Origin of the sequence: Nocardia sp. NPDC004604 (assembly GCF_040609795.1) — a bacterium.
GTDB lineage: Bacteria > Actinomycetota > Actinomycetes > Mycobacteriales > Mycobacteriaceae > Nocardia.
In genome coordinates this window covers 1-55869 of the sequence record NZ_JBEXLC010000027.1, presented here as the reverse complement: position 1 = coordinate 55869, position 55869 = coordinate 1, and the positions used below count along the sequence as shown (strand labels likewise).

The following is a 55869-nucleotide window of genomic DNA, read 5'->3' as shown; positions in this document are numbered from 1 at the left end:
CGAGTTGCAGGAACAGATGTGTGGTGATTTCCAGCAGCGATGGCATCGCAGCTCCCTACGTCAACGTGACCGGAATGGATGAAACGGCTTGCGGCCCACGACAAGTGTGGTGAACCGCGGAATCGTTGATCTGCCGCCCACCCGGCCCAGCCCGGCGCGGTCGGAGATCATTGGCCGGATAGCGGGCTGCGGTCTGGTGGGATGACATCGGGGTTGAAGGCCTCGCGGACATAGCAGACCGGCCGGTCTTCGAGCCACATGACGTAGGCCCGCATCGCGCACGGTCGACCATCCGGCCAACTCATGAGTCCTGCCCGCAGCATACGGCGCCGCTGGGATACACCACGAGAGATCAGCCCCGATCCGATCGGAACGTGCAGATCGTCGATTCCGGACGCGGCCGCGAGTTCCCGCACGGCGACGACGTCGTTGACCGATGCGGTCACCATGTCAGCAGTGATCAAACAGGACCGGCGCACGAGAACACGATCGATGCCGGACACCTCCAATGGCACGGTGACCGTGGCCGGTATCTGGCTGGCCTCGACATCGCCTTGGCGCAACACCTGGACGTTGAGCTGCGCGCCGACGATCGCCTCGAGAGCCGGCATGGTGAAACCTGTACTGCCCAGCAGCATTCGGGTGACCGGGTGACCGAATCGCCCGATCGCGTCTGAGACCATCCGGACATCCGAGCTACCGGGCGCGGAATCGCCCGGTAGCTCGGGGCCGGAGTGCATGACCGTCACAGCCAGCTCCGCACAACAGTTCTCACGAGAATCTGTAAGGCCGCTGCCTAATGCACCGGCTCGCTGGCAGGCTTCGGCGGACGAACCGGCCGCGTCCACCGCTGGACTTCTTCAGCGGTGACCGGCTGTTTGGTCAGTCCCAGAGGCGCGTCAGTGACGCGCAATTCACCGTCGGCCATTCCGGAGAACGGGCGACGCCAGACATCCCAGACAGGCGACATATCCAGACCGGTGCTGTGCTTGCTGTCGCCGCCCATGTAGTTGAGGTTCGCTGATTCGTCGTACAGATTGCCGACCTCGGACATGATGGTGTCGGATCCGGTGAGCTGCTGTTCGCCCGATGATTCGCGCATGTCGGTCAGCCCGGACATGATCTTGGTGAACGACGTCTCCGGAGTGTCGCCTGCTTGCGCCTCGGTGAGTTTGCTGGCGTGTCCGAAGTACTCGTCGGCACCGATGTATTGCTCATACATTCGCGAGACCAACACGAAGAATCGCGTGTACGCCCGTCGGAGGGTGTGCTGGTAGAAGCCGAGGGCTTCGGCCTCCTCCAGATCGCCTCGCAGAATGCTCGCGATCGACGCCGCAGCGATCAGCCCGCCGTAGGTACCTAGGTGTACACCGGTGGATAGCAGCGGATCCAGGAATGCCGCCGCGTCACCGACGACCGCCCACCCCGGGCCGCAGAACCTGTCCGAAGTGTAGGAGTAGTCGGTCTCGGCCTTTACCTCTGCGACCCGGGTTGCACCGGCGAGCATTTCACCCATGGGTGCGCTGTCGCCGATGGTGTCGAGGTAGTACTGCTCGAGTCCGCGCTCCCGAATCTTGTCCATGGCCTTTCGGGTGGCGACGACATAGCCGACGCTGTTGCGGCCGCCTGCCAGCGGAATGTGCCAGAACCAACCGCCTTCGGGGGTGGAGACCACATTGATCGCGCCCTCTGGACTATCCGGATGAAGGGTTGAACCCTCCCAGTACGACCAGACGGCGACATTGCGGAACCCCGGAAGTTGTTCGCGCTGAAGCAGTCCCTTCTTGGCCAGCACACCGGCTCGGCCCGACGCGTCGACAAGGAAGTCGAACTCGGTTGTGTGAATCGTGTCGTCACCGTGGACGGTCCACTCGACGGCCGTCGGACGGTCACCGTCCATGATCACATTCGTGACGGTGGCTCGCTCGATCACCTCCGCGCCCTGTTCGCGGGCGTTTTTCAACAGGATGTGGTCGAAGTCGGCGCGATCGACCTGCCACGACCACGCGTCCTCGTCGACCAACCGGGACCAGTCCAGCAGCCAGTGGTCGCTCTGCCACTGGAAGTAGCCGCCCCGCTTCACCTGGAAGCCGTGTTCGGCAACCGCGTCGTAGGCGCCGGACACGCGCAACGTCGACAAACACGACGCCAGCAGTGACTCCCCGATGTGATAGCGCGGATGCTCGTCGTGTTCCAGGACTGTTACTCGGAAACCTCCTGCCCGAGCCAGCGTGGCTGCGGTGGTGGAACCGGCTGGGCCGCCACCGATGACCAGAACGTGCGGAATGTTCATGCGAACTCCCTGGATCTGCCGACAAGGATCGTGCGTCGACACCTGCGACCGAACCAACTCCCGGTTGTCCACGGCCGCAGACACGCCCGAGCTAAGCATTGCTATTGGTTAGCCACAGTAACGACGCACGTCACTGATTGTAGCAAGCAATGGCGAGTTCTCAACTAGGAGAACGCAATTCGGCACACAGCTGATGGCGAATTCGCGGTGACTGAGGAGTCGCTGAAATCCCCGAACGAGACTTTCACGCTGAACCGTTGTCACTCGACGTGACGGGCGACGCGCCGAACAAAACGGCGAGGTCGGCGCAGAAACCGATGCGGGGGAAGGGTATTTAGCCAGCTAGGCGGTGTTGGAGCTGGGAATGGAATGGCTCGGCCAGGTGGTGATCATCGATGTCGTAGGTCATCACCTCACTCTCCCTACGGTATTCAGACTACGGCCGACCCGCGCGGCACACGGCTCGTTCCATCCAGAATCGTTCGGGTGGTGAACTTCATCTCAGAATTCGGCAGCTCTGGGTGACGGCCCTTCGCGCGCGGATAGCCATGCGGCAGAGCCCATTACCGGGCGGTTGTCCAGCTACGCGAGGGTCACCGCTTGCGCCTGCCTCGGATCATCCAGCGCGACAGCTGGATCGACCGGCTGCACCCGTGGCTCGAACCGAGCGGATGCCAATCCTGTTGTCCGACAGCGCAGCAGAGGATGTGCGCGATCGCGCCGCCCGGGTCCACTGGCGTACACCGCCAGCGCCCGGACCGCGCGATCCGTGCTCAGCCGAAGTCCTAGCCGTGCGTTTCGTCGGTGACCGCTACGGCGACCATGTTCGCGGCCGCCAGTGCCGCTTCCTCGGCACTGCATCGGCCGAGCCCGCACGCGGTGCCGACTCCGTAGGCGGTTCGGCCGGAGGCCTGTTCGAAATGCGTCAGCGCGCGGGCGCTGTCCTCGGCGGAGTCCGGAGAAACGACACCGGCGATCAGCCGCCAGCCCGGATCGAGCCTGCGCAACGGCGCATAGAATTCGGGATCCTGCGGTGCCGGCTCGGCACCGTAGGCACATGGAATATGCACTGGAGGCAGCGGAACGTCGCGCCTGTTCAGCTGTCGCGCAGTCTTATTGAGCAGGTTCACCGCTGGGGCCAGATCGCGCGGTGACAGCAAGCTTTTGTGCTTGTAGTCGCCGTAGCACAGGTGCACCACAATGTCGGCGGCGATCTCATGCATCTGCCCGATCACGCCCGCGAGCTGTCGCGCGACCAGCGGGGCGATCGCCCACTGCGAGTGCAACTGCTGGGCTTTCACCATGCTCAGCAGCGCGAGAGGGGATTCGAGTTGGAACACGACACGGTCGCCGTGCTGCGCGATGACCGTGCTCATCTCCTCGAGCACCGCGTCAGCGAACACGGGTAGATGTCGAAGCGCCGCGACGAACAGACTCGAGCGGCGCAGTGCTCTCCCGACGGGAAAGCCGTTCGAAACCGCCGCACCTGCGAAAACGAACATGGCCAGATCCAGCGGATTGGGTTGGCTGATCTGTACTTTCGTGGCGCCGAGCTCCCCGCGGTCGCCCTGCATCGCGTTGAATGCGTCGACGACCTCACCGATCCGGTCGATCCGATCCATGCTGACGTGCTGGCGCTGCAGCGTATGTCCCGAGCGCAGACCATAGGACGGGAAGTCGCTGTAGTCGGCGTACTCCCCCTCCCGCCTGACCTCGAACACATCCTGGTCCTTGCGTGTCCGCAGGTAGTCCATGATCCAGTCCGGATCCAGATCTCGGGGGACCGCAGTCACCGAGTGCCCCTTGCTGTGGTCGACGACCCACTCCATGACAACGCGATCACTCGTCACCAACTCCGCGGGCAGCGTTCCGACGTAGTGCAATTTTCTAGCCATACCGAGCTCCCCTACATCCCACACATGTACAAAGGTTGATCGATCCCATTGTGTCCCACTGGTATCGACCCATGTCCGCATGAGGGATTACCTCAGCAGCGCATCCAGCAAACGTCAGCCGCCGCTGCCACGGATCCCGCGGCCATCGCAGGCCGATCCGGGTGGCGAGAGCGGCTGGGGCGTTACGTTCTCGCTGTCGGCGGCATCGAACCCCGCAAGGGCAGCCTCGACCTCCTGGAGGCGTTCACGCTACTGGCTCGCGATCATCCCGAGCTGCGGCTCGTCATCGCTGGCGGTGAAACACTGTTCGACTACCGCGACTATCGGGTCCGGTTCGATACCCGCGCAACGGAACTCGACGTCGATGTCACCGTCCTCGGGACCGTCCTGCATACCGAACTGCCCTCGCTCATGGCGAGCGCGACGGTGCTGCCGTTCGTCTCTACGAAGGGAGGATTCGGGCTCGCGGCGGCGGCGTCAGGTGATGTCGTTCTGTACCCGAAACGGCGGGCTACGGCGATTGGACGGTGATGCGGTAGCCGAGGCGGACCTGGCGGGCGGGGTGGGCGGCGGCGGTCAGATGCAGCCAGCGGTGCAAGGCGTGGCGGGGATCGGGGACGTAGGCCGCGTGTGCGTGGGCGACGCCGAAGGGGAAGTCTCCGGACACGGAGGCAGCGGTCGCGGTCATCAGATACATCTCCGCCCAGAGGTGGGGTTCGGGCGCGTCCTCGGGCAGAGGGTGGGTGTTCGGAAGGAAGAAGCCGAACCGCTCGGCGGGTGCGCCGGAGGTGTGGATGAGCGTCCCGGTCTCGAATAATCGCACGGTTCCGATGTGCACCACGCATTGCGGCGTCAGGTGCAGGGGTGGGGCAGGCTGCAGCTCGAGCTGAAAAACCATGCGCCGACTCTACGGTGTCGCCATATGCGCGAAAGCACTGGAGCACAGCAAGGGACTGCGCAGTGCGGACAGACGGCCTCGGCTCCCGATCAAGCCATCTCCTCGTCTGCGAACACCCGCGTCGCCACGAACCCGACCACCAGCCGCGCCGACCGACATCATCGGCAGGTAGGCCGAACACTGAACCACCGGTGCCCGCGGACTGGCGGCTATGCGTCTTGCAGCGGTTCGATGCGCGCCGGAACGTGCTTATGCCACGGCGTTCCGGCAATCGCATCGCGCCAGGCGGCATCGGTGAGTTCGTTGGCGGCCACTCCGGTGCGGGTGCCGTCGGGCAGGTCGAGGCCGAGGCCGTTGGGCAGTGACGCGTGACCGGGTTGCATGCGGTCGTTGATTTCGACGGCGGCGACGGCGCTGCCGCGGCGGGTGGTAATGCGGGCGTGGTCGCCGGTGGTGAGGCCGAGGGCGTCGGCGTCGGTGGGGTTGAGGCGCAGAGCGCCTTCGGGATCGCGGCGGCGCCAGGTGTTGTCGCGGAAGATGGTGTTGGCGGTGAAGGAACGACGTTCACCGGCGGCCAGGACGAACGGGAATTCCGCGGTGGTGTGTGTGGCCGGGGTGCTGGGAAGTTCGCGCAGGGCGTGCAGTAATTCCGGGATTGCCAAGGAGATTCGCGGCTGCGGCAGGTAGTCCCAGGCGTCCGGATAATCGTCGACGGTGAAGGTGACCCCGGAGCGGCCCGCGAGGATGGCATCGAAGAGGGCGTCGGCGTCGGCGTGGCCTGCGCGGCGCATGGCGGCCGGATGCACCTTGGCGACCCGCTGCGCGAGCGCCCACAGCACCGCGGCGGAGCGCGCCCCGTCGGGCAGGGTGGGACCGAGCGTTTCATAGAGCAGGTAGGGGGCGACTCCGCCGATCTTCTTGTCCAGGGCGAGTAATGCGGCAAAGGCCAGGGCGTAGGGGCGGCGGCCGAGTTCGGCGGCGGTGCGCAGCACGGCCAGCCGGGTGCGGCCGACGGTGCCCAGTTCCCGGATCAGGCGGGCATAGATCTCGGGTTCGGGCAGCGTGCCCGGCAGCGGGTCGAGCACCGGCGCGCGCAGATGAAAGGTGTTGTGCGGGAACTCCAGATTGAAGAAGGTGGCCTCCCACTTCTCGAACTGGCTGGCCGCGGGCAGCACATAATCGGCGTGACGTGCGGTTTCGGTGAGCGCGACATCGATGACCACGACCAGATCCAGTGCGTCGAGTGCGGCGCGGAAGCTGGTCGAATCGGCCAGCGAATGTGCGGGATTGGCGGATTCGATGATCATTGCCCGGAACCGGTCGGGGTGGTCGGTGAGGATCTCCTCGGCGATCGAGTTGCACGGGACCATGCCCCCGAGGATGGGTGCGGCGGTGACCGGGCTGCGTTTGATGTCGCGGCTATAGCCCGCCAGCGGGACAATCCACGAATGTGGTTGCATGGCACCGGGTTTGGCGAAATTTCCGGTCAGCAGCCAGAGCAGCTTGTTCAGATAGGAGATCAGCGTGCTGTTGGGGCTCTGCTGGACGCCCAGATCCTCGTAGGTGGCGACACTGCCCGCGGTACCGATCCGGTGCGCAGCGGTGCGCAGCAGTTCGACCGGGACACCGCAGGTTTCGGCATAGGCCGCGACGTCGATATCGCGGAGTGCAGCGGTGACGGTGTCGACCTGGTCGAGGTGTTCGGCGATGAAGGTGTGGTCGAGCAGATCGTCCTGGACCAGGATCGCCAGCAGCGCGGCTAGGCACCACGCGTCGGTACCGGGACGGACCTGCAGGTGGATATCGGCCAGATCTGCGGTTTCGGTGCGCACCGGATCGAGCACGATCATGGTGCGGGCCGGATCCTTGGCGATCTGCTGCAGTACCGTGCGCGCGCGTGGCACACCGTGCGACTGCCAGGGGTTCTTGCCCAGGAATACCGACACCTCGGCATGTTCGAAGTCGCCGGTGGTGTGGCCGCCGGTCAGATGCGCGTCGACCCAGCCCTCGCCGGTCTTCTCCTGCGCGAGCGCGGTGGAGCGGTAGCGGCTGCCCAGTGCGCGCCGCAGGGCGCCGCTGTACGCGCCGCCGAGGTGGTTACCCTGTCCCCCGCCGCCGTAGAAGAAGATCTTCTCGCCACCGTGCGTTTCCTTGACCTCCGACAGACGTGCGGCGACCTCGGAAATCGCAGTATCCCAATCGATTTCGGTGAAACTGCCGTCCGCCTCGCGGCGCAGCGGAGCGGTCAGGCGGGTGCCGCCGTTCTGATAGTGGTCCAGGCGCAGCGCCTTGTTGCAGGTGTATCCAGCGGAGGCGACGTGGTCCTTATCGCCACGGATCTTGGCGAAGCTGCGACCGTCGAGTTGGATCAGCAGCCCACAGTTGTTCTCGCACAGGATGCAGGCGGTCTTGTGCCATTCTCCTTGTGCGGCAGCAGCATTGGCGTGCTCGCGGTTCGACCGCTCGACATTGCCGACCGGATCGGCTGGTTGGACTCGGCTGCCGTGCGGCGCGGCGGTGCTCATACTGCTCCTGTAGATCGATGTGGGTCGGCGCCGTAGCGCACGTCAACTGGTCTGGTCGACGCGTGTGCCGTCGATCCACGCCTCGGGGTCGGCGAGGAACGGGGTATCGCCGAGCCGGGCGAGATCGTCGAAGAAGGCGTCCTGGGTGCGGGTGGCGGCCTTACTGCTGCCGGTGGACAGGAATGCGGCCAGTTCGTGGTTCAGACCGCGCGACAGCGACTTTTCGGTGCCGAAGTAGATTGCGCGTTTGAGTTCCTTGATGACGACCGGATTGCGCGCGGCCAGCCGGGCGGCGGTGGCCCTGGTTTCGGCGAGCAGATCGTCTTCGGCAATCAGCCGGTGCACCAAACCCAGACGCAGACCCTCCTGCGCGCTGAGCGGTGTGCCTTCCAGGGTGAGCTCGATCGCTTTGGCCGCACCGATCCGCCGCGGCAGGCGCTGGGTGCCACCGCCGCCGGGAATCAGATCGGCGATGGACTCGATCTGGCCGAGTTTGACGTGGTCGGCGTCGGCGGCATAGCGGATATCGCAGGCCAGCGCGATCTCATGGCCGCCGCCGAGGGCGGGACCGTTGATGGCGGCGAGGTAGACCACGCGTGATCGGTTCATCCGCATGGTCGTTCGCTTCCAGCGATAGCCCCACACCATGCCGGTGCCGAGGCCGCCGCCGAACCGCTCGAGCACCCGCGCCGCGCCCGGCACCCGCAGACCGGTATTGAGCACCGGAATCAGCGGTGCGACCGCGCGGGCCGGGAGGAATGGATGCGGCATCGCGAGCATGCCGGTCAGCGCGTTCGGATCCGCATGGGTGAGGAAGCGCCCCGGCAGCCCGCCGGTCAGCACGATCGCACCCACCGTGTCATCGGTATCGGCGGCCGCGGTGAGCAGATCCAGATCGCGCACGACGGCAGGGGTGACGAAGTTCAGCGGTGGCGCGACAACGGTCGCGGTGAGCACTCTCCCGTTGCGGGCCAGGTCGATCGTCTCCAGGTCGAGCTCGGTTGCTCGCGACATCGGCGTCTCCTCGGGTCGGCGCATCGGCGACGGGCGCGGTGGAACCTTCTCGTTCGTACCCGGTACTGATTATGGTCTCCACCATAATCCGGATGTCAAGATGCACTGCCGACCGATCGGTCGTGTTCGGGGATAGATGGTGAGGTTCAGGGCTAGGTGGCGGGCAGTGGTGTGCTGCCGGGCTCGATGCTGGGTTCTGTTCACCACCTACCTGATGGCCGCGGCGGGTGCCGTGGCTGGGGCGTGGTGTGACTCGTGGGTCGGTGCAGCTCGTGCGGTGGTTGGTTCAGTGCCAGATGGCTTGGGTAAGTGCGGTGCTGGTGTAGAAGGCGCCGATCCCCGCGATGATGGTGGCGGCGAGGTTGGCGATCGCGTGGAAGCGTGCGCCGGTTTGGGTCAGTCGCAGGGTTTCGTAGGACAGGGTCGAGTAGGTGGTCAGGGCACCGCAGAAGCCGGTGCCTATCAGCAATTGCACGTTGGGGCCGACGGCCGCCGCGGTGACCGCGCCGGTGAGAAACCCGAGAGTGAAGCTGCCCACGACGTTGACGGTGAAGGTGCCCCACGGGAAGACGGTGTCGTGGCGGGCCTGGACGAGTCGGTCGGTGAGGTAGCGCGCGGGAGCGCCGATCGCGGCCCCGGCAATGACGAGCAGCCAGGTCATGATTGTTCGGTGCGGCCGACGTAGCGGATGACTTCGACGGGGTCGAGGATGACCAGCCCTTCGGTGACGAGTTCATCGAGCTGGGGCAGGAATGCGCGGACGCGGTCGGCGGAATCGATGATGACGATGGCGACCGGCAGATCCTCGCTCAGCGACAGCAGCCGAGTGGTGTGGACGCGAGAGGATGCGCCGAAGCCCTCCACGCCGCGGAACACGCTGGCCCCGGCCAGTCCGGCGTGGTGGGCGCGGTGGACGATCTCGCTGAACAACGGTTTGTGGTGCCAGGTGTCGCTTTCGCCGATGAACACCGTCAGGCGTAGCGCATCTCCGGTGAGGCGGGTCATCGTGTCCTCCGGTCGATGAAGGTGTGGGTGAGGGTGGCGGCGATCCAGGTAGCAGTCAGCGCGAGGATCGGTGTGGCGGCCAGGTAGATCAGCCCGGCGGCGGCGTGACGAGTGTCGACGAGGCGGTGGAAGTCGGCGGCGTAGGTGGAGAAGGTGGTGTAGCCGCCGAGGACACCGGTACCCAGGAACGGGCGCAGCAACCGTTGCCCGGTCCAGACTTCGGCGATCAGGACCATGAGAGCGCCCATCACGGCGCAGCCGGTGACGTTGACCAGCAGCACGGTCCAGGGAAACGCGCCGGGCGCGGTTGGCCACCGCAGTGCAGCGGCGTAGCGGGCGGTGGCGCCGATCGCGCCGCCCAGGGCGATCACAGCGAGGATGGGAGCGTGCTCGCGCAGCCGTGCACGACGCCGTCGGGCAGCGAACGGATCTGATCCGGCTGTGGTGGCGGGTGGTGGTGTGGGCACGTTTCTCCTACTCGTGGCGCGCCCAGTGGGCGCTGGTCGTCACAAGTAGGGACCGTTGGCGGTGCGTGACCGCGGTTCGGGTCCGGCGAGCCCCACCGCCGCGCGGTTCCGATCAGGCGATGGGTTCCGCAGACTGCTGAGCCTAGCCCATGCCGCTGCTGCGCAAGTCGCTACGGCAGCTGAACAACATTGCGCAGAAAAGTCCACCACTGCTGGCGAACCCCAGCACGACGAGCCCTCCAATCGCCAACGCGAGCCGCAGGTCGCGGCGGGTCGCCGCGACCTGCGGCTATTCGCCGGGAGTGCTGATGGTGGCGGCGAGGTGCGACTGGAGTTCGCCGACGGTGTCCTCGAGCGGGGCCGTATCGCGTTCGACTCGACACAGCGCGATCGCGCCCTCGACGGCGGCGACCGTCAGGGTGGCCATGCGGCGCGAGCGCGCCGGGTTCAAACCGTGGCGGATCAGCAGGTCGGTCAGGGCGGTATTCCAGCGGGCGAAGATCGCGGCGGCAGTCATGGCGAATTCCGGTGCGTCGTCATTGGTTTCGACGGCGACGGCGAAGATCGGGCAGCCCGCTCGGTAATTACTGTCGATAAGGGTCCGCCGCCACAGCGCCACGAACATGTCCAGGGCGACCATCGGGTCGTTATCGCGGGTGATCGTGTCGATGAATTCCGACATCGAGCCACCGGCCGCGGCCAGGGCATCGGAGATCAGCTGGGTGCGACCGCCCGGAAAGTGGTGATAGACCGAACCGCGCGGCGCGCCGGTACTGGCCAGCACCCGGTCCACACTGGTAGCGCTCGCGCCATGGATACGCAGGGATTCGATCGTGCCCTCGATCATCCGCCGTCGCGCGTCCCGCACCCGTGGGCGCGCCGGAGCATCCTTATTCGATCGGCGTGTCGCTGCCATGTAGCCATGGTATGGGACTCCCCATAATCGCGAGATGGTCGAGCCTGGTCGAGCCCGCCGACGCCGTAGACGACGCACCAGCGCACGCCGACAATGGCGCGCAGCTGGATGCGATCGGCCCACGGACAAACCGGAACGACCCCGGGCCATCCTTCGGTGTGCAGGCGGGCGGGAGCCACGATGCCCTAGGTCACCTGGCCGGGTGCTGTCCCTCGTCACCTGGCTGGAGCTGTCCGTTGACGTCCTACGTCACGCGGCTCGCATGGAACTCCAGCACTGCCGCCAGGGTCTCGTCGGGGGCTTCGAGCTGCGGATAGTGACCGATCTTCGGTAGCTCCACCACATCCGGATTCGGAATCAGCTCGCGGTAGCGACGGACCATATGTGCGCCGGAGACCGGGTCGAGCAGCCCGTCGATCAGCCGGACCGGAACCGGCGTATCGCGCAGCGCGCCCACCCACCGTTCGCGGTTCGTCTTGCGCTCGCCCATATACCGAATGAGCTTGTGCCCATTGCTCTTCCCATGCTTGCTGCACCACAGGATCCAGAATTGGTCCAGTTCTTCGGTGCTCGGGCGGGTGTCGGGTCCGAAGACTGCGGTGAGGTTGCTGCGGAAGACCCGTTCGGTGCCGAATACCCCGACCAGTGGTCCGAGCGGACTGGCCAGCAGCTTCTGCACCACCCGCGCCCGGTGGGTCTCGGGGAACAGCCCGCCGTTGAGCAGGCATAGCGATTCGATCACCAGTGAGTCGTCGCCGTCGGCGCGGCGTTGCGCATCGCGGGCCAGCAACTCCTGGGCGACGGTATCGCCATAGTCGTGGGCCAGGATGTGCACGCGTGAGATCCGCTGCTCGCGCAGCAGGTTCTCGTGGATATCGGCCTGATCGGCGATCCGGTACTCGTAGTTGCGGGGTTTGGCCGACCAGCCGAAGCCGATCATATCCGGCGCGATCACCCGGGCGAAGCGCTCGCGCAGACCCGGCCAGACCGCATGCCAATCCCAGGACGCGGTGGGAAATCCGTGGATGCAGAGCAGATTTCCGTCGCCCCTACCGCTGCTGTCCTGCCAGAAGATCTGGTGGCCGCGGTGGGTGTGGCGTCGCCCGCTCGCCCGCCAGGACGCAAACTCTTCCATGTCTACCTCCTTCGTGCCGACAACTATTGCGCGCGAACGCTACCGCCACAGCCATTCCGCGGAACCGACCTGACTGTCCGTGTCACGTACCGTGCAGTCTTTTTGAGCCGGGTATGTGCTCTGCGAGAATGCCAACGTGCATGTCGCGATCGGCCTGGTTGTTCTAGTCGCCTCGGCGGCGTCGCTTGCGGCGCTCGCGCGACGGTTCGGCATATCCGAACCGCTGGTATTGACGCTGGCCGGGGTGGTCGGGTCGTATCTGCCGCACGTGCCCGAGGTGCATCCGGATCCGGAGATAATTCTGCTCGGATTCCTGCCGCCGCTGCTCTACACCTCCGCGATCCGCACCTCGCTGGTCGATTTCCGGGCCAATGCGCGCACGATCGCGCTGCTGTCGGTGGGACTGGTGCTGTTCAGCACGTTCGCGGTCGCGGGGGTGGTGTGGTGGCTGCTGCCGGTGCCGTTCGCGGTGGCGGTCGCCTTGGGCGCGGTGGTTGCGCCGACGGACGCGGTGGCCGCGACCGGGATCGCGCGGCGCATCGGCATGCCGCGCCGGATCGTCACCATCCTCGAGGACGAGTCGATGTTCAACGACGCGACCGCGCTGGTGACGGTGCGCACCGCGATCGCGGCGGCCGCCGGAACGGTGTCGGTGTGGAAGGCCGGTGGTGACTTCCTGCTCGCGGCGGGCGGCGGTGCCGCGGTCGGCATCGCGGTCGCCTATCTGCTGTCGATGCTGCGGCGACGGATCAACGATCCGGTGCTGGACACCACGCTGTCGTTTCTGGCGCCCTTCGTCGCCTACCTGCCCGCCGAAGGCATCAAGGCCTCCGGTGTGATCGCGGTGGTGACCTGCGGCATGGTCCTCGGCCACGGTGCGCCGGTATGGCAGAGCGCCGCCTCCCGGATCGCCGAGCGCACCAATTGGCGCACCATCCAGTTCATTCTGGAGAGCGTCGTCTTTCTGATCATCGGATTGCAGATGCGTGCGATCATCGAGGGCGCGTGGGGCAGCGGACTCGATCACCGCACCCTGATCGTGGCGGCGGTGGCGGTCATGCTGACGGCGATGCTGTCGCGGCCGCTGTGGGTGTTCCCGGTAACGGTGCTCTCGCGCAAACTCGGCCTGTCGAATGCCGATGTGCCGCTGACCCATCCGCTGGTGGTGTCATGGGCGGGGATGCGCGGGGTGGTCACCCTGGCCGCGGTGCTGCTGCTGCCGGCCGATACCCCGCAGCTTGCGGTACTCAAGCTGCTCGCGCTCGTCGTCGTCGCGGGAACGCTACTGCTGCAAGGGACTTCGCTGTCGTGGGTGGTGCGACGGCTGCATGTGCGCGGGCCCAGTCGCGCGGAAAACGCGCTGCAGAAGGCGAATCTGTTGCAACAGGCCACCGCGGCCGGACTCGCCGAACTGGAAAAACACATCACCCCGGATACGCCGCCGGGGGTTGTCGAGAGCCTGCGTGATCGGGTCACGGGCAGGACCAACGCGGCCTGGGAGCGGCTCGGCCGCTCGGAAGCGGAATTGGCGACACCGACCGCGGAATATCGGCGGCTGCGACTCGAGATGCTGCGCGCGGAACGGGAAACGGTACTGCGCGTGCGGGATTCCGGCGGTGCGGACTACGAGATCCTGCAGTACGTGCTGTCCCGGCTCGACCTCGAGGAATCGATGATCGACCGCTTCGACGAAACCGAGGAGGAGCGCGTCGAACCGCTGGCCGCGCCCGTGGCCGCCGACTCGTGCGAACATCTGCTGGCCGCGCCGCTGCTGCTCGAGCCGAACGAACCCGATGAATGCAAGGAATGCCTGGCCGAGGGACTGACCTGGGTGCATCTGCGAATGTGCCTGTCCTGCGGGCACATTGCCTGCTGCGACTCCTCGGTGGGCAATCACGCGACCAAGCACTACGGCAGCACCGGGCATCCGGTGATGCGCAGCGTCGAGCCGGGTGAGGCGTGGCGGTGGTGCTATGTGGACGAACTGCTCGGCTAGCGTCGCAGCGCTAGCTCACCGGCGGGCGTGCGAATAGATCAACCGCGCGTACTCGGCCAGCAGCTGGTCCAGCGAAATGTCCTCACCGCCCGCGGCGATCTGCTGGTAGCCGATCAGCATCGACATACCGAGCGCGGTGACCACCGCGGTGGTCTCATCATCGCCCACAACGCCTTTGATCGCCTTGTGCACGGTGCGGCGGCGCGATTCGTCGACCCGCTTGAGCGCGAGATTCACCGATTCGTCATTGGCGGCCCAGGCGCGGATCGCGGCCTCGGCGGCGTGGTGCAGACCCGAGGCGAGGTCGGACATGGCGCGGATATCGTCATCGGGGTTGCCCTGGTTGAAGTTCAGCGTGCGCAGGATGACGACCTGGCGGTTCTCCCAGTGCTCGAGCAGTGCGTCCACGAAGCCCTGCCAGCTGCCGAAGTGATGGTAGAACGAGCCGCTGGTGACCCCGAGACGGCGGCACAGCACGCCGATATTGAGGCCTTTGAAGCCGAGTTCGGAGAGGACCTCCAGAGCGGTGTCGAAATACTGCTCCTTGGTGACCACTCGTGACATTCGCAGGCGCCGTTTCTGTTCGTGCGGGCAGGGGTGGGAGGACCAGACAGTACCTCATCGTATTGCCGTCGCGTTGGAACGTAGCGAAGTCTACGAAATAACATCGCCACGCCGTAAAGGTACCCGTGACCGGTCGAAACATGCAGTGGCGTAGTCGAACAGAGTTTGCCGGCGCGATGCGCAACCCTGCGATTCGATTACAGAGCAAACGCTCTGTTATAGTCGTGGCATGCCTCGCCCCCGGACCCACGATCCCGACGTCGTGCTCGATGCCGCGGAGTCGCTGGCCGTGCGCTCGGGTCCGGCGGCGGTCACCATCCGTGCCGTCGCCGCCGCGACCGGAGTCTCCAACGGCGCGATCTATCACACCTTCGGTTCGCGCGCGGAACTGTTGGGCCGCAGCTGGTTACGGGCCGCACGGCGATATCTGACCATGCAGATGGACCTGGTCGAGGCGCACCTCGGGGCCTCCGTGGTGGTTGCCCCGAGTTCATCGAACGGCCGGGGTTCCGCGCATTCGCCGGAGGTCGTCGCGGCGGTACTCGCCGCGGCCGAGACACCGGTCGAATTCGCGCGACAGTTCCCGGATTCGTCGAAATTACTGCTGACCGTCTCGCGCGACGAACTGCTCGGCGACGAACTGCCCGACCAGGTCGCGGCCGAACTCGCCGGAACCGATGACGCGCTGGTGGCGCTGATCATCCGCCTGTCCCGCGCGCTGTGGGGCCGGGGCGACGGCGCCGCGGTCGATGTGATCACCACCTGCGTCGTCGATCTGCCGACCGCCATCCTGCTGCGCCGGGACCGGATCACCGAACCCATTGCCCGCGAACACCTGCGAGCCGCCGTGCGCGCGGTGCTCGACGTGGGCCCACCCGACCGAACCTCGAAAACCAACCCCGACAAAGGAACATCATGAGCACACTGAGCTACCACGAGAAGATTGCCGTCCTGGACCTGGGTACCGACGAAAATCGTTTCACCCCAGCCTTTCTCGAGACCGTCAACGCCCAACTCGACGCCGTGCTCGCCGAGGGCGCCGATGCGCTGGTGACCACCGCGAGCGGCAAGTTCTACTCCAACGGCCTCGACCTGGACTGGCTGGTCGCCAATGGCGAGCGCACCCAGTGGTACATCGGCCAGGTGCAGGCGCTGTTCGCTCGGGTGCTGACCCTGCCCATCCCGACCGCCGCCGCACTGCCCGGCCACGCCTTCGGTGCGGGCGCCATGCTCGCCCTGGCCCATGACTACCGCGTAATGCGCGGCGACCGGGGCTACTTCTGCCTGCCCGAGGTCGATATCCGCATTCCGTTCACCCCGGGCATGGCCGCGCTGATCCAGTCCAAGCTGACGCCCAAGGCCGCAGTCGCCTCGATGACCACCGGCCGCCGCTTCAGCGGCGTCGACGCCAGGGCACTCGATATCGTCGATGCGACCGCGGGCGAAGGTACGGTCACCACCGAGGCCCTCGCGCTGCTCGCCCCGCTCGGTGCCAAGGACCCCGGGACGCTCGGCGCGATCAAGAACACCATGTTCGGCCCGGTCGTCACCAAGCTGACCGAGACCGCCTCGTAAACCGCTGCGCCCCGGTAGGTTTGCCGAGCAGTCGACCCAGGAGCCCGCTATGACCGACGCCGCCACCCTGCACCGCGAGGGCCACATCGCGATCATCACCCTGAACCGGCCCGAGGCGATGAACGCAGTGAACGCCGCGCTCTCGACTGCCGTCGGCGCGGCCCTCGAAGAGTTGGCGGCCGATCGGGAACTGCGGGTCGGGGTGATCACCGGGGCCGGTCGCGCGTTCTGCGCGGGCGCTGACCTCAAGGAATTGGCGCGCGGCACCGGCATTCACGATCCGCAGCACCCGGAATACGGATTCGCCGGTCTGGTCCAGCATTTCGTCGATAAACCGCTCATCGCCGCCGTCAACGGATTCGCCCTCGGCGGCGGCACCGAGATCGTACTGGCCTGCGATCTCGCGGTGATGAGCGCCGACGCCCACCTCGGACTGCCCGAGGTCACCCGCGGCCTGTTCGCCGCCGCGGGCGGGGTGCTACGGCTGCCACGCCAGATCCCGCCCAAGATCGCCCACGAGATGGTGCTCACCGGAACCCCGATCGATGCCGCGGCGGCCGCGCACTGGGGACTGGTCAACCGGGTCGTCCCGGCCGAGCAGGTACTGCCCGCCGCAATGGAACTCGCCGAGACGATCGCCGCCAACGCACCGCTGTCGGTGCGCGCCTCCAAGCGAATCATGCACCGCGTCAACGAGTTCGGCTCCGAATGGGACAACCCGATCTGGGAGATGAGCTTCCACGAGGCGGCCCCGATCTTCACCAGCAGGGACGCGCTCGAAGGTCCGCGCGCCTTCGCCGAGAAGCGTGCGCCGCAATGGCGCGGTGAATGATGGGATTGCCCGCCTACTCGGAGCCGTCCGCAGCGCCGTCGGTGAGGTGCCTGTCGAAGAAGGCGAAGATGCGACGCCAGGCATCGCGGGTGGCGTCGGCGTCGTAGCCGAGGCCGGTGACCCGCAGCACCGGGTCGATGGCGAAGATATTCGCGAAACCGTGCATGGTGCCCGGATAGGTCTTGATGTCGTGTTCGACACCGAGTTCGGTGAGCGCACGGTCGAGTTTGCGGCCCGCGCCGATGAGCGAGGGATCGAGCTGGGCATAGCTGGCCACCACCGGACACGCGCCCTCGAGCTGGGCGCGGTAGTCGCCGTAGAGACCCGGATAGAACGGCGCGGCCGCGTCGAAACCCATAGGCGCGGTGAGCAATGCGAAACCGCCACCCATGCAGAAACCGATGACCGCGGTCTTACCGGTGCAGTCGGGCTCGGCGACGAGCCGGTCCCGGGCGGCCAGGATCTCCCGGATCGCCGGGCTCGCACCGGTCAGGATCAGCGAGCGCATTACCGCGCGGATGCAGCGCACCCGGCCGTTGGCGAACAGATTCGGGGCGATGGTGAGATAGCCGTAGTCGGCAAGCATTTCGACATTGGCGCGGAGATCGGGGCCGAAGCCGACGCCGTCGTGGACCACCACGACACCGGGCCACGGCCCGTTCCCGGTCGGGCGGGCCAGGATCGCCTCGAGGGTGCCGTCCGGCGCGTCCAGCTCGATGGTGTTCATGACCAGAATGTATGTCACTGTCTCAGACGTGTACAGCCAAGCGGTGGCTATCGCGTGGCGCGCTCGAACGCGCGGCGTGAGTCTCCGGGCGTTGGTCAGTAGGACACGCGCACCCGGACGCAGCACGGACGCTTGGAGTAAGCCGTTGCCCAGCCACGCCCACACCGGCCACACCGACGGCACGATCCGCGCCGCAACCGCGTGCTGTCACCGGATCGTCTGATCGCTGCCGCGCATGCGGCGCAACGCTTTCGACGAGACATCGCGGTTGTGCAGTCCCCATTTCGGCTGTTGTGCGCGTACCGCCCTTTCACGGGCGGTGGCGATCACCCAGGACGCGTCGGTGGCATCGAATACCTCGGGGGGAGGGCCGTGCCCGCCCACGGTGCGAACAGGTGAGCTGCCTTGCCCGCCTGCGGGATCCGCGCCCCATCCAGCCGCTCGATATGACCCCTGGGTGACACCGGCCGCGCCCAGTGTGCGAGGCTTGAACGGACATTCGGGTGAAAGGGCTGCTCATGACGCTAGGCATGGTCCTCGGCGACGGCTTCGCTCGCGCTTCGACGCGGGACCGCTAGCCCGTCCTCTTCCGGCCCACCGGCCCTCAGGTCGACCTCCCGCTCCTCGTCGAAGTGTTCTCCGTGCCAACGCACGTCCCATCACGAGGAGCACTCCTTTGTCGACCATTCATTGGACCGAAGCAGATACCGACCACAGCGCCCAGTGGCATTCCGAGAGTGCCGCGCCGATGCCCACCCGGGTCGCGGTTATCGATGACCGCGTGCGCGCCGATATCGCCTACCGCCTGGCCTGCGAAGGGACAGCGCTGCTGTGGCGTGGCGACTTCCACAACGCGCGCCACTTGCTGCAGGTATTGCGCCGCCGCATCGATCGCAAACCCGTACCCACAGGCGCGGATCCGGCCGAATCCTTTCACCTGTACCGCCGCGCCCGCGGCCATCGGGCCCGGGTGTTGGGCAAGCTGCTCGTGCAACTGGAGCGGGATCATTCGCTGGCATTGCGGCGGGCACCCGACGTGCGGTGGGCGTGCACCGAGGCATATGGGTCTTCGCGAGAGCCGATGGTGGTCGCGCTCACCGAACTGCTCGGCGCGATCGGAGCACGCCAATGGCGCGAAAACGGTGTCCTGATACCGGCTCTCGGCGCGCGGATCCACCCGCACTACGGGGTGTTCTCCCCCGTGCGCGGTGAATACGTCGATCTGGTCGCCTGCGCGTCGCTGCCGGTCGAGCACTTCACCGCCTTCGATCTCGGCACCGGAACCGGCGTGCTCGCGGCCGTTTTGGCGCGCCGCGGCGTCGAGCACATCGTCGCCACGGATATCAATCCGCGCGCGCTCGACTGCGCCCGCGACAATATCGACCGGCTCGCGCTCACCGGTCGCGTCGATGTGCAAGGCCCCGGCCTATTTCCCGATGGCCGTGCGCATCTGGTCGTCTGCAATCCGCCGTGGCTTCCGGCCCGTCCGACCTCGGCCGTGGAGCAGGGCGTCTACGACCCGGACAGCACCATGCTGCACGCCTTCCTGACCGGTCTCCCCGACCACCTCGAACCGGGCGGCGAGGGTTGGCTGATCCTGTCGGATCTCGCTGAACGCCTGCAACTGCGCACCCGTGCGGAGCTGCAGGCCGCCATCGAGTCGGCGGGTCTGCGGGTGGTGGATCGGATCGACACCAGGCCGCGGCACGCCCGCCCGAAGGACATCAGCGATCCGCTCCACACCGCCCGCGCCGCGGAAGTCACCTCGCTGTGGCGGCTGGTCCCCCGATGTGGTCGATGATGCGGCGCCGCAGCGGAATCGAGCGAAAACGGCACGCGCGCACCATGTCGCGACCTACGGTCGGGAGAAATTCCGCCGAAGTGATTGTGATGGGTGTGATGACCGAACCGAATACCTCCTGTGCCGCGTTCCAGCGCGTTGCCGCAATCGAACCCGATGCGATCGCGGTGCGCTCCATCGGTGGCGGGCAAGCACTGACCTGGCGCGAGTACGCCGAACAGGTCTGGGCTATTGCGGCGGGACTGCACGGGCTGGGGATCGGGCGCGGCGACACGGTCGCGCTGATGATGGCCAATCGGGTCGAGTTCTATCCGATCGAGGTGGGCGCGCAGCACACCGGCGCGACCTCGTTCTCGGTGTACAACACCCTCGCACCCGAGCAGTTGAACCATGTCTTCGGCAATGCGGGCAACCGGGTGGTGATCTGCGAGGAGCAGTACGTCGAGCGGGTCCGCACATGCGGTGCGCAGATCGAAACCATCGTCTGCATGGATGCCGAGCAGGCCGGAACGATCAACCTCGCCGAACTGAAGGCCAAGGGCCGCAATGATTTCGACTTCGAGGCGACCTGGCGGGCGGTGCGCCCCGACGATATCGCGACGCTGGTCTACACCTCGGGTACCACCGGGAATCCGAAGGGCGTCGAGATCACCCACGCCAATCTGACCGCCGAGGCGCATGCGTTCAACGCGGTGCTTCCCGTCGAATTCGGCGACCGGCAAACCTCCTACCTGCCGACCGCGCATATGGCCGACCGGTTCACCGGGCTATATCTGCAGGAGTACTACGGCACCCAGATCACCGTGGTGCCGGACCGAACCCAGTTGCCTGCGGCACTGGTGGACGCGCGGCCCACGATCTGGGGTGCGGTGCCGCGAGTGTGGGAGAAGTTCAAGGCGTCGGTCGAATTCTCCGTCGCCAATGAACCCGACGAGACCACCAGGGCCGCACTGCAATGGGCGCTCGGCGTGGCCGCGCGCAAGGCCGCTGTGCTGCTCGACGGGCGCACAGTCGATGCGGAACTGGCCGCCGAATGGGCCAGGGCGGACGAGTTGGTGCTGTCGAAGCTGCGCACCGGACTCGGCCTGGACCAAGTGAAGTGGGCGATGTCGGGCGCCGCGCCGATCCCACCGGAAACTCTCGGCTTCTTCTGCGGCCTGGGCATCCCGATCAGCGAGATCTGGGGCATGTCCGAGCTGACCTGCGTGGCAAGCGCCAGCCCGCCCGCCGAGGCACGCCTGGGCACCGTCGGACGGATGCTGCCCGGCTCGGAAGCCAAAATCGCCGAGGACGGCGAATTCCTGGTTCGCGGACCGCTGGTGATGAAGTGCTACCGCAAGGAACCAGGTAAGACCGCCGAAGCCGTCGACGCCGACGGCTGGCTGCACACCGGCGATATCCTCACCCGCGACGCCGATGGCTACCTGCGGGTCGTCGACCGCAAGAAGGAACTGATCATCAACGCGGCCGGAAAGAATATGTCCCCCGCCAATATCGAGAACACCATCAAAGCCGCCACCCCGCTCGTGGGTTCGATCGTCACCATCGGCGACGCGCGCCCCTACAACACCGCCCTGATCGTGCTCGACGCCGAATCCGCAACACCCTATGCGGCCCAACACGGTCTCCCCGACCCCTCCGCCGCCGCACTCGCCACCGACCCCGGCGTCATCGCCGACATCGCACAAGGTGTCGCGGCAGGCAACGCGAAACTATCCCGAGTAGAACAGATCAAACGCTTCACCATCCTCCCCACATTCTGGGAACCCGGCGGCGACGAAATCACCCTCACCATGAAACTGCGCCGCAAACCGATCGCAACCAAATACGCCCCCGAAATCGAAACCCTCTACACCCCAACCCCACCCGCCACAGTCCACACCCCCGTCCCCTAACCCCCCAAGCTGGACATACGATCACCATGCGCTGGTGCAGGCAAACGCCGAGAGCACCCCTGCATCAGCGCATTCTCACCCGCTGGATTTTGGCGGGTCAGTGGGGTGGGTGGTGGAGGGCTTGGACGGGGCAGGATTCGATTGCTAGTTCGGCGTCGGGGTGGTCGGGGGCGGGGATCTGGTCGACCAGGATTTGGACTTTGCCGGATTTGTCGATCTCGAAGACGTTCGGTAATAGGGCTTCGCACATGCCGTGGCCTTGGCAGCGGGAGCGGTCGGCGGTGATTTTCATGCGGGGCGCCGGGATTCGACGCGGGTGGTTTGCAGGTGGATGGGGAGGCCGTCGAGCGGGGTGGGGCCGGTTGCCCAGCCCATTGGGGGGACGTAGTCGGTGGGTACCGACCATTGGTAGTGCAGGAGCATGCGGTGCATGATCGCCTTGACGGTCATGCCGCCGAAGTACAGGCCGATGCACTTGTGTGCGCCGCCGCCGAAGGGTGCCCAGACATAGCGGTGCGATTTGTCCTCGTGGCGCTGGGCGGTGAAACGTTCCGGATCGAAGACATCCGGGTCGTGCCACCAGCGGTCGATGCGCATCGCGGGATGCGAGCCGATGACGACTATGGTGCCTGCGGGGACGAAATGGCCCTGAAGTGCGGTGTCGCGCACCGTCTCCCGGATCTGCTGGCCGACCGGGGAGTACATCCGCAGGATCTCCTTGAACACCAGATCCAGGGCGGGTAGCCGGTCGAGATCGTCGTAGTCCAGCGAATCCTTGCCCAGCGCTTGTGATTCCGCGCGCAGCCGGTCCTGCCATTCGGGGTGCAGGCCCAGCTGATAGCCCATCATCGACAGCGCGATGGTGCTGGTGTCGTGCGCGGCCATCAATACGAAGATCAAATGGTCGACGATGTCCTGATCGGTGAAGGTATGGCCCTCATCGCTCGCGGTATGGCACAGCACACTGAACAGGTCATCGCCGCTGCACGCACGTCTTGCGGGCATTTCCGCGCGACAGTAGTCCTCGAGCACCTTGCGCCCGCGTAATCCCTTCGCCCACAGACCCCCGGGCAGATTGGTGCGCACCAGCGCCTGTCCACCGCGCACCGCATCGATGAACGCCCGCTCGAGCCGGGCGGCCTCGGGGCCGAGGCGTGCGCCCATGAACACCTCCGACGCCATCCGCAGCAGTAGGTCCTTGGTCGCGGGGAACAACTGAAAGTCATTGCCGGGCAACCAGTCACGCATGCCGCGGGCGATCGCGGGAGTGGTGATGTCGAGATAGCCGACGAGCCGCTGCCGGGTGAAGGCCTGCTGCAGGATGCGCCGGTGGTAGCGGTGCTCGTCGAAGTCGCGCAACAGGATCCCGCCGTGGAAGAACGGTCCGATGAAGAAGTCGTAGCCGCGCCGCGCGGAGTACACCTTGTCGCGGTCGGAGAGGACTTCCTCGATCGCCTCCGGGCTCACCACCATGACGACGCGGCGCCCGAGCATGCCGGACCACTGGACCGGACCGTACTTTTCGAAGCGGCGCCGGGCGAAGTCGAGATTGTCGGTCATGGCCGGGAGCGCGTGCCCGATCACCGGCAATCCGTAATCACCGAGCACCGGCCGTAATTCGCTGCCCGCGGGCGGTTCGGCGAGGGTTCGGGTCCGAGTGGGATAGCGCTCGGCCAGTGCGGCCGCCGCGTGCTTTGCCCGAAGGGCAATGGTCGCCATGGTCGTGATCCTCTCGCGCCTTTGCGAAACTTCTGTGACCCAGACCATACCGGAATCGATAGTTTCCGTAAACGCTTGTTTCCTGATTGTGCTGCGGCATACTGACCCTGTGACACGGGCAGCGACCGGGATCTATCGTGGTACCTCCGCCGAACAGCGGCGCGAGGAACGCCGGCGTCGCCTCATGGACGCCGCACTCGACATCATCGGCACCCAGGGCTGGGCGACCACCACGGTGCGCGGAGTCTGCGAACAGGCCAAGGTGGGCCCGCGCTTCTTCTACGAGAGCTTCTCCGACCTCGATGCCCTGGCCGCGGCCGTGCACGACGAGATCATCGACACCGCTATCCGCAGTTCTCTGGACGCCCTGGCCGCGGCACCCGACGGTATTGCGGCCAAAACGCGAGCCGCGGTCACCGCCATCCTCACCTCCGTCATCGATGACCCGCGCCGAGCCCGGGTCGCCTTCGCCGAGGCACACGGCAGTGAAACCCTGATGCGCCGCCGCGCCGCCGCCATGCGCACCATCGCCGATGTCGTCGCCGATCAGGAACGCGCCCTGCTGGACCCGCCGCCGGGCAGCGACATCCTGGTGCGCGCGGTCTCGCTGATGATCACCGGTGGCGCCGCCGAACTGGTGCTGGTCTGGCTCGATGGCGACATCGACATCAGCCGCGACGAACTCATCGACCTCTGTGCCGAATTCGTCCTCACCTTCGCCGACAACCTCGCCACGATGGCCGCGCGTCTGCCGCCCAGACCGGCTCACTGACGCGATTTACAGGGGAAAGGTCAGGCGGTGGGGGCTGAGGTAGTCGAAGGGGTCGTGCATGGGGCGCAGTTGCGGGCGACGGTCGGCGGCGACGCGGGCCAGTTCGCCGCGCAGGGGTGCATCGTAGGTGGCGGCTGAGGCGGTCAGACCGGGCAGCCAATTGTCGTGGTGGCTGGGCACGAACAGTTCGGGGCGGATCGCCTCGATGTAGCGGCGGGGGTCGCGCAGGCCGTTCACGATCTGGTTGAAGCCCTGGACCGCGCCGATCTGCACGTTGGTGGACGGTAGCTCAGCGAAGACGTCGAAGACCTGCGGGGCTCTTTCGGTGAGCGGACCCGAGGAGTCGTGCCAGAGCAAGGAGAATCCGGGTACGCGGAATTGATAGAGCAGGCTGCCGCCTTCTGGATCCTTGAGGCGCGGCGCGCTCTGCAGCACACCCGCCAACGTGGGTGGATGACGCACGAGCGTGTGCAGTTCCGGCCTCGGGAAGAACGGTGCGGATCCGCCCGGCCGCTCGGGTGCGGTCGGTGCGGAGTGCACGTGGCGGACCGCGGTCACCTCGACCGGGCCGACGGTGAAGTCGTGCCGCTGTCCCGGCCGCGAACTCGCGTCCCCGAGCGCGACCGTTTCGAACGTCGGATCCGCCACTTGCGCACGGATATTCGCGCCATGCTCGGCGGTTCCGTACACGACAGCTCCGCAGGCCTGCGCGATCCGCCCCGCATCACCGGCGTGATCGAAATGCCCGTGCCCGATGAAGATCGCCGCTGGCGCCAGATCCGCTAGATCCTGCGCGGTCGCGGGCACATAGCCGGTACTCGTCAACCGCGGCACCCACGCATCCAGCAGAAACACCGAACCGGCCAGGGCGAACGCATAGGTCGTGCACCCCACCCAGGACAGCACCACCCGATCCGCACGCACCGCACCGGTATCCGGATCCACCACATCCGCCCCGAAAAACCGCGTTCGTGCCGCAACAGTCCGCGCATCCCCCTGCCCGCCCGAGCCTGCCAACCGCCCCGCCGCGAGCACGCCCCCCGCCTCGATCACCCCACCGATCCGGTTCCGCCAACCCATCAATCCGCGAGGATGAATACCGCACACCCGTGTACAACACCACGGATCGCCCCGCCGAACAACCCATCCGCCACCCCCCAGCGATCCCACCCGAATCCGCCCGATCAACCCGCCACGGCACACAGGCCTTCCCACCACACCTTCGGCCGAGCTGGTATGAACCTGGGCGACCAAGCGCAGGTCCAGGTTGCAGAGCTGGGCTCATCGGCGCATGGCAGCGCCGCGGTCATCTGCCCGTCGCGGATTTCGGCGGCGCTGCCTATGGTTTGCTGTCGCGCGTGCCATTCGAGGCGGTGACCTGGGGACCGCAGTCGGTGCGCCACGGATGGCTGCGCATCGACTGCGGTCGAGGTCCTTGCGGTGCTGTCGGCCGCAGTGACCCGGTGGGGCCAGCTGCGAGCTATAGCCGCACGCCGAGTAGACCGTCCACGGCGGTGGCGACGAGAGCTGGGGCCGCGCTGTCCTGGCCGCCGTAGTCCAGGGCCTGAGTGGCCCAGTTGTCCAGGGCGGCAAGGGCTTTCGGGGTGTCGAGGTCGTCGGCGAGATGTTGGCGCAGACGGGCCACGGTGTCCACGGCGGCGGGGCCGGAGGCGAGTGCGGTGGCGCGGCGCCACAGGTCCAGACGGCTGGTGGCCTCGGCAAGGACGGTGTCGGTCCACATGCGGTCCTGGCGGTAGTGACCGGCCAGCAGGCCGAGGCGGATGGCGGCCGGGTCGACTCCGGCGCGGCGCAGCTTGGAGACCAGCACCAGATTGCCCCTGGACTTCGACATCTTCTCGCCGTCCAGGCCGATCAGACCGGCGTGCACATAGTGGCGGGCGAAGCGGCGGCCCGCAATGAGCGCCTCGGCGTGCGCGGCCGAGTATTCGTGGTGCGGGTAGATCAGATCGCTGCCGCCGCCCTGGATATCGAATTCCGGGCCGACGCGGTTGAGCGCGATCGCCGCACACTCGATATGCCAACCGGGGCGGCCTGCACCGAACGGGGCGGGCCAGGACGGCTCGTCGGGACGGGCGGCGCGCCACAGCAGCGCATCGATGGTGTCGCGTTTGCCGGGACGATCCGGGTCGCCACCGCGCTCGGCGAACAGGCGATCCATGGTCGCCCGGTCGTAGCCGGATTCGTAGCCGAATTGTTCGGTGGCGTCGGCGCGGAAGTAGACGTCGGGGAACTCGGCATCGTCGACCGTGTACGCCGCACCCGAGGCCAGCAGCTTCTCCACGAATTCGACGACCTCGTCGACGGATTCGATCGCGCCGATGTAGTCGCGCGGCGGCACGATCCGCAACGCGGACATATCCTCGCGGAACAGATTGATCTCGCGGGTGCCCAGATCACGCCAGTCCATACCGTCGCGGGCCGCGCGCTCGAACAGCGGGTCGTCGACATCGGTCACGTTCTGCACGTAGTGCACCTCGTGGCCCGCGTCGCGCCAGAGCCGGTTGACCAGATCGAAGGTCAGGTAGGTGGCGGCGTGCCCGAGATGGGTGGCGTCGTAGGGGGTGATCCCGCAGACGTACATGGTGGCCGTGGCGCCCGGGGTCACCGGGCGAACCTGGCGGTCGGCGGTGTCGTACAACCGCAACGGAGGCCCTGCTCCGGGAATTGTCGGTAGGGCGGTATCGGACCAGGACTGCATGATTCGAGAGTAAAGGTGTGGTGGCGGCCATTGCGCCGCGCCCTGCCCCGAGCGGTACCGTCGGCGGCGAACACCCCGGATCTGACCTGCCCCGATGTAGTGAAAATCGGAAGTCAATGTTTCCGCGCTCGCGGATCGAATTGCTGCGAGTGACGCAGGTCACTCCGATGCGGCCGGGCCAGCTTTCTTGCGGCTACACCGCAGACGAACGATCGGACGCCGCATTCAATGATGCGGTCGATCGGGAATCCACGCGGCGGACCGGACAGCGGATTCGAGGTGTTGTACGGCGTCCGCGGGCAGTACCAGATCGATGTCTGCCAGGTTCTCCGCCAAGTGGTCGACGGTGCGCGGGGCGACGATGGGCAGCACGGCAGTGGATCGGCGTCCAACCCGCGGCCGCGCGGATTGCTATCAGCAGCACTGGCCCAGCGACGTTTCGACGGGGCTCCGCGGCCACGGACGGAGCCGAATCCCGCCGGGGCCGAATGGGATCACGCTAGGTTGGACGGATGACTGTTCTCGGTGCGGTGTCGTTGCCTCAGATCTCTCCCGAACGTTTGGTCGCGGTGGCGGCCGCGGCGGAGGACAGCGGGCTGGAAGAGTTGTGGCTGTGGGAGGACTGCTTCTGGGGCGGCGGGATCGCCAGTGCCGCAACGGTATTGGCCGGAACCGAACGGGTGCGGGTCGGCATCGGGGTGATGCCGGTGCCGCTGCGGAATGTGGCACTTGCCGCGATGGAAGTGGCGGCGCTGCTGCGACTGCATCCGGGGCGGGTGGTTCCGGGATTCGGGCACGGGGTGCAGGACTGGATGGGGCAGGTCGGTGCTCGCGTCGAGTCGCCGATGACGCTGTTGCGCGAACAGTTGGGCGCGCTACGCGGCCTGCTGAACGGCGAGAAGGTCAGCACTGCGGGCCGCTACGTGCAGCTCGACAATGTCGCCCTGGATTGGCCGCCGACCACACCCCCGGCGATCGCCGCCGCCGCGACCGGCCCGCAGACACTGCGGCTGTCCGGCGAACTCGCCGACGCCACCATCCTCACCGCACGGACCACCCCCGACGGCGTCCGCGCCGCCCGCTCGCTCATCGAAGAAGGCCGCTCGAAAGCCGGACGCACCGGAACACACCGGTTGATCGTCAACCTGCTCACCGCCACCGGCCCGGATGCATCCGAGCGCCTCACCGCCGCCCAGCAACGCAACGGCGGTGACCACCCGGCCGAGGCAGGCATCGCGGGCGATGCACAAACCATTGCGAACACCATCCGCGACTACGCCGATGCGGGCGCCGACACCGTTGTCCTCGAACCCACCGACGACGACCCGAACCTGATCGACTTCGTCCACTTCGTCGGCACCGAGGTCCGCCCACTGCTGAGCTGACACCGCAAGCCCCTCGGCTCTGCCGAGTGGGTTCTGTGGCCCGCACGCTAGGCGGCTGCACGATCGATATCAGCCCAGTTCTGCGACCACGACCGGCACAGAGCGTTGGGCGCGAATCGCGGTGACCATCGCCGGGCGCCTGGTCGAGCGTGTCCCGGATCCAGGACCACCTCGCGGCCGTCGGCGCAGGCATCCACTGCATCGGCAGCGCCTCGCTCGCCCGTGACTTTCCATGCGCGGTCCGGCGGTCGTCCGCCCTGACCAGGTGATCATGCGCGTTTCGCGACGAAGGTGGGGGTGTCGGGATCCGTTGCTGCCAAGGTGGGTGAACTATCCCGAGTGGGGTGGACCCTTCTCGGTCGATGCGGAAACCGTTGTCACATTGGACAGTTCGTGCACCGATGCAGTCGATGAAATGCGGCACCTACTGCATATCGCAAGCGGTCGACGGCGGTAGTCCCGAGCCCAGTTCAGAACGCAGGCCACGGAATCGGTCGCGACGTTCGCGGCAATGGCATTACCGGGTTGTCCAGCAGTTCGCGCGTGCGGTCGGCGAGTGCTTCGATCTCGGCATCGGTGAGATGCGACGCGAGATCATCGGCGACCGCGCCGGGGAGGGCCTTGGCGAAGGCGGCGATATCGGCCATCAGTCCATCGCAGATGGGTTTGCCCGCCCAACCCCATAGCACCGTGCGCAGTTTGTGCTCGCTGTGCAGGCAGATGCCGTGGTCGACGCCATAGACCTGACCGTCGACACCTTCCAGGGCATGCCCGCCCTTGCGGTCGGCATTGTTGAGCAGCACGTCGAGCACCGCCATTCGCTGCAGGCGAGGGTCGTCGGCATGGATCAGCGAGACCTCGTTGCCCGCCGGGTCCTGGGCGCGCAGCACCTCGCAGAATCCGTCCGGAACCGCGCCCAACGGCACCAGATCGACCAGATCGAGCCGGTTGCCCTGGTCGGTGTGGTTGTCCACCGACTCCACCCACCGCTGCACCATGCCGGGCCCGTACGGACCATCGCGCAGGATCGTCTCCGGAATGACACCCCAGCCGAGTGCATCCGACACCCGATACGAGGCGACCTCACGCCCGGCGAGGGTACCGTCCGGGAAATCCCACAGCGGCCGCTCACCGCGCACCGGCTTGTAGACCACGCGAACGGGCACGCCATCGGAACCGTCCGCATCGCAGACCAGCGTGACGTTGCTCGCGGTTGTCACCCGCCCGATCACCGACAATTCCGCGGTGTGCCATCGAGGCTCGGCCACGGACTACTCCTCTAGCTCGGCCGCGCCGAAAATATCCCCGCGCTTGTATCCGTTGGTTCGCACACACATATGCCCACGCGCCGACAGCGGCTCCCCGCACAGCGGACACGGCGGCCGCCCCGCCGCGATCACCCGCGTCGAGCGCAACGCGAACTCCCGCGCCTGGATCGGGGTCAGGAATACCCGCACCGCGTCCGGACCTTCCTCGGTGTCGTCGAGGACCACCGATTCGTCGACCTCGGTCTCGGTGATCGCCAGCAGTTCCACGACCACCGCACCCGCGTCCGCATCCCAGCCCAGGCCCATGGTGCCGACCCGGAATTCGGCGTCGATCGGGGTCACCAGCGGGTCGCTGTCGGAGATGTCCTCGGCCTGCGGCGGTACTTCGGCGCCGAATCGACGCGCGACCTCGTCCAGTAGCAGCCCCATGCGGTCGGCGAGCACCTTTACCTGCTGCTTCTCCAGCAGCACGCTGACCACCCGTGGTTCCTGCACGGCCTGCAAATAGAACGAGCGATCGCCCGGCTCACCGACGGTCCCGGCGACAAAACGATCGGGGGTGCGAAATACATGGATTGCGCGAGACATCTGCACCTCCTGATACGTGACCCTGATCGACTACCCGCGGCGCTGGACTCCGCAACACGCCACCTACTCGTTTACAAGGAATTTCAAAGCTCCGCATTCCCATTATCCGCACTCGGGGTACCACCCAGTTCGCCACCGGGAACCGGGCCCGAGGTATCGACCGGTTCGGCGTCCGGCGGCGTCCGGGAATCCGATGCGGGCCGTTGCGGTTTGGTTGCCGCCAAGCCCGACAGATCCGTGCCCGTATCGTTGAGCCGCACCACATATGGCGCGGTCGGCGTGTAGCGCACGATACTGATCGAGGCGGGCTCGACCACGATGCGCTGGAAACCGTCGAGATGGATGCCGAGTGCGTCGGCGAGTACGGATTTGATCACGTCACCGTGGGTGCACGCCACCCAGAGCACATCGTGACCGGCCTTCTCGGCGAATCTGCGATCGTGCTCGCGGACCGCGGCGACGGCGCGCACCTGCACCTGCGCCAAGCCCTCCCCGCTCGGGAAGACCGCGCCGGAGGCGTGTCGCTGCACCACCTTCCACAGTGGTTCGGTGACCAGATCCGCGATCGCCTTGCCGGTCCAGTCGCCGTAGTCGACCTCGATCAGCCGATCGTCGTACTCCGGTTCCAGACCCAGCTTTTCCGCCAGCGGCGCGACCGTTCGCTGACAGCGCAGCAGCGGTGAGTGCACGATGTGCTCGATCGGCAGCACGGCGAGTCGATCGGCGACGGCGCTGGCCTGGGTGTTGCCGAGTTCGGTCAAATCGACACCTGCACTGCGCCCGGCCAGGGTGCGGGCGGTGTTCGAGGTCGAGACACCGTGCCGCAGCAGGATCACCGTCATTGCACCAGCCTAACGATCATGTCGCCGACACCACTCCGCTCGCGAGCAGACCCATGACGGTCAGGCCGAGCACGATGCGGTAGCCGACGAACCAGTCCAGCGAATGTTTGCCGACGAACTTCAACAGCCACGCGACCGAGGCATAGCCGACGGCGAACGCGAGAATCGTCGCGACCAGCAGCTGCGGGCCGCTGGCATTGAGACCCTCACCCGCCGGTTCGAACGCATCGGGCAGGCTGAACAATCCCGATGCGGTCACCGCGGGAATGGCCAGCAGGAACGAGAATCGCACCGCGGCTTCGCGCTCCAGTCCGAGGAACAGACCCGCCGTCGCGGTCGCACCGGATCGTGATACGCCCGGGATCAGCGCAAGACATTGGGCGAAGCCCATGATCAGCCCGTCGCGGGTGGTCAGCTGCTCGATCGGGCGGATCTTGCGTCCGTAGTACTCACCGGCGGCGATGACCAGCGCGAAGGCGACCAGCATGAACGAAATCAGCCACAGATTGCGCGCGCCGGTGCGGATCTGATCCTTGAGCAGGAAGCCCAGCACACCGATCGGAATGGTCGCGATGATCACATACCAGCCGATGCGGTAATCGAGTTCGCGCTGGGCCTGTTCGTCGAGGACGCGCTTGTAGTCGGCGGTGATGACCGGCAGTTTCGTGGTCGGCTGGTCGTGCAGCGGCAGGTCCTGCCGACTGCGGCTGGTCAGCCTGTCACGCAGGCCGGCGAACCACGCGACGATGATCCGCCAGATGTCCTTGGCGAAATACACCAGCACCGCGGCCTCGGTGCCCAGCTGGGTCACCGCGGTGAACGAGGCGCCCGCGTCATCGCCGAAGAACACTCCCGACACGATGCGCAGATGCGCCGAGGAGGAGATCGGCAGAAACTCGGTGAGCCCCTGCACCAGTCCGAGTACCAAGGCCTGTACCCAGGTCATCGACTCGCCGACCACGAATCCGCCTCCACTTCCGCCCGAAAAACCTTTTCCTACTGGGCAATTGGTCTGGCGGCCGAGCACCGCACTGTGACCATCGCCGCAATCACGCAGCGACAGTACAGTGTCGATGTTGCGACGGCGTGCCCGGCTGTTCCGCCGCATGCGGGTCTGCACCGATGGGGTGCGGATTTCCCGCTCGAACTGGGTCCGCCAGGACCGAATTCGCTGTCGCGGCCGCCGACTCGACAGCGCGCCGGTGCGACCCACTGTGCTGGTGGGCGTCGAGTTGCGTATCCACACTCTAGGCTTGGCGCCGTGACGAATGCGCGGACACGGTGATGGAACAGCGGACGGTCGGCCGCAGCGGCCTACGGGTGTCCCGGATAGGACTGGCAACCCACACCTGGGGCACGCATACCGACACCGACGACGCGGCGGGGCAGTTGGTGGCATTCGCCGAGGCGGGCGGCACCCTGGTCGACACCTCCCCCGCCTACGCGGGCGGTGCGGCACAACGGATCCTGGCCGAACTGCTCGGCGATCTGGTCTCGCGCGACGATCTGGTGCTCAGCGGCTGCGCGGGTGTCGCACCGCGGATCACGCCGGCACCGGTGGGACCGACCGTGCCCACGCCGGAACCCGTACGCGCGGCCGTGGACACCTCGCGCCGCGCGCTGCTGCGTCAGCTCGATCGCACGCTGCTCGAATTGGGCACCGACTATCTCGATATCTGGCATGTCGCGGCCTGGGATCCGGCGACTCCGCTCGATGAGGTCGCCGCCACCCTCGAATTCGCGGTCCGCTCCGGGAAGGTTCGCTACGCCGGGGTGCGTGGTTTCAATGCCTGGCAGGTCGCCAGCCTCGCCGCTGTGGCGCCGGTCACGGTCGCACAGACCCCGTACTCGCTGCTGGCCCGTGATACCGAAACCGATTTCATGCCGGCAACCCGGCATCACGGGGTGGGGCTGATCGCCACCGCGCCGCTGGCCGGGGGAATTCTCACCGGCAAATATCGCGATGGGGTGCCCGCTGATTCGCGTGGTGCGGACGAGGCGACCGCCGCCGAGATCCGGCATCGGCTCGACGATCGCGCCACCCGGGTCGTTGATGCCTTGGTGACCGCCGCCGATGGATTGGCCACCTCACCACTGGCCGTCGCGCTGGCCTGGATCCGGGATCGTCCCGGCATCGCGAGCATGATCGTCGGGGCCCGCGATATCGGGCAGCTCACCGGGGTGCTGGCGGCCGAGACGCTGGAACTCCCGCGCGCCATTGCGGCGGCGCTCGACGACGTGAGTGCACGGACAGAATGACGGAGGCTAGCCTTGCCTGCATGAGGTATCTCGACCGAGTCCGATCCGGCGGGGCTCGTTTCCTCCTGGCCGCGCTGGCGCTGGCCCTGCTGCTCGGTTCGGCTGCCTGCGGTACCGGCAGCGACGCCACGACCGCGGGCGGGCGCGGGCCGGTCACCGCGAAACTGGAGAATCTGGATCCGGTGCCGATCGGGCCCGAACCCACCCCCACGCTACCGGTGACCGTTCGCTCCTTCGACGGGGCCGAGGTAACGGTGTCCGATGCCAGCCGCATTATTGCCGCCGACCGCTACGGCACGCTCGCCCAAACGGTTTGGGCGTTGGGTATGGGCGCCAAACTCGTCGGGCGCAGTACCGCGGCCGCGTTCCCCGCGGTCGCGAATGTGCCGAACGTGACCGGCGGCAGCGGGTCGCTGAACGTGGAATCGATTCTGGCGCTGCGTCCTTCGGTCTTCCTGACCGACAGCACCAGCGCCGCGGCGCAAGTGCGTGAGCAGTTGCGCGCCGCCGGGGTCACCGTCGTCTACTTCGATCCGCAGCGCACCATGGACGGGGTGGTGCCGCAGATCGAGGCGGTCGCCGCCGCGCTCGGCATTTCCGATCGCGGGCAGGCCCTGGCTCAGCGCACCCGCGACGACATCGCCGCCGCCAGTGCCGCGGTGCCCAAACTCGATAAGCCCCTCACCATCGCCTTCCTCTATCTGCGCAGCACCGCCATCACCATGCTCGCCGGACCCGGGTCCGGCGCGGACGCCCTCATCACCGCTCTGGGCGCGCGCGACGCGGGCACCGCGGCCGGATTGACCGAGCCGTTCGTCGCGATCACCAGCGAGGGCATGATCGCGGCCGCACCGGATGTGCTGCTGGTGATGTCGGATGGGCTGAAGTCGGTCGGCGGCGTCGACGGACTGGAGAAGGTGCCCGGCATCGCGCAGACCCCGGGCGGTCGCAACAAGCGCATCGTCGACATGTCCGACGCGGTGGTCCTGAGCTTCGGCCCGAATACCGGCCGAGTGATCGCCGCCCTCAGCGAGGCCGTGTACGGCACCAAGCCCGCATGAACGACGCGCCACGACATCGCGTGCGGGACTGCGGCGATCGGCTCGCACCCGGGCGACCGATGGTGCGCGAGGTCGGGCAATGACCGCCGGGGTGATCGCCGAGTTGGAACGCTCGCAGCGGCGCGAGCCGAAACGCTGGCAGGACTCGTCGATCGGTGGGCCCGGCGCGCCGGAAAGTCGGTGCGGTGTCATGGAGTTTGTGCGCGCATCGTGCGCTCAACCTGCAGCTCGGATCAGCGGTCGCGTCGGCGAGGTACTGGTGTGAACGAAAAGGCTACGGGGACAACGGCGGCCGATTCGGCAATGCCGCACCGTCCGCGGCCGGTCGCGCCGAAGTCGCGCGGGCGGTCGCGCACGACGATGGTGTTCGCCGTAGCGGTGGCCGCGCTGGTGTTGCTGGCTTTGGCGTCGGCGGCGATCGGGCAGGTGCCGACGACGCCTGCCGAGGTGGCGGGCAGTGTGCTGCATCGGATCGGGCTGAATTGGGGGCCGATGCCCGCGCATCCGTCGGGTGAGGTGACGTTGTGGCAGGTGCGGTTCCCGCGGGTGGTGCTGGCGATGCTGGTCGGGGCGGCCTTGGCGACAGCGGGCGCATTGCTGCAGGGGGTGTTCGCCAATCCGCTCGCCGAACCGGGTGTGATCGGGGTTTCGGCGGGGGCCGCGGTCGGTGCGGGCACGGTGATCGTGGTGGGCGGCACGTTCGTGGCGGCATGGTCGGTGGCGACGGCCGCATTCGTGGCGGGGTTGCTGACAACGCTGCTGGTATATCTGCTGTCGCGTTCGAATGGGCGCACCGAGGTCGTCACGCTCGTGCTCACCGGCGTCGCGATCAATGCCTTCGCAGGTGGGTTGATCGCGTTTCTGCTGTTCGTCGCCTCCCCCGCTGCCCGGGACCAGATCGTGTTCTGGCAGTTGGGCAGTCTCAACGGCGCCACCTGGGAGGCGGTGCGCGTCGTCGCCCCGCTCACCGCGATCGGAATTTTCGCCGCGGTCCTCATCGCGCCCCGCCTCGACCTGCTCGCCCTCGGTGAATCCGCGGCCCGCAACCTGGGAGTCGATGTGGAACGGCTGCGGCGCAATGTCATTGTGGTGGTGGCCGTGCTCGCTACAGCGGGTGTGGCGTTCACCGGCATCGTGCTGTTCGTCGGCCTGATCGTGCCGCATGTGGTCCGAATGCTCGTCGGCCCCGCCCACCGCGTGCTGATCCCATTGAGCGCCATTGTCGGCGCCGTCGTCCTGCTCGCCGCCGACGTCGCCGCCCGCTCCCTGGTCCACAACGCCGACCTCCCCCTCGGCATGCTCACCTCCCTCATCGGCGGCCCGTTCTTCTTCTGGCTCCTCCGTCGCACCCGCGCCCGCGCCGGAGGTTGGGCATGACCCGATCAGCTGGTCGAGGGCACCCGACAGGATGCACCGAACGTGATGGCCGGGCGGAGCGCCGCGGGTGCCTGCCCGAGCGCGAGAGCGGGGAGGTGGAGCGGTGAGTGGTGTGTTGGAGGGGTTGAGTTCGGTATTCGTGCGGACGCATGAGCTGCCGGTGGCGCCGGAGCGGGGTGCGGTGACGTTGCGCGCGCGGGGGGTGAGTGTGGACCGGCGGGGGGCTTCGGGGGCGCATACGCGGCGGGTGCTCGAAGCGGTCGACTTCGAGGTGGTCGCGGGTGAAATCGTGGCGCTGGTCGGTCCGAACGGTGCCGGAAAGTCGACGCTGTTGGCGGCGCTCGCCGGTGAGCTCGAACCGAGTGAGGGCTCGATCGAACTCGACGGGCGGGCGCTGGCGCACTGGTCGCATCTGGATATGGCGCGCCGTCGGGCGGTGCTGCCGCAGAGCCATACCGTCGGGTTTCCGTTCACCGTCCGCGAGGTGGTGGCGATGGGCCGGGCGCCGTGGGTGCGCACCGAGCGGCGCGAGCTCGATGATGAGCGGATCGCCGCCGCCATGACCGCCGCCGATGTGGAACACCTTGCCGCACGGGCATTTCCGACGCTCTCCGGTGGCGAACGCGCGCGCGTCGCACTGGCTCGCGTGCTCGCCCAGGACACCGGAACCCTGCTACTGGACGAACCAACCGCCGCCCTCGACCTCGGCCACCAGGAAGCGGTGCTGAGGCTGGCCACCGCCCGCGCGGCCGCGGGCGCCGCCGTCGTCGTCGTCCTGCACGACCTCGGCATCGCGGCCGCCTATGCCGATCGCGTCGCCGTCCTGGAATCCGGCCGCATCGCCGCCGACGGGCCACCCCGCAAGGTCCTCACCACCGAACTGCTCACCCGCGTCTACCAGCACCCGGTCGAAGTCCTCGATCACCCGATAACGGGTGCCCAGCTGGTCCTCCCAGTTCGCCGCTGACCCGTCGGCAACGAGATCTCAGGCCTGCCGCCACAGCAACCGCAGCGCGCCGTTCACGGCCCACACCACGAAGAACGCGATCCCGGCCACCGCCGTGAATGTGAGTCCGATCAGCACCGCGGCACCGCCGAACCACGCGATCTCCAGTGCCACGCGCCAGCGGCCGGTGACAGGGAATCGCGCGTTCTTGCCGCCGCCCGCCGCGAACAGCGCCCATACCATGATGAACACCGCGGGTGCGCCGATTCCGGCGACAACGCGCACGATCGGGTTCGCGTCCAGGGTGAATCCCCAGATGGCCGCTCCGGCGAGCACGCCCAGCTCCAGCAGAAACATCAGGGCCAGATTCGCGCCCTTGACCACAGTCATTCTCGATCCTCTCGCCCACTCGGGGCACCCGAACTCAACGCCAGATCAGCTTCAACGCCAGATCAGCTTCAACACGGCGGGTGTCAACAGCATGCGGACCACCGACGCGTCCAGGATCAGCGCCGCGATCATGCCGTAGGCGATGTACTTCATCAACACCAGATCGGAGAAGCCGAACGCACCGGTCACCACGATGAGAATCGCTGCCGCGGAGGTGATCACGGCACCGGTATGGGCGATGCCGTAGCGGATGGCCGCTGGCGGCGACGCACCGTCGGCGCGCGCCTCGGCCATCCGGGAGAGCAGGAATACCTCGTAGTCGGTGGACAGCCCGAACACCACCGTCACAATGAGTGCCAGCACCGCGAACATCAGCGGCCCCGGTGTGAAGTCGAAAATTCCGGCTCCGTGTCCCTCGACGAACACCCAGGTGAGCACGCCCAGCGTGGAGGCCAGGCTCAATGCGCTCATCACAACGGCCTTGAGCGCCAGCACAATCGAACGAAACGCCAGATACAGCATGCCCAATGCCGCCACCACCAGGATCGCGACCAGCAGCGGCAGCCGCACCAGCAGCCCATTGATGCTGTCGCGCTCGAGCGCGGGCACTCCGGCCACCATGATCTCGACCCCGGCCGGTTCCGGAATCGCCCGCAGCGCGTCGATCACCGTGTCCGCGTCGCGTTTTTCGGCGAGACCGGCATTGAGCACATTGATCCCGTCCTTGGTCGGCGCACCCGGTTCGAAACGTCCCGTCAGACCGGGAACTCGGCTCGCCTCGTAGCGAATATCGCTGAGCTGCTGCGGATTCGCACCCACCACGATGAGTTTTATCGGTTCGGTGCGGAAGCTCGGGAACAGCTGGTCGAACCGTTCCTGGGCGACCCGCGCCGGATTGTCCTGCGACAGATACCGTTCGCTGATCCCACCGAATTCGATATTGCGGATCGGGATGATCAACGCGAGCAGTCCGAGCACGATCGGCACCACCACCGCCCACGGCCGCCGCATCGCCCGCTGCGCCAGCCGTGAGAAGAATCCGGCGTCGATCTGCGCCTCGGTCCTGGTGCGCGAGAAGCGATGCCAGCCCCACAGATCGATCCGGCGCCCGACGATGCTCAATACCGCTGGCAGTGCCGTCACCGACAGCAGCGCGGCCAGCAGCACCGAGCTGATGCCGCCATAGGGCACCGACCGCAGCACCCCGTTCGGGAAGATGAACAATGCGGCCAAGCTGATCGCGATGATCGCGGCCGAGAACAGTACGGTGCGCCCGGCGGTGGCGACGGTACGTGCCGTCGCGTCCTCCACGCTGTGCCCGGCCGCCAGCTCCTCCCGGAACCGGGTCACGGTGAACAGCCCGTAGTCGATCGCCAACCCCAGGCTCACCAATGTGACCACCGCACTGGCGAAGACGTTCACAGCGATGTGATCGGTGAGCAATCGGATAGTGCCCTGGGTGCCCAGCACCGTCATCCCACCGATCAGCACCGGCAGCAGCGCCCCGATCACCCCGCCGAAGACGAAATACAGCAGGATCGCTACGATCGGCAGCGCGATGATCTCGGCGCGGCGGATATCGTCCTGCATGCCCTGATTGATGCCCTCGACGATCGGCTGCAGCCCGGCCAACTGCACAGTGGTGCCGCCCGGCCCACCGCCCGCGCGCCCGGCGCCCAGCTCCCCCTTGATCGCGGTGTAGTTCTCGACCGTTGCGGTGCCCTCCCCGTGCAGTCCGACGCTGGCGAAGGCATGGGTGTGCGAGGCGTCGGTGGCCTGGGCGGCAAAGGGACTGTCCCAATAACTGTCGACCTTCAGAACCCGGTCGGGGTGGCGGGCGAGCAGTTGCTTCAGTGCTGTCGTCACCGCATTGCGCACGGTCGGGTCGTCGACGGTCATCCCCTCGGGCGCGGTGTAGAGCAGGATGATGTCGCTGTCGGTATCGCGGCCGAAGGTGGCGTCGGCGAGCTTGGACGCGGCGACCGATTCACTGCTCTCGTCGAACCAGCCCTCCTGGGTGAGCCTGCCCGACAGATCGCGGCCGTACCAGCCGGAGAGCAGCACGGCGACAATGGCGATGCCCAGCACGAGGTAGCGACGGCGGTGGATGAACCGGCCCCACCGCAGCGACCCGGATTCGATCATCTAGCCGCAGGCCGGGGTGCGGTAATCGGCGGAGCGCAGAATGCCGCACAGGTCGGTGCGCGAGATCTTCCACTTTCCGTCGAGCAGTACGAAATGCACGACGGTGGTGCGCACCGCGGTGCCGGTGCCGTCCTTGTCCAGCCGCATGGTCGCGGTCAGCGTGCCGTCACGATTGTCGAAAACCGGGTCGGTGACGCCGTAGATGGCGCGCGGATTGTCCTGCAGCGCCCGGTACATGTCCGGGATGGCGTCGCGGAAGGCCTGGCCGTCTTCGATGAGGTCGGTGCGTTCGGAGTCGGGCAGTGCCGGATCCAGTGCGCGTTTGATCTGGGTGTCCAGTTCGGCTGCCGTCGGCAGCGGCCGGTGCGCGGCGCTCGACGAGGTTGCGATCGAGGACGATAGCGAGGCAATGGCCGAGGAGCGCGCGGCGTCGACCGAGGCCTCGTCGGGTCCTGTGCTGCACGCGGCGGCCACAGCGACCAGGGCGGTCGCGGTCAGCACGGAACGGGCGAATCGTGTGGTCGGCATCAGCATCTACATACCATCGATAACGGCACTGATCCGCCCCAGTAGGGCGCGCACGGTTGTCACATCCCGATCCGTGGCCGCCTCGACCGGTTCGGCATCCGGGATCATGTCCCGCACCAGCGCGACCACACTGCGTTCGTCGTCGAGATCGATATCGGTGGCTCGCGCCTGCGCGATCGCGACGACATCCTCCGGCCCTGGCACATCACTGTCCAGGTCCGCTCGGTAGATCTCCAACACGACGGTGGACCGGACCGTGCGGAAGGCATAGGGCCTGCCATCGGCCGTGGTGCCGAATCCGTGAGCAAACGGACCAACGGTTATGTCATCGATGGCAAATCCCGATGGATGGTCGGCTTTCAACCGGATCTCCCTGAATTGGACACTGTTTCAAGTCAACGGTAACCCCGATCACCGACATTCACCGTCAGCGACGACCCCGGTAGGCCGGGAAGGTGCGCCATCATGGTCAGATGGTGATGTAGCGGGATAGTTCGTCGTATGTAAGGAGTTCGCTGGATGCGCCCTCGTGGTTGGCTCCCCTCAGCACTCGCTAGCGTGGCGGTGCTGGTGCTGATCGCCGGATGTTCCTCCGACTCCGATGGCGACAAGCTACAGACCCGGCCCGCGGCCACCGCGGCGGTTGCACCCGAGCGGACCGCACAACCCACCGGGGACGTTCTGCGGCTGGCGAACCCGATCGGCGGGCTGCTCGCGGAGACGGGCACCGGCGCGTTGGTTGCGCTCGATACGAACCGTGACGCGGGCACCACGCTGTTCGTCATCGACCCCGCGACGATCGCGCGCAAGGATGCCGAGGGCGCTTCCGACACCGGCGTGCGCACTCTGCTGCTGCCCGCCCGCGGTATCGGCTTGGCGCAGGGCAAACCGGGTGAACTACTGGTCCCCGCCGACCACCGCATCATGCGTGTCGACATCACCTCCGGTGTCACCACCGACATCCCCGTCGACGGGGACGCCAGATCGGTGCGCTATCGCGACGACGGCGCATTGTTCGTCGGCACCGCGGACGGCAAGGTGCGCGAACTCGCGCCCGACGGTACCGTCGCCGAGACCATCTCCGGCCTCGCCTCCGCCGATGCACTGGCCCTGACCGGCGATCACCTCTCGGTCCTGGACCGCCGCCAGACCTCGCTGACCCAACTCGACCTCGGCAAAGACCGCCTCGGTCTGGCGCTGCGTGCAGGCGATGGCGCGACCAATCTGATCACCGATCCGTTCGATCGCATCACCGTCACCGACACCGCCGGTAACGAACTGCTGGTCTACACCGCGGGACCGCTCGTACTGCGTCAGCGATTCCCGGTAGGATCGTCGCCTTACGCGCTCGCCTACGATCAGCGGTCCGACACCGTGTGGGTGACGTGCACGCAGAGCAATGAAGTCGTCGGATTCGACCTGTCGACGGGCATACCGAAAGAAGTGGGCCGATTCCCGACGGTGCGGCAGCCGAATTCGGTGACCATCGACCAGCGCACCGGTGACCTGTTCGTCGGTTCCGCGACCGGAGACGGTCTGCAGCGGATCCGCGCGGACCAGCGGAAGAAAGGGCAGTGATGGCGCCACAATCAGCGACGGGCCCGGAGGAGGCAGCGCAGCGCGACCACGCGGGGCGCCGCGGCCGCCGTCAGCCGAATCGGGCCGCGCGCGCAGCGCTTCCCGCGAGTTGGGAAACCAGCAGCGACGACTACGAATATGTGCCGCTGCGGCTGCCGCCGGAGGTGACCCGGGTGACGGCGTCGATGCGGCTGGCCATCCAAGCCGAATTCGGCGGTTGGGAACTGTCCCGCGTGCGGGCCTATACCGACGGCAGCAGGCGAGTGCTGCTGCGCAGGCGAAAAACCGCACTACTACCCCAGCCCGAACCGGGAATGTGAGGCTATGTATTCACTGCTGCTGCGCCTGATGTTCTTGCTGCCGCCGGAACGCATCCACCACCTGGCGTTCATGGCTATGCGGCTGGCCGCCCGGTTCGGGCCGTCGCGCTGGGCGATGACCAAGGTGCTCACCACCGATGATCCGATTCTGCGCAACCATGCATTCGGCATCGACTTTCCCGCGCCGCTGGGCTTGGCCGCCGGATTCGACAAGAACGCTGACGGTGTCGACGCCTGGGCGCCACTGGGGTTCGGCTTCGCCGAGATCGGCACCGTTACCGCACGGGCCCAGCCCGGCAATCCCGCACCGCGCCTGTTCCGGCTGACCGCCGACCGCGGCCTGATCAACCGGATGGGCTTCAACAATCATGGCGCCGCCGCGGCGGCCGAACATCTGCGCGCGCGCCGCGGCGGGGTTCCGATCGGCGCGAATATCGGCAAGACGAAGATCGTCGAACCCGCCGACGCCGCGGCCGATTACGCGGTCAGTGCCGCTCTGCTCGGGCCGCTCGCCGACTTCGTCGTCGTCAATGTCAGCTCCCCCAATACTCCCGGACTGCGTGACCTGCAGGCCGTCGAATCCCTGCGCCCGGTGCTGCAGGCCGTCCTCGACAGCGTCGAGGTTCCGGTACTGGTGAAGATCGCCCCCGATCTGTCCGATGAGGACGTCGACGCGGTCGCCGATCTCGCCGTCGAACTCGGTCTCGCGGGCATTGTCGCCACCAACACCACCATCCGCCGCGACGGCCTGCGCACCGATCCCGCCGAGGTGGCGGCCATGGGTGCGGGCGGCCTGTCCGGTCCGCCCGTTGCCGAGCGCTCTCTGGAAGTCCTGCGCCGCCTCTACCGCCGCGTCGGCGACCGCTTGGTGCTGATCTCGGTCGGCGGTATCGAAACCGCCGACCAGGCCTGGGAGCGCATCCTCGCCGGAGCCACCCTGCTGCAGGGCTACACCGGGTTCATCTACGGCGGACCGTTCTGGATGTGCCACATCCACCGCGGGCTGGCGCAGCGACTGCGCGCGGGCGGCTACCACTCGATCGCCGAGGCGGTCGGGGCGGAGCACGTCGCGCACACCTGATCCCGACCGGTCGTTTCGTGCGACGAGGCATCGTTGCGGGACATGCCATTTCGCGGATACCGCTCCGATTCGATAGTCGCGGCGATGGACAACCGCCGCGATGACATCGGCCGCCTCCCTTCCGAGCGACCGATGCACCGTGGCGCCGCACGCTATCCGAACACCCGCGGTGGCCGGTCCGCGTGCGGCGACATCCGATGGGAGCCGAAGGTACACCCGGCGGTGCCACGGCCCGCCGGTTCACCGTCATCATCCTGAATCTCATTGGGCCGCTGGTGGAGTCGGGCCAGGATCCGCTTGGACAGCCGGATCACCGCCTCCTCCCAGATGATGCCGACCGTCCCGGCCAGGATTGCCGCATCGGCATGGGCATGGTGATCGTGGACGCTGTCGAGATCGCTCAGGATCTCGTCGAGTTCCATACCGGCCATTGCCTGTTCGCGGGTGAGCAGCCGGTCGGGTAGCCAGCTCAGCCGCCATCCCGCGGTCGCGGAAACGGATTCGCGGTATGCGGACTCGGGCGAAAGATCGCTGATCATGGTCCATTCGGTGGCCATGACGGTCATGGGTGCCTCCGGTGTTGCAGTTCGAGCCCGATGAGCTCGAGGGGTATTCCGAGTTGCCCGGCGCATACGCAGGCCCGTGCTCGAACCGTCGAGTCGTGCCGGAAATCCTGGGTGCTGAAGATCTCTGCGAGATCCATCCCCGCCATTGCCTGGTCCCGCGTCAGCAACCGGTCGGGCAGCCAGCTCAGCCGCCACGATTTCGCCCACTCCCCCGCCAGCCGGTGGGCCGACTCCGCGGTGATATCGCTGGTCATGGACCAATGAGTTACGTAGATGGTCACGAATGCCTCCTGTCGAGCATCCGTTGGTGCAGCAGGTGCAGGATCTGCTGCACGGTGAGTCCGAGTTGGTCGGCCAATGCCCGCGCGTGCGCGTCGTGGTCCGATACCGGGCCCGGAAGGCTCAGGATCTCCTGCAATTGCATTCCGGCCCAAGCCTGTTCGCGGGTCAGCTGGTTGGGCGACCAGCTCAGTCGCCATGCCGGTTCGTTGTGGCCCACCATCCGCCACGCCCATTCGTCGGGCGTGACGCTGCTGGTCATGGACCGGCTGCATTCGTAGATCGTCACGGCTGTCTCCAGGGGCGGAGGATGTCGCCGACCGCATTGTGGGTGCGCTGAGCCCCGGTCGACCGCAGCGGCGCGGTCAGCCGGGCTCGCTGCTCTCGGATGGAGCTGGCGACGAAGGTTGCTGGTTATGCGAATGTCCTCGGCGAACGTGAATCGTTCACCTAGACCGTTGCGCGGTTCGGCTCGAGCTCGGTATCGGTCCCGCCGGCCCTTGGCTCCCCGTGCCGACGTGCGTTCCGTATCAGCAGAATCACTTTCATCACCAGGCCCTCCCGAGTTATCTGGTGGGCGACCCGCAGTCGCCGTAACTCAGTGTGGCATTTGCCATTCACTACGGTCAATTGCCGTTGTAAGTTGGTAATTGCCGGTTCACTCGGCGGCTAAACCCGAAGACTGGGTAACACCCATGGATACCACGACGAAACACCGACGAACCACACGGAGATGGATCTCGCCCATGGTCCAGCAGGACTCACGCACGGTTGCCATCCGCAATATCCTCACCCGCCTCAGCAAGCGCTCGGGCCTGAGCGTGGATCGCTTGCGTACCACCGAGATCGACGTGGCTCCGCTGCTGGATCTGCCCATCGTTCAACAGCGTGCCCAGCAGGAGGGAGTATCGCCGGAGGAGGCCGTGCTACCGGTGGTCAGCGACCTGGCGCGACAGCTGGATCCCACCAATCGGTTGATCGCCGACGTCGAGCTGTCGCTCGGGCTGCTGCGCGAAAAGCATCCGGCCGGTATCGATCACGACCGTCTGTATGCCGCGGACCTCGGTGAACGCCGGGAGTATCTGACCGCGCAGTGGCGGCTACTACACGAGGCGCTCGGGGCCGAGTCCATTCCCGACGCGCCGTCGGTACGGTCGTTGCGGGCAACGCCCGAACGTCGGGCATTTACCGCCTTGGCCGGACAACTGGCGGCCGCTTCGGCGTATTCGGTGTCGAACTACCGATTCACCCCCGAACCGAAAGTCCTTATCGCACTGCCGGACTCGCAGCCGCGCCAAGGGATGGTGACGGTCATCGGATCCGCGGTGATCGACCACATCTACCGGATCAGCAATATTCCGTCGGCGGGCAAGTCCACGCCCGGCAGTTTCGAGGTGCATGCTGGCGGCAAGGGCCTCAACCGTGCGGTTGCCGCCGCGCGCCTCGGACTCCGGGTTCGGCTGGTCTCGGCCGTCGGCGACGATGATGCGGGCAGGCATATCCTCAACTACCTGGCCACCGAAAACGTCGATACCGAGTTGGTCAGGGTGGTGCCGGGCGCACAAACGAACGTGTCGGCGGTGATGATCACCAGCACCGGTGTGTCCAGCAAGATCGGTTGCGAGGATGACCGCATCTGGCAGGGGGCATGCGATATGCGCGATCCGAAACTGCGTGCGGCACTCGAATCCTCGGACGCGGTCCTGCTGACCTTCGAGCAGCCTGCCGAGGCGATCCGGCGGGTACTGGCCGTGGTCCGCGGCCTGGCGAATCCGCCATCGCTGGTAGTGCATCCGTCGCCACCGGTCGATTCGCCACAGTACTTCTATGAGTATCTGAATGCCGTGGACTACCTCGTGGGCGCGCCGTGGGAATTGCGCCGCATGCTGCCGGGAGAATCCGCCGCGGCCGGATCCGACGATGCCCAGCGACTGCTCAGCCTCGGCGTACGAGCGGTGTGTACGACCGAGGGATTCCGGTGCACCGTCCGGTCCGCGGAGGTCACTGCCGATATCGCGAATTTCCCAGTCGCACTGGAGGATTCGCCGGGCGCGGCGGCGGCGTTCTCGGCAGCGCTGGCATATCAGCTCGTCACCACCGGTCGACCGGCCGATGAACCGGCATTTCGCTGGGCGACAGCGGCCATGGTCGCAACCCAGTCGTTCGGCGATATTCCCGATGCCATGCCGTCTGTTCGGGATATCGATCGAATTGTGCAGCTCGCCGGGGAAGGGTCGGCCGGGGCCTGACGCTGGGGTTCGGCGCGGCTGGAGAGATTTACAGCGCCGAAATCGGTGATCGCGTTAGAGTTCCGTCGTTCGCCTGGCAGCCCGAGGAATCTCGTGCCGCAACGACTGCAAACCCAACTATCCACATCGTCTTCGGAGGAGCATTGACCACAGCTGTGCCCGATCGTGGTGAGACCGCCCATCGGCTCACCCGCAAGGGGCATGATCTGCAGGTTCGTGTGATGGAAGTGGCCGGTGGCGCCGAGTACGGGCATGTGCTCGTCTTCGGCGATGCCGACGATGGGTGTCTGGTCCGGGTGCATTCGCGGTGTCTGTACGGCGAAGGACTCGGCTCGGATGATTGCGATTGTGGGCCCGAACTCGACAAGTCCCTGGATCTGATCTGGGCCGAGGGCGGTGGCGTCCTTGTTTACCTGGAGCAAGAGGGCCGTGGCGTCGGCCTGATCGCCAAGGCGCTCGGCTACCGGGAAAGTCAGCGTTCGGGCGCGGACACCTTCACCAGCTACGAGCGGCTCGGATTCCCCGCGGACAGTCGCAGCTATCTGCACGCGGCGAAGAGCCTGCAGGATCTCGGGCTGACCCGGGTACGCCTGCTCACCAACAATCCGGACAAGGTCGCGGAGCTGCGTGCGGCCGGTCTGACGGTCATCATGGAGCCGCTGCTGACTCCGGTACTCAGCGTGCGGGCCGCCGCCTACCTCGATGCGAAACGTCGGCGCCGCGGCCATTTGATCCCCACCAGCGATGTGCCATGGGCGCCCGATCTGCAACCGGTATTGAAGCGTAAGAGCCGTATCTCGCGCATATTCACGATGCGCGGCCCAGTCCGGCGGGCCCGCCGCCGTACCACACTTCCCGCATCCAAGTAATGCACACGATTACCCCGGTCTGACCACCCCGATCTGGCTAGCATGAGTGAGCCGCGCCACTCGGTGCTATCCCGCCGCGTGACACGATGAGATAGAGTCCGCTGCAATCTATCAGGAGCAGCAGGTCTCGGGCCGTGTGTGAACCGCACGGTTACGCGCTGGGCGCGGTTCACGCCAGAGATATCGGGAAACGGGAAGATGACGACAACAGAAATCGGTTTCGCGCACGAGTCCGGCAAGACGGTCTATACGGTGCCCGAGGCATTCCAGGAGACCGTGAAGTTGCGACCGGACCAGGTCGCATTGCGCACGGCCGGCGGCACCACGGAGATCACCTGGCGCGAGTACAGCGAACGGGTGAAAGCGCTGGCGGCGGGGCTGGCCGGACTCGGAGTCGGCCACGGCGACACCGTCGGGATCATGCTCACCAACCGGCCCGAGTTCAATCTGGTGGACACCGCCGCACTGCATCTGGGCGCCACCCCGTTCTCCATCTACAACACCAGTTCCGCCGAGCAGATCGCCCACCTGTTCACCAATGCCGAGAACAAGGTGGTGATCACCGAGCGCGCCTTCCTCGATGTGATCAAGGGCGCGGGGGTCGCGCTGGAGCACATCGTGGTGGTGGACGGTTCGGCCGCCGATACGGTCAGCCTCGCCGACCTCGAGTCCGATCCGGCCGCCGACTTCGATTTCGATGTGGCCTGGCAAGCGGTCACCCCGGACGATCTCGCGACCTTGATCTACACCTCCGGCACCACCGGCCCGTCCAAGGGCGTGGAGATCACCCACCGCAATGTGATGGCCCAGATCATCGCGCTGGTCAACGGCCCGCTGCCGGTCGGTTTCGACGACCGCGCCATCTCCTACCTGCCCGCCGCGCACGTCGCCGACCGCATCTCTGCGCATGCGACCAGCCTGCTCACCGGCATTCTCATCACCTGCGTTCCGGATCCGCGCGAGATCGCCGCCGCACTGCCGGACGCCCGCCCCACCGTCTTCTTCGGCGTGCCGCGGGTGTGGCAGAAGATCAAGGCGGGCATCGACGGCAAGCTGGCCACCGAGCCGAGCCCGGTGAAGAAGGCGCTCGCGAACTGGGCCATCACCACCGGTGTCGCGGCCGCGCGGGCCGATCTGTCGGGTAAGGGGCGCGGCGTGCTGCTCGCCGCGCAGTACAAGGTCGCCGACGCGCTGGTGCTCTCGAAGCTGCGGGCCGCGCTCGGTTTGGACAATCTCACGGTCGCCGCCTCCGGCGCCGCCGCGATCCCGGCCGAAACCCTCGAATACTTCCTCGGACTCGGGTTCGCGGTCAGCGAGGTATGGGGCATGTCGGAGACCACCGGTGTTGCCACCTACACCGAATTGGCCAAGCCGCGACCGGGTTCGGTAGGACGCGCCGTCGAGGGCCTCGAGCTGCGGCTCGGCGAGGACGGCGAACTGCTGGTGCGCGGCCCGATCATCACACCCGGCTACCGCAAACAGCCCGACAAGACGAAGGAGGCCCTCGACGCCGACGGCTGGCTGTCCACCGGCGATGTCGCCACCATCGATGCCGACGGGTACGTGCGCATCGTGGATCGCAAGAAGGAACTGATCATCAACGAGTCGGGCAAGAACATCTCCCCGACCAATATCGAGAATGCGGTCAAGGCGGCCTCGTCGCTGATCGGTCAGGTGGTGGCGATCGGTGAGGCCAAACCGTTCATCTCCGCGCTGATCGTGCTCGATCCGGATACCGCCGCCATCCGGGCCAAGGAGATCGACGCGCCCGCAGACGATCTCGCCGCACTGGCCACCCGCAAGGAAATTCTCGACGAGGTGCTGGCCGCGGTCGTCGCGGGCAATCGCAAGCTGTCGCGGGTCGAGCAGATCAAGCGGTTCACCGTGGTCGGCAAGCCGTGGGAGCCCGGCGGTGATGAGCTGACTCCCACGATGAAGCTCAAGCGCAACCCGATCGCGGCCAAGTACGCCGAGGAGATCGGCACGCTGTACGCCACGCCGCTGGCCGAATCGGTCGTGAACGTTTCCTAGGTCGCGGGGTCCCGATAGTAATCGCGCGAAAAACAACGAAGTTGCCTTGACCAGCGGTGATCGCGTATTGCTGGTTCGGGCTGCGGATGGGCTCGGTTGGTGCTCGGCTTGGCTGCCGATGAGGTTGGTCGGCATGCTGGAGGTCCGGCTTCGTGGCGACGCAGGTGTTCGCGGACGAGGAGTTGCAGCGTCTGCGGGAGTTTCCAGATGTCAGCCGGGAGGAGTTGTTCCGGTATCACGCTCACTCCGGCCGATATCGCGTTCGTCGCGCCGGTGCGGGGTCGTGGCCCAGCGGATCGAACTGATGCAAGTGTGATGTCCGTTGCCAATTGATCTGCTCCAGCAGCGGTCCGGTCCAGGCCAACTGCTCCAGGGCCGGACCGGGTTCGCTCGCTGATCTCAGCCGGTGATATCGGCGAACATGCCGGGCTCGTAGGAGCCGCCCTGCTGGCGCACGATCACGCCGAGCCGGTTGGCAGCGTTGATCTGGGCGACCAGGGCGACCAGCGCGGCGATCTGGTCGTCGTCGTAGTGCTTGCGCACCTGCGCCCAGGTCTCATCGGATACCCCCTGGTGAGCGTCGGCGAGACGGGTGCCCTCCTCGGCCAGTGCCAGGGCGGCGCGCTCGGCTTCGGTGAACACCGAGGCCTCACGCCACGCGGCGACCAGATTGATGCGCACTGCGGGCTCTCCGGCGGCTGCGAGGTCCTTGCTGTGCACGTCGGTGCACCAGCCGCAGCCGTTGATCTGGCTGACGCGCAGCGTCATCAGGTCCTGGGTGGCCTTGGGTAGCGTCGATCCGAGGATGACCATGCTGGTGTTGCCGAATCGCTTGGCGAACTTGGCGCCGAGGGCACTGTCGGTGAGGGTGAAACGGGGTTCCATGACTTCGTCCTTGCTGTCGAGAGTGGTGTCGCTGTCGTGAACGAACAAAAGATGCCGTTCGAGCGATCGGTGTGACACTGCGGAAAAGTGATGTGCGGCACGGGTTTCCGATGTCGCAGAACGGCGGTGCCCGGCATCTGGATCGAGGCATGGCTTCAGGCCGCGGTGCGGGCAGCGATGTACCCGTCGGGCCGGATCAGCATCGTGGCGTCGCCGGTGATGTCGTAGTTGTGGTGGGCACGGCCGCCGGGGTCGATCATCGTGCCGGGGCCGGTCGCGGTGATGTCGGTGGTGATCCGGATGGTCTTCGGCGCGGTGGCGAGGGGACTCTGGGACCCGTTCCGGCGTAAAGGTGTGGCATGGTCGAAGCTCAGCAGCGTCCAGTGTGCGCCACGCAGCAGATCGAAAACCCGGACCTCGCGGCCGGTCGAGGCGTCGAGGACGACAGCGTCGGGTGCGCGGTCCCCCGCACGAACCTGAGCGTCCCCCGAAGATGGGCTGGTGAGTGGGCTGTCGGGGTAGGCGATGGTGAGCCCGGTGGTGAAATCGTCGGTCAGCCCGCGGATGGCCGATGCCCCCTCGCCGGCGTGCGTGGAACGCATGAGCGCGTGCATGCGAGAGGTGCTGTCGTCGAGAACCGCTCGTGCGATCGGGCGGCGTTCGAGTTGGTAGGTGTCCAACAAAGTTTCGTCGGCCCCACCAAGGACGGTGGCGAGTTTCCAGCCGAGGTTGTAGGCGTCCTGGATGCCGGTATTCATCCCCTGCCCACCGGCGGGTGAATGAATATGGGCGGCATCACCGGCGAGGAAGACCCGGCCCGCACGGTATCGGTCGGCCAGACAGACATTGATCCGGTACAACGACAACCAGCCCGCGTCGTCGATGCTGACCTCGGGCAGTCCGGCATGTTCGGCAAACAGACGACGGAACAGGTCGAGCGTCGGCGCCACCGGGTGGGGATCATCGGCGGGAACCGACGCCTGGAACTGCCAGACCTCCGTACTGGGCAGCGGGAACAGGGACAAGATCCCGCGCTCGGGACTCATCCACACATGCTGGCAATGCCGGTCCAGGCCCGTGATTCGCACATCGCCGAGCCACCAGCGGTGATCACCGTAGGACGTGCCGTCGAGGGTGATGTCGACCTGCTCCCGCACCACGCTGCGCCCGCCATCGCAGCCGATGACATAGCGAGCGCGCACCCGCCGGGTGCCTCTCGCCGTCGACAGGGTCGCCTCCACGGTGTCGGCTGATTGCGCAAGGACCGTCACCGCGGCTCCCCACTCGACCTCGCCGCCCAGTTCGGTGAGCCGTTCACGCAAGATCTGCTCGATCAACGGCTGCGAAAGCCACACCGGCGCATACGGAACGCCCGGATCCGGTTTCCCCACCGCGGCCTCCACTGCCTCGGAAATCACACGGTCACGGTCGTAGTGCCGAGTCGGCACATGCACCGCCCCGAACTCCAGCACGCGGTCGATCACCCCGAGATCGTCGAGGACCTCCAGCGCCCGCGGCTGAATCGTCTTCGCCCGCGACGCGGTACTCGCCGCGGGCGCACGCTCGACGATCCGGAAACCGACGCCCCGGCGGGCCAGGTCGATCGCCAGGGTCAGCCCGGTCGGGCCGGCACCGACGATGAGGACATCAATCGATGTCACATCACTGCACATTCAATCTACCTACCTTAGGTATCTATTATCCGACAGAGCGTCCGTGCGGACTGCCGATCGGGATGGGGGTACGATATACCTAACTTAGGTATCTAATCAAGGTGGGTGGATGAACAGAGACGACAATCCCTTGGAGGGACTGCTGCCGCGCATGGCACAGCTGAGCAATTCGCTGGGCCGCGGGCAACTGTTCGAAACCGCCACGGCCACAGCCGGAATCACCCTGGAACGGCCCGCGCTGACAATCCTGGTGATCCTCGAATCCGCCGATCGCCCGCTACGGGTCGGCGAGATCGCCGAACGAATGCAGGTCGTCGGCCCACACGTCACCCGGCAACTCAACGGCCTCGAACGGCGCCGGCTCATCAAACGTGTCCCGGACCCCGACGACCAGCGGGCCCGCCTGATCACTCTCACCCCGGACGGGAAGAAGCTGATCGGCCGCTACCTGCGCGTCATCAATGACTGGTTCGACCAAGCCCTGGCCGGATGGCCCGAATCCGAACGGCGCGACCTCGTCCGCCTGCTCGGCCGCCTCGTCGACGACCTCGCGGCACACCTGAACACCATTGTCGATGACCCCCTCGCCGAGGAGGATGCGCTCGCACTATCAGCGGATAATCGACCGAATACGACATAAGCGGTTGGTAGATAACGTATTTCACCCCGCGCCTTGTCGCCGCGAGGTAAATTGCCTCTCGCAGCGTGGAAAGCGATCCACCGCCGCTATCACGACCCCGACAACGATGCGAGTCTCGCGGACCTGGCCGAGGAATACAGCGTCGGCCGCTCCACCATCCACCGCATAATCAGTAGCACCTCCCCCGCCTCAGACCTGACGCTCGCTTGTAGCCAACCCGACTGCTACGACAGGGACCACCGGACACAGGCAACGACATAATCGCTGTTCAAGGCAACTTCGTTGTTTTTCGCGCGATTCCTACCGGGACCCCGTCTATCCGACACGACTGTGGCCCTGGGCAAACGCTCAGGGCCACAGTCGTGTCGGTCCGCAGGCGGTCGCTGACAGACCCGTGCGCTTGCTAGGCGACCTCATACTTGGCGACGATGGTCGCGCGGGCAAGGGTGTGGAAGAACAGGTTGAAACCGAGGACGGCGGGAGTGTTGTTCGCATCGATCTCGAGGCGGTCCACGTCGAGCGCGTGCACCACGATGAAGTAGCGGTGGTACCCGTGTCCCGCGGGCGGTGCCGCGCCGACGTATCCGGGGAACCCGCCATCGTTGCGCAGCGTGACCGCACCGCTGGGCAACGACCCGCCCTCGCTACCCGCACCGCGCGGCAGCGAAGTGGTGCCCGCTGGGATATCGGCCACCGCCCAATGCCAGAAGCCGGACGCGGTCGGCGCGTCCGGATCGTAGACCGTGACCGCGAAACTCTTTGTCTCCATAGGGAATCCGGACCAGGACAGCTGTGGCGAGATGTCCTTGCCGCCCGCGCCGAGCACCCCGCTGACCTGATCGTTGTCGAACGTCTGGCCCTCGGCGACATCCTCTGACGTCAGCGTGAAGCCGGGCACCTGCGGGAGCGCGTCGTAGGGATTGTAGGAGTAGTCGGGCACGATGGTCCTTTCGATCGTCAGCTGTTCAACAGGAAGTGTTCCAGCACCCGGGTGCCGAATTCGAGTGACTGCACCGGAATCCGCTCGTCGACACCGTGGAACAGTGCGGTGAAGTCCAGTTCGGGTGGCAGTTGCAGCGGCGCGAAGCCGAAGCAGCGAATGCCCAAGCGGGCGAAGGCCTTTGCGTCGGTACCGCCGGAGAGCATATAGGGCACCGTGCGGCCCTGTGGGTCGTTGGCGAGGATGGCGGTGTTCATCGCGTCGACGAGGTGACCGTCGAATGTCGTTTCGTAGGAGTCGAGTTTGGTGATCCACTCGCGTTCCACGTCCGGGCCGATCAACTCGTCCACCTCACGTTCGAATGCGGCCTGCCGTCCCGGCACCACCCGGCAGTCGACGACCGCCTCGGCGGTCTGCGGGATCACATTCGCCTTGTAACCCGCCTGCAGCATGGTCGGATTCGCGGTATCGCGCAGTGTGGCACCGATGATGCGGGCAATGGTGCCCAGCTTGGCGAGCTGACCCTCGATATCGGGACTGGACGGATCGAACTCCAACCCGGTCTCCTCGGCGACCGCGGCAAGGAATTCGGCCACCGAATCCGAAAGCACCAGGGGGAAGGTGTGTTTGCCCAATCGCGCCACCGCGGCGGCCAGAATCGTGACCGCGTTGTCCTCGTGCAGGAACGAGCCGTGACCGGCACGGGCCTTGGCGCGCAACCGCATCCAGCCCAGCCCCTTCTCGGCCGTCTCCACCAGATACAGCCGACGTTCGGTGCCGTCGGGGCGCGGCACCGTCAGCGAGAAGCCGCCGACCTCGCCCACCGCCTCGGTGATCCCGGCGAACAGGTCGGGCCGGTTGTCGACCAGCCACTGCGAACCCCACTTGCCGCCGTTCTCCTCATCGGCGAGGAAGGCGAAGACGATATCGCGCGGCGGCACCGTGCCCTCGATCTTGAACTGCCGCGCGATGGCAAGCATCATGCCGACCATATCCTTCATATCGATCGCGCCGCGGCCCCACACATAGCCATCGCGGACCGCACCGGAGAACGGGTGCACACTCCAGTCGGCGGCCTCGGCGGGCACCACATCCAGATGCCCGTGCATCAGTAGCGCACCGCGACTCGGATCGGCCCCCTTCAACCGCGCGAACACATTGCCGCGCCCCGGCGCCCCCGACTCCACATACTCGGTTGTGTAACCCGCCTGATGCAGCTGATCGGCGACCCATTGCGCACACTCGCGCTCCCCCTTGGTGGTGGCCAGATCTCCGGTGTTGGAAGTGTCGAATCGGATCAGCGTACTGACCAACTCGACCACCTCGGATACGGCACGAGATGCGGTGTTCGGACCGGATACTTCGCCAGTTGCAGACACGTACCCTTTCCTACCACCTGGCATCGCCCCTGCCGCGCCGAACCTCCGGCGTACAAGCGGGTTTGCACCGGCTGTGGTGCGAATTCACGCGCCGATCGCATCAGCATCACGATGATCGCAACCACTGCGCGGTCGGGCTGCGCGAGTAGGATCGCTGGCCGAAGCGCTGATTGCCGTCGACTCGAAAGAGCTCAGCCGCCAGCGCTTTCCGCGATCATGAGTTGCCGTCGCGTCACGCCGACTGGTGGACGCGGTCGGCGCCGATGCGATCGATGCGCGCGCGACCCCATGCGCCCAGCGGCTCCAGCGCCGCATTGAGTGCGCTGCCCAGCTCGGTCAGCCGGTACTCGACCTTCGGTGGCACCTCGCGGTAGATCTCGCGATCGACGATGCCGTCCTCCTCCAACTCGCGCAGCTGTTGAATCAGCATCTTTTCCGAGACCCCGGGCAGACCGCGGCGCAGTTCGCCGAAGCGGCGCACGCCGTGGTTCTCCAGCTCCCACAGGATCAGTGCCTTCCACTTGCCGCCGACCACGTCCATCGCCGCGTCGATGCCGCAGAAGTATGGTCCGGATCTCTTTTCACCCATCGCCTGACCTCGCTACCTGTTCACAAACGTGTCGGTAAGTACCCGACCAAATAGTAGGTACTTGTCGACTTCCCTTGTACAGAGCAACCTTGGTGCCGGCGCGCTGACCATCATGTTCTCCAAACTCGAGGAGTTGACACCCGCAATGTCGGACACTCAGCACACCCCGGTGACGGTGCTCGGACTCGGCGCGATGGGCCAGGCCCTGGCCGTAACCCTGGTGCAGGGCGGCAGGCCGACCACGGTGTGGAACCGAACGCCCGGCAAGGACACCGCATTGGTCGCCGCGGGAGCCACCAGTGCGGCCACGGTGGCCGACGCCATCGGCCAGCACGGTCCGATCATCGCCGTGCTGCTCGACCACACCTCCGTGCACGCCACCCTCGACCCGGTCGCCGACCAACTCTCCGGTCGCCAGTTGATCAACCTGACCAGTACCGCCCCCGAGGAGGCCCGCGAACTCGCCGCCTGGGCCACCGCCCACAACATCGACTACCTCGACGGCGGCATCATGGCGATACCTGCCATGATCGGCCAGCCCGGTGCCGCCATCCTCTACAGCGGGTCGGCCGCACTGTTCGGCGAACACCGCGAAACCCTCGAATTACTCGCCGCCGCAGACTATTTCGGCACCGATGCCGGACTCGCATCGATGTACGACTTCGCGCTGCTTTCGAATATGTACGCCATGTTCACCGGCTTCCTGCACGGCGCGGCGATGCTGCGTTCGACCGGCGTCCCGGCCAGTGCATTCGCCGAACGTGCGGTCCCGTGGGTCATCGCCATGGCCCAGCTCATCCCCGAATACGTCCGCGTCATCGACTCCGGCGACTACACCGCCCCCTTCCAACCGCTCGACTTCCACAAACCCGCCGTCGACGCCATCGTGCGCGCCAGCCGCGACGCCGGAGTCGCCCTGGACATCGTCGCCCCCATCAAGAACTCATCGACCGCCAGATCGCCGACGGCCACGGCCCCCTCGCCTTCGAACGCACCGTCGAAGAACTCGCCTGACCACTCCGCGCGCCGTGTGCTCCCCGAGCGCACGGCCCCAGAAAACTCCAGCTAAACCCGCGATTTGGTCAACGCGGCCACATCCGATAACCTTGCTGAGCACCACCGGTCCGGGTGGCGGAATGGCAGACGCGCTAGCTTGAGGTGCTAGTGCCCTTTATCGGGCGTGGGGGTTCAAGTCCCCCTCCGGACACTTACCATAACCCCAACTGTGCGGGTCGAGAGATGTCTCGACCCGC

General features: G+C 66.6%; 56 protein-coding genes, 1 tRNA gene and 1 pseudogene (1 of these 58 only partly in view). 24 read left to right on the top strand and 34 right to left on the bottom strand.

From position 1 onward, the window contains the following. The 4 genes from ABZW16_RS12870 to ABZW16_RS12855 all read right to left on the bottom strand — a co-directional run. Positions 1-46, bottom strand: the beginning of a protein-coding gene (locus tag ABZW16_RS12870) for a cation:proton antiporter (RefSeq protein ID WP_354955271.1). The gene continues 1349 nt to the left of window position 1, outside the view; only the first 46 of its 1395 coding nucleotides appear in the window; it begins with the start codon at positions 44-46; its stop codon lies beyond the left edge, outside the window. A 121-nt stretch (positions 47-167) separates the two neighbouring features. After that, on the bottom strand, positions 168-749 hold the full coding sequence (locus tag ABZW16_RS12865; RefSeq protein WP_354955269.1) for a hypothetical protein: 582 nt from the start codon (positions 747-749) through the stop codon (positions 168-170). A gap of 47 nt (positions 750-796) precedes the next feature. Beyond that, a complete protein-coding gene (locus tag ABZW16_RS12860; RefSeq protein ID WP_354955267.1) occupies positions 797-2293 on the bottom strand; it encodes an NAD(P)/FAD-dependent oxidoreductase in 1497 nt (498 codons plus the stop codon). A 785-nt stretch (positions 2294-3078) separates the two neighbouring features. Then, positions 3079-4188 carry a hypothetical protein gene (locus tag ABZW16_RS12855; RefSeq protein ID WP_354955265.1) on the bottom strand — a complete coding sequence of 370 codons (1110 nt, stop codon included), beginning with the start codon at positions 4186-4188 and terminating at the stop codon, positions 3079-3081. Between the two features lie 120 nt (positions 4189-4308). Between ABZW16_RS12855 and ABZW16_RS12850 the strand changes: the two are divergent. Next, a pseudogene (locus tag ABZW16_RS12850) lies at positions 4309-4659 on the top strand (glycosyltransferase); the annotation flags it as partial. A 40-nt stretch (positions 4660-4699) separates the two neighbouring features. Here ABZW16_RS12850 and ABZW16_RS12845 read toward each other — a convergent pair. From ABZW16_RS12845 to ABZW16_RS12810, 8 genes are all read right to left on the bottom strand, one after another. Then, complete coding sequence (locus ABZW16_RS12845) at positions 4700-5086, bottom strand: hypothetical protein (RefSeq protein ID WP_354955263.1); 387 nt, start codon at positions 5084-5086, stop codon at positions 4700-4702. Positions 5087-5295: 209 nt separating this feature from the next. After that, positions 5296-7611, bottom strand: a complete 2316-nt coding sequence (locus ABZW16_RS12840) for a molybdopterin-dependent oxidoreductase (protein WP_354955261.1) — start codon at positions 7609-7611, stop codon at positions 5296-5298. A gap of 42 nt (positions 7612-7653) precedes the next feature. Beyond that, positions 7654-8625 (bottom strand): enoyl-CoA hydratase/isomerase family protein, encoded by a 972-nt coding sequence (locus ABZW16_RS12835; RefSeq protein ID WP_354955259.1) that lies wholly within the window; start codon positions 8623-8625, stop codon positions 7654-7656. Between the two features lie 286 nt (positions 8626-8911). Continuing rightward, positions 8912-9286, bottom strand: coding sequence for a fluoride efflux transporter CrcB (crcB, locus tag ABZW16_RS12830; protein WP_354955258.1), 375 nt, complete (start codon positions 9284-9286; stop codon positions 8912-8914). After that, a complete protein-coding gene (locus ABZW16_RS12825; protein WP_354955256.1) occupies positions 9283-9630 on the bottom strand; it encodes a DUF190 domain-containing protein in 348 nt (115 codons plus the stop codon). The genes crcB and ABZW16_RS12825 overlap by 4 nt, the downstream gene beginning before the upstream one ends. Next, positions 9627-10097, bottom strand: a complete 471-nt coding sequence (locus tag ABZW16_RS12820) for a CrcB family protein (RefSeq protein ID WP_354955254.1) — start codon at positions 10095-10097, stop codon at positions 9627-9629. Before ABZW16_RS12820 ends, ABZW16_RS12825 begins: the two co-directional genes overlap by 4 nt. Positions 10098-10386: 289 nt before the next feature. Further along, a complete protein-coding gene (locus ABZW16_RS12815; RefSeq protein WP_354955252.1) occupies positions 10387-11013 on the bottom strand; it encodes a TetR/AcrR family transcriptional regulator in 627 nt (208 codons plus the stop codon). Between the two features lie 244 nt (positions 11014-11257). Continuing rightward, positions 11258-12148: an alpha/beta hydrolase gene (locus tag ABZW16_RS12810; protein WP_354955250.1), complete on the bottom strand. Its 891-nt coding sequence runs from the start codon at positions 12146-12148 to the stop codon at positions 11258-11260. Between the two features lie 136 nt (positions 12149-12284). Here ABZW16_RS12810 and ABZW16_RS12805 point away from each other — a divergent pair, with 136 nt between their 5' ends. Then, complete coding sequence (locus ABZW16_RS12805; RefSeq protein ID WP_354955248.1) at positions 12285-14144, top strand: Na+/H+ antiporter; 1860 nt, start codon at positions 12285-12287, stop codon at positions 14142-14144. 15 nt (positions 14145-14159) lie between these two features. On the opposite strand, the gene ABZW16_RS12800 is transcribed toward ABZW16_RS12805, so the two are convergent. Then, positions 14160-14708 (bottom strand): TetR/AcrR family transcriptional regulator, encoded by a 549-nt coding sequence (locus ABZW16_RS12800; RefSeq protein ID WP_354955246.1) that lies wholly within the window; start codon positions 14706-14708, stop codon positions 14160-14162. A gap of 229 nt (positions 14709-14937) precedes the next feature. Here ABZW16_RS12800 and ABZW16_RS12795 point away from each other — a divergent pair, with 229 nt between their 5' ends. The 3 genes from ABZW16_RS12795 to ABZW16_RS12785 are packed head-to-tail and all read left to right on the top strand — an operon-like array spanning position 14938 to position 17115. Beyond that, positions 14938-15627: a helix-turn-helix domain-containing protein gene (locus tag ABZW16_RS12795; RefSeq protein ID WP_354955244.1), complete on the top strand. Its 690-nt coding sequence runs from the start codon at positions 14938-14940 to the stop codon at positions 15625-15627. Further along, positions 15621-16283, top strand: coding sequence for an enoyl-CoA hydratase-related protein (locus ABZW16_RS12790; RefSeq protein WP_354955304.1), 663 nt, complete (start codon positions 15621-15623; stop codon positions 16281-16283). Before ABZW16_RS12795 ends, ABZW16_RS12790 begins: the two co-directional genes overlap by 7 nt. 49 nt (positions 16284-16332) lie before the next feature. Next, positions 16333-17115, top strand: a complete 783-nt coding sequence (locus ABZW16_RS12785) for a crotonase/enoyl-CoA hydratase family protein (protein WP_354955242.1) — start codon at positions 16333-16335, stop codon at positions 17113-17115. A 13-nt stretch (positions 17116-17128) separates the two neighbouring features. On the opposite strand, the gene ABZW16_RS12780 is transcribed toward ABZW16_RS12785, so the two are convergent. Further along, a complete protein-coding gene (locus tag ABZW16_RS12780; RefSeq protein WP_354955240.1) occupies positions 17129-17842 on the bottom strand; it encodes a dienelactone hydrolase family protein in 714 nt (237 codons plus the stop codon). Between the two features lie 676 nt (positions 17843-18518). Between ABZW16_RS12780 and ABZW16_RS12775 the strand changes: the two genes are divergently transcribed. Together ABZW16_RS12775 and fadD11 are read left to right on the top strand one after the other, a co-directional pair. Further along, positions 18519-19643 carry a class I SAM-dependent methyltransferase gene (locus tag ABZW16_RS12775; protein ID WP_354955238.1) on the top strand — a complete coding sequence of 375 codons (1125 nt, stop codon included), beginning with the start codon at positions 18519-18521 and terminating at the stop codon, positions 19641-19643. Positions 19644-19741: 98 nt separating this feature from the next. Next, positions 19742-21538 carry a fatty acid--CoA ligase FadD11 gene (fadD11, locus tag ABZW16_RS12770; RefSeq protein WP_354955236.1) on the top strand — a complete coding sequence of 599 codons (1797 nt, stop codon included), beginning with the start codon at positions 19742-19744 and terminating at the stop codon, positions 21536-21538. 97 nt (positions 21539-21635) lie between these two features. Here the strand turns inward: fadD11 and ABZW16_RS12765 are convergent, their stop codons facing one another. Both ABZW16_RS12765 and ABZW16_RS12760 read right to left on the bottom strand, forming a co-directional pair. After that, positions 21636-21830, bottom strand: coding sequence for a ferredoxin (locus ABZW16_RS12765; RefSeq protein ID WP_354955234.1), 195 nt, complete (start codon positions 21828-21830; stop codon positions 21636-21638). Then, on the bottom strand, positions 21827-23257 hold the full coding sequence (locus ABZW16_RS12760) for a cytochrome P450 (RefSeq protein ID WP_354955232.1): 1431 nt from the start codon (positions 23255-23257) through the stop codon (positions 21827-21829). The genes ABZW16_RS12765 and ABZW16_RS12760 overlap by 4 nt, the downstream gene beginning before the upstream one ends. A gap of 109 nt (positions 23258-23366) precedes the next feature. Between ABZW16_RS12760 and ABZW16_RS12755 the strand changes: the two genes are divergently transcribed. After that, positions 23367-24029: a TetR/AcrR family transcriptional regulator gene (locus ABZW16_RS12755; RefSeq protein WP_354955230.1), complete on the top strand. Its 663-nt coding sequence runs from the start codon at positions 23367-23369 to the stop codon at positions 24027-24029. Positions 24030-24035: 6 nt separating this feature from the next. Here the strand turns inward: ABZW16_RS12755 and ABZW16_RS12750 are convergent, their stop codons facing one another. Beyond that, entirely contained in the window at positions 24036-25109 is a 1074-nt protein-coding gene (locus tag ABZW16_RS12750) for an MBL fold metallo-hydrolase (RefSeq protein ID WP_354955228.1), read from the bottom strand. 400 nt (positions 25110-25509) lie between these two features. After that, positions 25510-26748 carry a cysteine--1-D-myo-inosityl 2-amino-2-deoxy-alpha-D-glucopyranoside ligase gene (gene mshC / locus ABZW16_RS12745; protein ID WP_354955226.1) on the bottom strand — a complete coding sequence of 413 codons (1239 nt, stop codon included), beginning with the start codon at positions 26746-26748 and terminating at the stop codon, positions 25510-25512. Positions 26749-26976: 228 nt separating this feature from the next. Here mshC and ABZW16_RS12740 point away from each other — a divergent pair, with 228 nt between their 5' ends. Continuing rightward, positions 26977-27264, top strand: coding sequence for a hypothetical protein (locus ABZW16_RS12740; RefSeq protein WP_354955224.1), 288 nt, complete (start codon positions 26977-26979; stop codon positions 27262-27264). Further along, the gene (locus ABZW16_RS12735; RefSeq protein ID WP_354955222.1) at positions 27261-28133 is read left to right on the top strand and encodes an LLM class flavin-dependent oxidoreductase; all 873 of its coding nucleotides are present in this window, start codon (positions 27261-27263) and stop codon (positions 28131-28133) included. Before ABZW16_RS12740 ends, ABZW16_RS12735 begins: the two co-directional genes overlap by 4 nt. 470 nt (positions 28134-28603) lie before the next feature. Here ABZW16_RS12735 and ABZW16_RS12730 read toward each other — a convergent pair whose 3' ends face one another. From ABZW16_RS12730 to ABZW16_RS12715, 4 genes are all read right to left on the bottom strand, one after another. Further along, positions 28604-29401, bottom strand: a complete 798-nt coding sequence (locus ABZW16_RS12730; RefSeq protein ID WP_354955220.1) for an SCO1664 family protein — start codon at positions 29399-29401, stop codon at positions 28604-28606. Positions 29402-29404: 3 nt separating this feature from the next. Then, the gene (locus ABZW16_RS12725; protein ID WP_354955218.1) at positions 29405-29989 is read right to left on the bottom strand and encodes a DUF3090 domain-containing protein; all 585 of its coding nucleotides are present in this window, start codon (positions 29987-29989) and stop codon (positions 29405-29407) included. 83 nt (positions 29990-30072) lie between these two features. Next, positions 30073-30831, bottom strand: coding sequence for a histidine phosphatase family protein (locus tag ABZW16_RS12720; RefSeq protein WP_354955216.1), 759 nt, complete (start codon positions 30829-30831; stop codon positions 30073-30075). A gap of 16 nt (positions 30832-30847) precedes the next feature. Beyond that, a complete protein-coding gene (locus ABZW16_RS12715) occupies positions 30848-31777 on the bottom strand; it encodes an undecaprenyl-diphosphate phosphatase (protein ID WP_354955302.1) in 930 nt (309 codons plus the stop codon). Positions 31778-32115: 338 nt separating this feature from the next. On the opposite strand from ABZW16_RS12715, the gene ABZW16_RS12710 reads away from it, so the two are divergent. From ABZW16_RS12710 to ABZW16_RS12690, 5 genes are all read left to right on the top strand, one after another. Further along, on the top strand, positions 32116-33090 hold the full coding sequence (locus ABZW16_RS12710) for an aldo/keto reductase (protein WP_354955214.1): 975 nt from the start codon (positions 32116-32118) through the stop codon (positions 33088-33090). A 20-nt stretch (positions 33091-33110) separates the two neighbouring features. Next, positions 33111-34151, top strand: coding sequence for an ABC transporter substrate-binding protein (locus tag ABZW16_RS12705; RefSeq protein WP_354955212.1), 1041 nt, complete (start codon positions 33111-33113; stop codon positions 34149-34151). Between the two features lie 79 nt (positions 34152-34230). Next, on the top strand, positions 34231-34416 hold the full coding sequence (locus ABZW16_RS12700; protein ID WP_354955210.1) for a hypothetical protein: 186 nt from the start codon (positions 34231-34233) through the stop codon (positions 34414-34416). Between the two features lie 95 nt (positions 34417-34511). Then, the gene (locus ABZW16_RS12695; RefSeq protein WP_354955300.1) at positions 34512-35528 is read left to right on the top strand and encodes an iron ABC transporter permease; all 1017 of its coding nucleotides are present in this window, start codon (positions 34512-34514) and stop codon (positions 35526-35528) included. A 112-nt stretch (positions 35529-35640) separates the two neighbouring features. Then, positions 35641-36495 (top strand): heme ABC transporter ATP-binding protein, encoded by an 855-nt coding sequence (locus ABZW16_RS12690; protein ID WP_354955298.1) that lies wholly within the window; start codon positions 35641-35643, stop codon positions 36493-36495. 18 nt (positions 36496-36513) lie between these two features. Here the strand turns inward: ABZW16_RS12690 and ABZW16_RS12685 are convergent, their stop codons facing one another. The 4 genes from ABZW16_RS12685 to ABZW16_RS12670 are packed head-to-tail and all read right to left on the bottom strand — an operon-like array spanning position 36514 to position 39900. Then, complete coding sequence (locus tag ABZW16_RS12685; protein WP_354955208.1) at positions 36514-36864, bottom strand: YrdB family protein; 351 nt, start codon at positions 36862-36864, stop codon at positions 36514-36516. A 51-nt stretch (positions 36865-36915) separates the two neighbouring features. Further along, entirely contained in the window at positions 36916-39009 is a 2094-nt protein-coding gene (locus tag ABZW16_RS12680) for an MMPL family transporter (protein ID WP_354955206.1), read from the bottom strand. Next, on the bottom strand, positions 39010-39537 hold the full coding sequence (locus tag ABZW16_RS12675) for a hypothetical protein (protein ID WP_354955204.1): 528 nt from the start codon (positions 39535-39537) through the stop codon (positions 39010-39012). 6 nt (positions 39538-39543) lie between these two features. After that, on the bottom strand, positions 39544-39900 hold the full coding sequence (locus ABZW16_RS12670) for a hypothetical protein (RefSeq protein ID WP_354955202.1): 357 nt from the start codon (positions 39898-39900) through the stop codon (positions 39544-39546). 156 nt (positions 39901-40056) lie between these two features. Here ABZW16_RS12670 and ABZW16_RS12665 point away from each other — a divergent pair, with 156 nt between their 5' ends. The 3 genes from ABZW16_RS12665 to ABZW16_RS12655 all read left to right on the top strand — a co-directional run bounded on the left by ABZW16_RS12665 (position 40057) and on the right by ABZW16_RS12655 (position 42516). Next, positions 40057-41115, top strand: a complete 1059-nt coding sequence (locus tag ABZW16_RS12665) for a hypothetical protein (RefSeq protein ID WP_354955200.1) — start codon at positions 40057-40059, stop codon at positions 41113-41115. Positions 41116-41255: 140 nt separating this feature from the next. After that, entirely contained in the window at positions 41256-41435 is a 180-nt protein-coding gene (locus tag ABZW16_RS12660; RefSeq protein WP_354955296.1) for a DUF5703 family protein, read from the top strand. A 4-nt stretch (positions 41436-41439) separates the two neighbouring features. Then, the gene (locus tag ABZW16_RS12655) at positions 41440-42516 is read left to right on the top strand and encodes a quinone-dependent dihydroorotate dehydrogenase (RefSeq protein ID WP_354955198.1); all 1077 of its coding nucleotides are present in this window, start codon (positions 41440-41442) and stop codon (positions 42514-42516) included. A gap of 152 nt (positions 42517-42668) precedes the next feature. Here the strand turns inward: ABZW16_RS12655 and ABZW16_RS12650 are convergent, their stop codons facing one another. Genes ABZW16_RS12650 through ABZW16_RS12640 form a run of 3 tightly spaced genes read right to left on the bottom strand, consistent with a single transcriptional unit; the run spans position 42669 to position 43650 of the window. Next, positions 42669-43082, bottom strand: a complete 414-nt coding sequence (locus tag ABZW16_RS12650; protein WP_354955196.1) for a hypothetical protein — start codon at positions 43080-43082, stop codon at positions 42669-42671. Beyond that, a complete protein-coding gene (locus ABZW16_RS12645; RefSeq protein ID WP_354955194.1) occupies positions 43079-43363 on the bottom strand; it encodes a hypothetical protein in 285 nt (94 codons plus the stop codon). Before ABZW16_RS12645 ends, ABZW16_RS12650 begins: the two co-directional genes overlap by 4 nt. Next, on the bottom strand, positions 43360-43650 hold the full coding sequence (locus ABZW16_RS12640) for a hypothetical protein (protein ID WP_354955192.1): 291 nt from the start codon (positions 43648-43650) through the stop codon (positions 43360-43362). The genes ABZW16_RS12645 and ABZW16_RS12640 overlap by 4 nt, the downstream gene beginning before the upstream one ends. A 457-nt stretch (positions 43651-44107) precedes the next feature. Here ABZW16_RS12640 and ABZW16_RS12635 point away from each other — a divergent pair, with 457 nt between their 5' ends. The 3 genes from ABZW16_RS12635 (at position 44108) to ABZW16_RS12625 (ending at position 48510) form a co-directional block, all read left to right on the top strand. Further along, positions 44108-45610: a PfkB family carbohydrate kinase gene (locus tag ABZW16_RS12635; protein ID WP_354955190.1), complete on the top strand. Its 1503-nt coding sequence runs from the start codon at positions 44108-44110 to the stop codon at positions 45608-45610. A gap of 143 nt (positions 45611-45753) precedes the next feature. Beyond that, the gene (locus ABZW16_RS12630; protein WP_354955188.1) at positions 45754-46479 is read left to right on the top strand and encodes a GTP cyclohydrolase II; all 726 of its coding nucleotides are present in this window, start codon (positions 45754-45756) and stop codon (positions 46477-46479) included. A 198-nt stretch (positions 46480-46677) separates the two neighbouring features. Next, positions 46678-48510 (top strand): long-chain fatty acid--CoA ligase, encoded by a 1833-nt coding sequence (locus tag ABZW16_RS12625; RefSeq protein WP_354955186.1) that lies wholly within the window; start codon positions 46678-46680, stop codon positions 48508-48510. Between the two features lie 399 nt (positions 48511-48909). Here ABZW16_RS12625 and ABZW16_RS12620 read toward each other — a convergent pair whose 3' ends face one another. Both ABZW16_RS12620 and ABZW16_RS12615 read right to left on the bottom strand, forming a co-directional pair. Then, on the bottom strand, positions 48910-49395 hold the full coding sequence (locus ABZW16_RS12620; protein ID WP_354955184.1) for a carboxymuconolactone decarboxylase family protein: 486 nt from the start codon (positions 49393-49395) through the stop codon (positions 48910-48912). 155 nt (positions 49396-49550) lie between these two features. Next, entirely contained in the window at positions 49551-51056 is a 1506-nt protein-coding gene (locus ABZW16_RS12615; protein ID WP_354955182.1) for an FAD-dependent monooxygenase, read from the bottom strand. A 121-nt stretch (positions 51057-51177) separates the two neighbouring features. On the opposite strand from ABZW16_RS12615, the gene ABZW16_RS12610 reads away from it, so the two are divergent. After that, positions 51178-51708, top strand: coding sequence for a MarR family transcriptional regulator (locus tag ABZW16_RS12610; RefSeq protein WP_354955180.1), 531 nt, complete (start codon positions 51178-51180; stop codon positions 51706-51708). A gap of 403 nt (positions 51709-52111) precedes the next feature. On the opposite strand, the gene ABZW16_RS12605 is transcribed toward ABZW16_RS12610, so the two are convergent. The 3 genes from ABZW16_RS12605 to ABZW16_RS12595 all read right to left on the bottom strand — a co-directional run bounded on the left by ABZW16_RS12605 (position 52112) and on the right by ABZW16_RS12595 (position 54616). Beyond that, the gene (locus ABZW16_RS12605; RefSeq protein WP_354955178.1) at positions 52112-52648 is read right to left on the bottom strand and encodes a YbhB/YbcL family Raf kinase inhibitor-like protein; all 537 of its coding nucleotides are present in this window, start codon (positions 52646-52648) and stop codon (positions 52112-52114) included. 17 nt (positions 52649-52665) lie between these two features. Then, positions 52666-54051, bottom strand: a complete 1386-nt coding sequence (locus tag ABZW16_RS12600; protein WP_354955176.1) for a M20/M25/M40 family metallo-hydrolase — start codon at positions 54049-54051, stop codon at positions 52666-52668. Between the two features lie 208 nt (positions 54052-54259). Beyond that, positions 54260-54616, bottom strand: coding sequence for a helix-turn-helix domain-containing protein (locus tag ABZW16_RS12595; protein ID WP_354955174.1), 357 nt, complete (start codon positions 54614-54616; stop codon positions 54260-54262). 61 nt (positions 54617-54677) lie between these two features. Between ABZW16_RS12595 and ABZW16_RS12590 the strand changes: the two genes are divergently transcribed. After that, a complete protein-coding gene (locus tag ABZW16_RS12590; RefSeq protein WP_354955172.1) occupies positions 54678-55685 on the top strand; it encodes an NAD(P)-binding domain-containing protein in 1008 nt (335 codons plus the stop codon). Between the two features lie 53 nt (positions 55686-55738). Next, a tRNA-Leu gene (locus tag ABZW16_RS12585) sits at positions 55739-55823 on the top strand. Positions 55824-55869: the final 46 nt, after the last annotated feature.

Excerpts from the sequence above, each read along its gene's own strand:
- ABZW16_RS12860 (WP_354955267.1), bottom strand. The coding sequence starts at position 2,293 with ATGAACATTCCGCACGTTCTGGTCATCGGTGGCGGCCCAGCCGGTTCC.
- ABZW16_RS12855 (WP_354955265.1), bottom strand. The coding sequence starts at position 4,188 with ATGGCTAGAAAATTGCACTACGTCGGAACGCTGCCCGCGGAGTTGGTG.
- ABZW16_RS12845 (WP_354955263.1), bottom strand. The coding sequence starts at position 5,086 with ATGGTTTTTCAGCTCGAGCTGCAGCCTGCCCCACCCCTGCACCTGACG.
- ABZW16_RS12840 (WP_354955261.1), bottom strand. The coding sequence starts at position 7,611 with ATGAGCACCGCCGCGCCGCACGGCAGCCGAGTCCAACCAGCCGATCCG.
- ABZW16_RS12835 (WP_354955259.1), bottom strand. The coding sequence starts at position 8,625 with ATGTCGCGAGCAACCGAGCTCGACCTGGAGACGATCGACCTGGCCCGC.
- crcB (WP_354955258.1), bottom strand. The coding sequence starts at position 9,286 with ATGACCTGGCTGCTCGTCATTGCCGGGGCCGCGATCGGCGCTCCCGCG.
- ABZW16_RS12825 (WP_354955256.1), bottom strand. The coding sequence starts at position 9,630 with ATGACCCGCCTCACCGGAGATGCGCTACGCCTGACGGTGTTCATCGGC.
- ABZW16_RS12815 (WP_354955252.1), bottom strand. The coding sequence starts at position 11,013 with ATGGCAGCGACACGCCGATCGAATAAGGATGCTCCGGCGCGCCCACGG.
- ABZW16_RS12810 (WP_354955250.1), bottom strand. The coding sequence starts at position 12,148 with ATGGAAGAGTTTGCGTCCTGGCGGGCGAGCGGGCGACGCCACACCCAC.
- ABZW16_RS12800 (WP_354955246.1), bottom strand. The coding sequence starts at position 14,708 with ATGTCACGAGTGGTCACCAAGGAGCAGTATTTCGACACCGCTCTGGAG.
- ABZW16_RS12795 (WP_354955244.1), top strand. The coding sequence starts at position 14,938 with ATGCCTCGCCCCCGGACCCACGATCCCGACGTCGTGCTCGATGCCGCG.
- ABZW16_RS12785 (WP_354955242.1), top strand. The coding sequence starts at position 16,333 with ATGACCGACGCCGCCACCCTGCACCGCGAGGGCCACATCGCGATCATC.
- ABZW16_RS12780 (WP_354955240.1), bottom strand. The coding sequence starts at position 17,842 with ATGAACACCATCGAGCTGGACGCGCCGGACGGCACCCTCGAGGCGATC.
- fadD11 (WP_354955236.1), top strand. The coding sequence starts at position 19,742 with ATGACCGAACCGAATACCTCCTGTGCCGCGTTCCAGCGCGTTGCCGCA.
- ABZW16_RS12765 (WP_354955234.1), bottom strand. The coding sequence starts at position 21,830 with ATGAAAATCACCGCCGACCGCTCCCGCTGCCAAGGCCACGGCATGTGC.
- ABZW16_RS12760 (WP_354955232.1), bottom strand. The coding sequence starts at position 23,257 with ATGGCGACCATTGCCCTTCGGGCAAAGCACGCGGCGGCCGCACTGGCC.
- ABZW16_RS12750 (WP_354955228.1), bottom strand. The coding sequence starts at position 25,109 with ATGGGTTGGCGGAACCGGATCGGTGGGGTGATCGAGGCGGGGGGCGTG.
- mshC (WP_354955226.1), bottom strand. The coding sequence starts at position 26,748 with ATGCAGTCCTGGTCCGATACCGCCCTACCGACAATTCCCGGAGCAGGG.
- ABZW16_RS12740 (WP_354955224.1), top strand. The coding sequence starts at position 26,977 with ATGATGCGGTCGATCGGGAATCCACGCGGCGGACCGGACAGCGGATTC.
- ABZW16_RS12735 (WP_354955222.1), top strand. The coding sequence starts at position 27,261 with ATGACTGTTCTCGGTGCGGTGTCGTTGCCTCAGATCTCTCCCGAACGT.
- ABZW16_RS12725 (WP_354955218.1), bottom strand. The coding sequence starts at position 29,989 with ATGTCTCGCGCAATCCATGTATTTCGCACCCCCGATCGTTTTGTCGCC.
- ABZW16_RS12720 (WP_354955216.1), bottom strand. The coding sequence starts at position 30,831 with ATGACGGTGATCCTGCTGCGGCACGGTGTCTCGACCTCGAACACCGCC.
- ABZW16_RS12715 (WP_354955302.1), bottom strand. The coding sequence starts at position 31,777 with ATGACCTGGGTACAGGCCTTGGTACTCGGACTGGTGCAGGGGCTCACC.
- ABZW16_RS12710 (WP_354955214.1), top strand. The coding sequence starts at position 32,116 with ATGGAACAGCGGACGGTCGGCCGCAGCGGCCTACGGGTGTCCCGGATA.
- ABZW16_RS12705 (WP_354955212.1), top strand. The coding sequence starts at position 33,111 with ATGAGGTATCTCGACCGAGTCCGATCCGGCGGGGCTCGTTTCCTCCTG.
- ABZW16_RS12700 (WP_354955210.1), top strand. The coding sequence starts at position 34,231 with ATGACCGCCGGGGTGATCGCCGAGTTGGAACGCTCGCAGCGGCGCGAG.
- ABZW16_RS12695 (WP_354955300.1), top strand. The coding sequence starts at position 34,512 with ATGGTGTTCGCCGTAGCGGTGGCCGCGCTGGTGTTGCTGGCTTTGGCG.
- ABZW16_RS12685 (WP_354955208.1), bottom strand. The coding sequence starts at position 36,864 with ATGACTGTGGTCAAGGGCGCGAATCTGGCCCTGATGTTTCTGCTGGAG.
- ABZW16_RS12680 (WP_354955206.1), bottom strand. The coding sequence starts at position 39,009 with ATGATCGAATCCGGGTCGCTGCGGTGGGGCCGGTTCATCCACCGCCGT.
- ABZW16_RS12675 (WP_354955204.1), bottom strand. The coding sequence starts at position 39,537 with ATGCCGACCACACGATTCGCCCGTTCCGTGCTGACCGCGACCGCCCTG.
- ABZW16_RS12665 (WP_354955200.1), top strand. The coding sequence starts at position 40,057 with ATGCGCCCTCGTGGTTGGCTCCCCTCAGCACTCGCTAGCGTGGCGGTG.
- ABZW16_RS12655 (WP_354955198.1), top strand. The coding sequence starts at position 41,440 with ATGTATTCACTGCTGCTGCGCCTGATGTTCTTGCTGCCGCCGGAACGC.
- ABZW16_RS12650 (WP_354955196.1), bottom strand. The coding sequence starts at position 43,082 with ATGACCGTCATGGCCACCGAATGGACCATGATCAGCGATCTTTCGCCC.
- ABZW16_RS12635 (WP_354955190.1), top strand. The coding sequence starts at position 44,108 with ATGGTCCAGCAGGACTCACGCACGGTTGCCATCCGCAATATCCTCACC.
- ABZW16_RS12625 (WP_354955186.1), top strand. The coding sequence starts at position 46,678 with ATGACGACAACAGAAATCGGTTTCGCGCACGAGTCCGGCAAGACGGTC.
- ABZW16_RS12620 (WP_354955184.1), bottom strand. The coding sequence starts at position 49,395 with ATGGAACCCCGTTTCACCCTCACCGACAGTGCCCTCGGCGCCAAGTTC.
- ABZW16_RS12610 (WP_354955180.1), top strand. The coding sequence starts at position 51,178 with ATGAACAGAGACGACAATCCCTTGGAGGGACTGCTGCCGCGCATGGCA.
- ABZW16_RS12600 (WP_354955176.1), bottom strand. The coding sequence starts at position 54,051 with ATGCCAGGTGGTAGGAAAGGGTACGTGTCTGCAACTGGCGAAGTATCC.
- ABZW16_RS12595 (WP_354955174.1), bottom strand. The coding sequence starts at position 54,616 with ATGGGTGAAAAGAGATCCGGACCATACTTCTGCGGCATCGACGCGGCG.